The organism is Pseudomonas iridis, from assembly GCF_017980685.1.
In the GTDB taxonomy this organism is placed as follows: Bacteria; Pseudomonadota; Gammaproteobacteria; order Pseudomonadales; family Pseudomonadaceae; genus Aquipseudomonas; species Aquipseudomonas iridis.
In genome coordinates this window covers 53787-108054 of record NZ_JACXXO010000019.1, presented here as the reverse complement: position 1 = coordinate 108054, position 54268 = coordinate 53787, and the positions used below count along the sequence as shown (strand labels likewise).

45 protein-coding genes and 1 pseudogene (1 of these 46 running past the window's edge) are annotated in these 54268 nt (G+C 59.1%); 22 read left to right on the top strand and 24 right to left on the bottom strand.

The annotated features are described in order from the left end of the window. Nucleotides 1–127: 127 nt before the first annotated feature. A pseudogene (locus IEQ42_RS23795) lies at nucleotides 128–397 on the top strand (GFA family protein); the annotation flags it as partial. 596 nt (nucleotides 398–993) lie between these two features. On the opposite strand, the gene IEQ42_RS23790 reads toward IEQ42_RS23795, so the two are convergent. Further along, entirely contained in the window at nucleotides 994–1824 is an 831-nt protein-coding gene (locus IEQ42_RS23790) for an alpha/beta fold hydrolase (RefSeq protein WP_042558788.1), read from the bottom strand. A gap of 261 nt (nucleotides 1825–2085) precedes the next feature. Between IEQ42_RS23790 and IEQ42_RS23785 the strand changes: the two genes are divergently transcribed. The 4 genes from IEQ42_RS23785 (at nucleotide 2086) to IEQ42_RS23770 (ending at nucleotide 6332) form a co-directional block, all read left to right on the top strand. Continuing rightward, nucleotides 2086–2541, top strand: a complete 456-nt coding sequence (locus IEQ42_RS23785) for a (2Fe-2S)-binding protein (RefSeq protein ID WP_007965305.1) — start codon at nucleotides 2086–2088, stop codon at nucleotides 2539–2541. 20 nt (nucleotides 2542–2561) lie between these two features. Then, entirely contained in the window at nucleotides 2562–4724 is a 2163-nt protein-coding gene (locus tag IEQ42_RS23780) for a xanthine dehydrogenase family protein molybdopterin-binding subunit (protein WP_210705559.1), read from the top strand. A 1-nt stretch (nucleotide 4725) separates the two neighbouring features. After that, a complete protein-coding gene (locus IEQ42_RS23775) occupies nucleotides 4726–5304 on the top strand; it encodes a hypothetical protein (RefSeq protein WP_210705558.1) in 579 nt (192 codons plus the stop codon). 62 nt (nucleotides 5305–5366) lie between these two features. Continuing rightward, complete coding sequence (locus IEQ42_RS23770) at nucleotides 5367–6332, top strand: GGDEF domain-containing protein (RefSeq protein WP_150595445.1); 966 nt, start codon at nucleotides 5367–5369, stop codon at nucleotides 6330–6332. A gap of 25 nt (nucleotides 6333–6357) precedes the next feature. Here the strand turns inward: IEQ42_RS23770 and IEQ42_RS23765 are convergent, their stop codons facing one another. Then, nucleotides 6358–6864, bottom strand: coding sequence for a CgnE/CgnB domain-containing protein (locus tag IEQ42_RS23765; RefSeq protein ID WP_479687554.1), 507 nt, complete (start codon nucleotides 6862–6864; stop codon nucleotides 6358–6360). 457 nt (nucleotides 6865–7321) lie between these two features. Between IEQ42_RS23765 and srmL the strand changes: the two genes are divergently transcribed. Further along, nucleotides 7322–8470, top strand: coding sequence for a PheS-related mystery ligase SrmL (srmL, locus tag IEQ42_RS23760; RefSeq protein ID WP_210705556.1), 1149 nt, complete (start codon nucleotides 7322–7324; stop codon nucleotides 8468–8470). A gap of 184 nt (nucleotides 8471–8654) precedes the next feature. Here srmL and IEQ42_RS23755 read toward each other — a convergent pair whose 3' ends face one another. The 9 genes from IEQ42_RS23755 to gloB form a co-directional block, all read right to left on the bottom strand. Continuing rightward, entirely contained in the window at nucleotides 8655–11807 is a 3153-nt protein-coding gene (locus IEQ42_RS23755; protein WP_210705554.1) for a hypothetical protein, read from the bottom strand. Between the two features lie 150 nt (nucleotides 11808–11957). Further along, on the bottom strand, nucleotides 11958–12752 hold the full coding sequence (gene fabI / locus IEQ42_RS23750; protein WP_007910591.1) for an enoyl-ACP reductase FabI: 795 nt from the start codon (nucleotides 12750–12752) through the stop codon (nucleotides 11958–11960). Between the two features lie 19 nt (nucleotides 12753–12771). Continuing rightward, on the bottom strand, nucleotides 12772–14382 hold the full coding sequence (locus IEQ42_RS23745) for an ABC transporter ATP-binding protein (RefSeq protein ID WP_210705552.1): 1611 nt from the start codon (nucleotides 14380–14382) through the stop codon (nucleotides 12772–12774). A 1-nt stretch (nucleotide 14383) separates the two neighbouring features. Beyond that, on the bottom strand, nucleotides 14384–15403 hold the full coding sequence (locus IEQ42_RS23740) for an ABC transporter permease (protein WP_210705551.1): 1020 nt from the start codon (nucleotides 15401–15403) through the stop codon (nucleotides 14384–14386). Nucleotide 15404: 1 nt separating this feature from the next. Beyond that, on the bottom strand, nucleotides 15405–16478 hold the full coding sequence (locus tag IEQ42_RS23735; protein ID WP_042558795.1) for a microcin C ABC transporter permease YejB: 1074 nt from the start codon (nucleotides 16476–16478) through the stop codon (nucleotides 15405–15407). Between the two features lie 4 nt (nucleotides 16479–16482). Next, the gene (locus tag IEQ42_RS23730; RefSeq protein WP_210705550.1) at nucleotides 16483–18324 is read right to left on the bottom strand and encodes an extracellular solute-binding protein; all 1842 of its coding nucleotides are present in this window, start codon (nucleotides 18322–18324) and stop codon (nucleotides 16483–16485) included. Further along, nucleotides 18321–20153, bottom strand: coding sequence for an extracellular solute-binding protein (locus IEQ42_RS23725; protein ID WP_210705549.1), 1833 nt, complete (start codon nucleotides 20151–20153; stop codon nucleotides 18321–18323). Before IEQ42_RS23725 ends, IEQ42_RS23730 begins: the two co-directional genes overlap by 4 nt. A gap of 230 nt (nucleotides 20154–20383) precedes the next feature. Next, nucleotides 20384–21847 (bottom strand): transglycosylase SLT domain-containing protein, encoded by a 1464-nt coding sequence (locus tag IEQ42_RS23720; RefSeq protein WP_210705548.1) that lies wholly within the window; start codon nucleotides 21845–21847, stop codon nucleotides 20384–20386. 99 nt (nucleotides 21848–21946) lie between these two features. Then, nucleotides 21947–22714: a hydroxyacylglutathione hydrolase gene (gene gloB / locus IEQ42_RS23715; protein WP_210705547.1), complete on the bottom strand. Its 768-nt coding sequence runs from the start codon at nucleotides 22712–22714 to the stop codon at nucleotides 21947–21949. A gap of 66 nt (nucleotides 22715–22780) precedes the next feature. Here gloB and IEQ42_RS23710 point away from each other — a divergent pair, with 66 nt between their 5' ends. From IEQ42_RS23710 to IEQ42_RS23690, 5 genes are all read left to right on the top strand, one after another. Next, a complete protein-coding gene (locus IEQ42_RS23710; RefSeq protein WP_042558799.1) occupies nucleotides 22781–23539 on the top strand; it encodes a class I SAM-dependent methyltransferase in 759 nt (252 codons plus the stop codon). Between the two features lie 92 nt (nucleotides 23540–23631). Beyond that, complete coding sequence (rnhA, locus tag IEQ42_RS23705) at nucleotides 23632–24093, top strand: ribonuclease HI (protein ID WP_042558800.1); 462 nt, start codon at nucleotides 23632–23634, stop codon at nucleotides 24091–24093. A 191-nt stretch (nucleotides 24094–24284) separates the two neighbouring features. After that, complete coding sequence (dnaQ, locus tag IEQ42_RS23700; RefSeq protein WP_047300751.1) at nucleotides 24285–25043, top strand: DNA polymerase III subunit epsilon; 759 nt, start codon at nucleotides 24285–24287, stop codon at nucleotides 25041–25043. A 112-nt stretch (nucleotides 25044–25155) separates the two neighbouring features. Then, on the top strand, nucleotides 25156–27411 hold the full coding sequence (locus IEQ42_RS23695; protein WP_210705546.1) for an Orn/Lys/Arg family decarboxylase: 2256 nt from the start codon (nucleotides 25156–25158) through the stop codon (nucleotides 27409–27411). A gap of 14 nt (nucleotides 27412–27425) precedes the next feature. After that, nucleotides 27426–28040, top strand: a complete 615-nt coding sequence (locus IEQ42_RS23690; protein WP_210705545.1) for a GNAT family N-acetyltransferase — start codon at nucleotides 27426–27428, stop codon at nucleotides 28038–28040. Here the strand turns inward: IEQ42_RS23690 and IEQ42_RS23685 are convergent. After that, on the bottom strand, nucleotides 28006–28899 hold the full coding sequence (locus IEQ42_RS23685) for a LysR family transcriptional regulator (RefSeq protein ID WP_210705544.1): 894 nt from the start codon (nucleotides 28897–28899) through the stop codon (nucleotides 28006–28008). The genes IEQ42_RS23690 and IEQ42_RS23685 overlap by 35 nt on opposite strands. An 85-nt stretch (nucleotides 28900–28984) precedes the next feature. After that, the gene (locus tag IEQ42_RS23680; protein ID WP_042558811.1) at nucleotides 28985–29221 is read right to left on the bottom strand and encodes a hypothetical protein; all 237 of its coding nucleotides are present in this window, start codon (nucleotides 29219–29221) and stop codon (nucleotides 28985–28987) included. A gap of 181 nt (nucleotides 29222–29402) precedes the next feature. Between IEQ42_RS23680 and IEQ42_RS23675 the strand changes: the two genes are divergently transcribed. Both IEQ42_RS23675 and IEQ42_RS23670 read left to right on the top strand, forming a co-directional pair. Beyond that, entirely contained in the window at nucleotides 29403–29960 is a 558-nt protein-coding gene (locus tag IEQ42_RS23675; RefSeq protein WP_210705542.1) for an NADPH-dependent FMN reductase, read from the top strand. A gap of 153 nt (nucleotides 29961–30113) precedes the next feature. After that, nucleotides 30114–31397, top strand: coding sequence for an arsenic transporter (locus IEQ42_RS23670; protein WP_210705540.1), 1284 nt, complete (start codon nucleotides 30114–30116; stop codon nucleotides 31395–31397). Nucleotides 31398–31507: 110 nt separating this feature from the next. On the opposite strand, the gene IEQ42_RS23665 is transcribed toward IEQ42_RS23670, so the two are convergent. Beyond that, nucleotides 31508–32458, bottom strand: coding sequence for a DUF1853 family protein (locus IEQ42_RS23665; protein WP_210705538.1), 951 nt, complete (start codon nucleotides 32456–32458; stop codon nucleotides 31508–31510). A gap of 115 nt (nucleotides 32459–32573) precedes the next feature. Between IEQ42_RS23665 and IEQ42_RS23660 the strand changes: the two genes are divergently transcribed. The 6 genes from IEQ42_RS23660 to pepN are packed head-to-tail and all read left to right on the top strand — an operon-like array spanning nucleotide 32574 to nucleotide 39091. After that, nucleotides 32574–33464 carry an NAD(+) kinase gene (locus IEQ42_RS23660; RefSeq protein WP_042558815.1) on the top strand — a complete coding sequence of 297 codons (891 nt, stop codon included), beginning with the start codon at nucleotides 32574–32576 and terminating at the stop codon, nucleotides 33462–33464. Continuing rightward, a complete protein-coding gene (locus IEQ42_RS23655; protein WP_397463467.1) occupies nucleotides 33461–34435 on the top strand; it encodes a metallophosphoesterase in 975 nt (324 codons plus the stop codon). Before IEQ42_RS23660 ends, IEQ42_RS23655 begins: the two co-directional genes overlap by 4 nt. Beyond that, nucleotides 34432–35301, top strand: coding sequence for a rhomboid family intramembrane serine protease (locus tag IEQ42_RS23650; RefSeq protein WP_210705535.1), 870 nt, complete (start codon nucleotides 34432–34434; stop codon nucleotides 35299–35301). Before IEQ42_RS23655 ends, IEQ42_RS23650 begins: the two co-directional genes overlap by 4 nt. Nucleotides 35302–35335: 34 nt before the next feature. Next, nucleotides 35336–35596 (top strand): YeaC family protein, encoded by a 261-nt coding sequence (locus IEQ42_RS23645; protein ID WP_042558818.1) that lies wholly within the window; start codon nucleotides 35336–35338, stop codon nucleotides 35594–35596. Then, nucleotides 35593–36423 carry a DUF2797 domain-containing protein gene (locus IEQ42_RS23640; protein ID WP_210705533.1) on the top strand — a complete coding sequence of 277 codons (831 nt, stop codon included), beginning with the start codon at nucleotides 35593–35595 and terminating at the stop codon, nucleotides 36421–36423. The genes IEQ42_RS23645 and IEQ42_RS23640 overlap by 4 nt, the downstream gene beginning before the upstream one ends. 10 nt (nucleotides 36424–36433) lie before the next feature. Beyond that, on the top strand, nucleotides 36434–39091 hold the full coding sequence (gene pepN, locus IEQ42_RS23635; RefSeq protein ID WP_210705531.1) for an aminopeptidase N: 2658 nt from the start codon (nucleotides 36434–36436) through the stop codon (nucleotides 39089–39091). A 328-nt stretch (nucleotides 39092–39419) separates the two neighbouring features. Here the strand turns inward: pepN and katG are convergent, their stop codons facing one another. The 4 genes from katG to IEQ42_RS23615 form a co-directional block, all read right to left on the bottom strand. Continuing rightward, nucleotides 39420–41690: a catalase/peroxidase HPI gene (gene katG, locus IEQ42_RS23630; RefSeq protein ID WP_210705529.1), complete on the bottom strand. Its 2271-nt coding sequence runs from the start codon at nucleotides 41688–41690 to the stop codon at nucleotides 39420–39422. A 233-nt stretch (nucleotides 41691–41923) separates the two neighbouring features. Then, the gene (locus tag IEQ42_RS23625) at nucleotides 41924–44134 is read right to left on the bottom strand and encodes an LTA synthase family protein (protein ID WP_210705527.1); all 2211 of its coding nucleotides are present in this window, start codon (nucleotides 44132–44134) and stop codon (nucleotides 41924–41926) included. A 255-nt stretch (nucleotides 44135–44389) separates the two neighbouring features. Further along, complete coding sequence (locus IEQ42_RS23620; protein ID WP_150595422.1) at nucleotides 44390–44587, bottom strand: helix-turn-helix transcriptional regulator; 198 nt, start codon at nucleotides 44585–44587, stop codon at nucleotides 44390–44392. Beyond that, entirely contained in the window at nucleotides 44584–44958 is a 375-nt protein-coding gene (locus tag IEQ42_RS23615) for a hypothetical protein (protein ID WP_210705525.1), read from the bottom strand. The genes IEQ42_RS23620 and IEQ42_RS23615 overlap by 4 nt, the downstream gene beginning before the upstream one ends. Before the next feature lie 207 nt (nucleotides 44959–45165). Here IEQ42_RS23615 and IEQ42_RS23610 point away from each other — a divergent pair, with 207 nt between their 5' ends. Beyond that, the gene (locus IEQ42_RS23610) at nucleotides 45166–45657 is read left to right on the top strand and encodes a hypothetical protein (protein ID WP_210705524.1); all 492 of its coding nucleotides are present in this window, start codon (nucleotides 45166–45168) and stop codon (nucleotides 45655–45657) included. A gap of 81 nt (nucleotides 45658–45738) precedes the next feature. Here IEQ42_RS23610 and IEQ42_RS23605 read toward each other — a convergent pair whose 3' ends face one another. The 3 genes from IEQ42_RS23605 to IEQ42_RS23595 form a co-directional block, all read right to left on the bottom strand. Beyond that, complete coding sequence (locus IEQ42_RS23605; protein WP_042558824.1) at nucleotides 45739–46218, bottom strand: copper chaperone PCu(A)C; 480 nt, start codon at nucleotides 46216–46218, stop codon at nucleotides 45739–45741. After that, entirely contained in the window at nucleotides 46218–46823 is a 606-nt protein-coding gene (locus tag IEQ42_RS23600; RefSeq protein ID WP_200615918.1) for an SCO family protein, read from the bottom strand. Before IEQ42_RS23600 ends, IEQ42_RS23605 begins: the two co-directional genes overlap by 1 nt. Nucleotides 46824–46998: 175 nt before the next feature. After that, nucleotides 46999–48558, bottom strand: a complete 1560-nt coding sequence (locus IEQ42_RS23595) for a sensor domain-containing diguanylate cyclase (RefSeq protein ID WP_210705523.1) — start codon at nucleotides 48556–48558, stop codon at nucleotides 46999–47001. 224 nt (nucleotides 48559–48782) lie between these two features. Between IEQ42_RS23595 and ycaC the strand changes: the two genes are divergently transcribed. Then, the gene (gene ycaC / locus IEQ42_RS23590) at nucleotides 48783–49415 is read left to right on the top strand and encodes an isochorismate family cysteine hydrolase YcaC (protein ID WP_042558826.1); all 633 of its coding nucleotides are present in this window, start codon (nucleotides 48783–48785) and stop codon (nucleotides 49413–49415) included. Nucleotides 49416–49588: 173 nt separating this feature from the next. Here the strand turns inward: ycaC and IEQ42_RS23585 are convergent, their stop codons facing one another. The 3 genes from IEQ42_RS23585 to IEQ42_RS23575 are packed head-to-tail and all read right to left on the bottom strand — an operon-like array spanning nucleotide 49589 to nucleotide 53104. Continuing rightward, on the bottom strand, nucleotides 49589–50827 hold the full coding sequence (locus IEQ42_RS23585; protein ID WP_210705522.1) for a nucleoside permease: 1239 nt from the start codon (nucleotides 50825–50827) through the stop codon (nucleotides 49589–49591). 41 nt (nucleotides 50828–50868) lie between these two features. Next, nucleotides 50869–51951 (bottom strand): sugar phosphate isomerase/epimerase family protein, encoded by a 1083-nt coding sequence (locus tag IEQ42_RS23580; RefSeq protein WP_210705521.1) that lies wholly within the window; start codon nucleotides 51949–51951, stop codon nucleotides 50869–50871. Continuing rightward, nucleotides 51941–53104, bottom strand: coding sequence for a Gfo/Idh/MocA family protein (locus IEQ42_RS23575; RefSeq protein WP_241865834.1), 1164 nt, complete (start codon nucleotides 53102–53104; stop codon nucleotides 51941–51943). Before IEQ42_RS23575 ends, IEQ42_RS23580 begins: the two co-directional genes overlap by 11 nt. A gap of 205 nt (nucleotides 53105–53309) precedes the next feature. On the opposite strand from IEQ42_RS23575, the gene IEQ42_RS23570 reads away from it, so the two are divergent. Beyond that, nucleotides 53310–54268, top strand: the 5' portion of a protein-coding gene (locus IEQ42_RS23570; RefSeq protein ID WP_210705519.1) for a LacI family DNA-binding transcriptional regulator. It continues 40 nt past the right edge of the window; 959 of the gene's 999 nt are visible here — the first part of the coding sequence; it begins with the start codon at nucleotides 53310–53312; the stop codon falls past the right edge of the window.

Genomic DNA, 54268 nt, shown 5'->3' with positions numbered 1-54268 from the left:
ATCCAAAACCAGGCAAGCCGCATCCCGTTTGAAATCTGTCGAAAAATAGCGTCTGGTCAAATCACACCTCGTCGTTGGGCGTAGATTACCGCCCTTTAGGGGTGTCCAGAATCATTAAGCCAGATCAGCCTCGGCGATTTTTCCTGAAAGCGCAGTGAAGGTTACTGGCGAAACGCGTGACTACAATGGGCGGTTTTTTTGCCCACGCTGTGGTTCTCCCGTGTTTACGCGTTCGGCTGATGAAGTTGAGGTGAACGTTGGGTCGCTCGATCAGCCTGATCAATTCAAGCCCACTTATGAGCTCTGGACGATTCGGCGTGAGTCCTGGCTGCCGGCGCTTCCTCTCGCTCACCATTACGAGCGGGATCGCGAGGGGCGTGGGCGTTCCGAGGACTAGTGCGTGACGGGGCCGCTGGACAAGATCAAGAGCGGCATTTAAACAGCCAAAAGCAGACCCTCACCCTAACCCTCTCCCAAAGGGAGAGGGGACTGACCGAGGTGTTGGCGAGAGGTACACCGACGTGGGATACCGAGTCGAATTCAAGTGTTGAAAAGCCCATACATCAGCCGCTCTCCCGTGGGGAAAGGGAACTGACCGAGGTGTTGGCGAGAGGTGCACCGACGTGGGATACCGAGTCGAACTCAAGTGTTGAAAAGCCCATAAATCAGCCGCTCTCCCGTGGGGAAAGGGGACTGACCGAGGTGTTGGCGAGAGGTACGCCGACGTGGGATACCGAGTCGAACTCGAGTGTTGAAAAGCCCATAAATCAGCCCCCTCTCCCTCGGGAGAGGGCTGGGGTGAGGGGTGAGCACACCATAAGACCCAAAGCCGACCGCCTGCGTTTCTCACCACTCAAGTTGGTATGTACTCAGAACCTGTGGGAGCGAGCCTGCTCGCGAAAGCGGTGGGTCAGTCAGCTTGATATTCACTGACAGACCGCTTTCGCGAGCAGGCTCGCTTCTACCGGGCCAAGTCTCTGACTCCAGGAATGATCACCCGCGAATAAACGCCAACAAATCCGCATTGATCGTCGCAGCCTCAGTCGTCGGCATCCCATGCGGGAACCCCGGATACGACTTCAACGTGCCGTTTGGCAGCAATTTCGCCGACAAAGGCGCCGAGTTCTCATAGGGAACAATCTGGTCATCTTCGCCATGCATCACCAGCACCGGCACCGTCACGCGCTTTAGATCCTCAGTGAAATCGGTCTGCGAGAACGCCACGATGCCGTCGTAATGCGCTTTCGCGCCGCCAATCATGCCCTGGCGCCACCAGTTGGCGATAACCCCTTCCTGCGCCTCGGCACCCGGTCGGTTGTAGCCGTAGAACGGACCGCTCGGCACATCGCGATAGAACTGCGCACGATTGGCCGCAAGTTGTGCCTGCAAGTCATCGAACACCGATTTCGGTAAACCACCCGGGTTGCTTTCGGTCTTGACCATCAGCGGTGGCACCGCGCTGATGATCGCGGCTTTGAGGACTTTGTCCTGGCCATGGCGGGCGATGTAGTGGATGACTTCACCGCCGCCGGTGGAGTGGCCGACGTGCACGGCTTTTTTCACGCCCAGATGGTTGACCACCGCCAGGACATCGTCGGCGTAGTGATCCATGTCGTGACCGTCCCAGACCTGGCTCGAACGTCCGTGGCCACGGCGATCATGGGCAATCACCCGAAAGCCTTGCCCCAGAAAGAACAGCATCTGTGCATCCCAGTCGTCGGAGCTGAGCGGCCAGCCATGGTGAAAGTGGATGACCGGGGCGTCCTTCGGTCCCCAGTCCTTGTAGAAAATTTCGACGCCATCTTGGGTGGTGACAAATCCCATGTTCGCTACTCCTGACACATATGGAGGACAATCCGCGAGATGTTCGCGAATCGGTTCGCTGGTACGAGTGTTCCTCTGGCGGCGCAGTGCGAGCCGTTATCAACTGTAGGATTAAAGTCGACATGTGCATGACCGGTGGTCGCCACGTCTGGCTTGAGGCGCAAATTAGGCTTTGCTGAAAGGGATAAGCCGAGGCGCGCGCAGGCTTTTATGGCCGCAGTGAAGCCCCTTCAGAACACCGTGAGTCTGAGGAAAACCCCGATGCTGACTTTGAATATCAATGGCAAGGATCAAGAGCTCGACGTCCCGGCGGACATGCCTTTGCTCTGGGTCCTGCGCGATGTCGCGCACCTGACCGGCACCAAATTCGGTTGCGGCATGGCGCAGTGCGGCGCGTGCACCGTGCATGTCGATGGTGCGCCGTTGCGTGCCTGTATCACCCCGGCCACGGCCGTCGCCCATGGGCAGAAAATCCTTACCATCGAAGGTTTGTCCACGGATGGCTCGCACCCTGTGCAGCAGGCGTGGGCCGAACTCGATGTGGTGCAGTGCGGATATTGCCAGTCCGGGCAGATCATGTCGGCCGCTGCCTTGCTGGCGAAAATCCCCAAACCTACCGACAGCGATATCGATCAGGCGCTCTCCGGCAACATCTGCCGCTGCGGCACTTACCCAAGAATTCGCGCAGCGGTCAAACGTGCGGCCGAGATCGGCTGAACCTGACGGGGAGATAAACGATGAACAGTCCCGTATCGCGTCGCGGTTTTCTCAAAGGCAGTGTCCTGTTGGGCGGCGGTCTGGTGGTGGCGTTTGCCGTGCCCCGCGGCCATCGGTTTGCCATGGCGGCGGAGGGTGAGGGCAAAGTCTTTGCGCCGAATGCCTTTCTGCGCATCGGCGCCGACAACAGCGTCACCGTACTGCTCGGGCATTCGGAAATGGGCCAGGGCATCTGGACCGGCCTGACCATGCTGATCGCCGAAGAACTGGATGCTGACTGGTCGACCATCCGCGTCGAACATTCGCCCGCGTCGGCGGCGGATTACGGCATGCCCGCTTTTGGCGGCATGCAGATTACTGGCGGCTCGACGTCAACCTGGATGGAGTTCGACCGTTATCGGTTGGCCGGTGCAACGGCCCGGCAGATGCTGGTCGAAGCGGCGGCCAAGCGCTTCGACGTCGCGCCTTCGACGATTCGCACCGAATCGGGTGTGGTGATTGCTGGCGATAAACGCGCAACCTACGGCGAACTTGCGGACGCCGCCGGGCAACTGCCGGTACCTGATCCGAAGTCCATCACGTTCAAGGAGGCCAAGGACTGGAAAGTCATCGGCAAATCGACCAAACGCCTCGATACCCCGGAGAAAATCACCGGCCGCGCCAAGTTCGGCATGGACGTGCAATTCGAGGGTTTGATGACCGCCATGGTCGCCCGCGCGCCGGCTTTCGGGGCGACGGTCAAATCCTTCGAAGGCGCTCAAGCATTGGCGATCCCTGGCGTACATAAAGTGCTGCAGGTACCGAGTGGCGTCGCGGTGATTGCGGAGCATTACTGGGCGGCGAAACTGGGCCGCGATGCGCTGAAAGTCGATTGGGACCTGGGGCCTCACGCGGATCTGAGCAGCGAAAAACTACTGGAAAGCTTTCGCAAACTGGCCACCACGCCGGGCACATCAGCCAGTCAGGCCGGCGATGCCAAGGGCAACTTCAGCAAAGCGGCGAAGAAGATCAACGTCGAGTACAGCGTGCCTTATCTGGCGCATGCGCCGATGGAACCGTTGAACTGCACGGTGAAAATCAGCGAGCAGAAATGTGAAATCTGGACGGGCACGCAGTTTCAGACGCTCGACCAAATGGTTGCCGGCAAAATCACCGGGTTGAAGCCCGAGCAGGTGGAAATCCACACGGAATTCCTCGGCGGCGGGTTTGGCCGCCGGGCCAATCCGACTTCGGATTTTGTCGCTGAAGCCGTGCAAGTGGCGAAAGCGGCGGGTCTGCCGGTGAAAACCGTGTGGTCGCGGGAGGACGATATCCGCGGCGGTTATTACCGCTCGATGTTCCTGCATCAGGCGCGAATCGGCCTTGGCGCGGATGGGCTGCCCCTGAGCTGGCAGCATGTGCTGGTCGGGCAGTCGATCATGACTGGCACGTTGCTGGAAGCAACCATGGTCAAGAACGGCATCGACCCGACGTCCGTCGAAGGTGTCAGCGACAGTCCGTACGTCAAAGGTCTGGCCCACCATCAGGTCGATCTGCATTCACCGCAGACCGGAATCAACGTGCTGTGGCTGCGTTCGGTGGGGCATAGCCACACGGCGTTTGTCATGGAATCGCTGATCGACGAAATGGCCGCGGCGGCGGGCAAGGACCCGGTCGAATACCGGCGAACATTGCTCAAGGAACATCCGCGTCATCTCGGCGTGCTGAATCTGGCGGTGGAAAAGGCCAACTGGACAGCGCCGCTGCCGGAGGGCCACGCCCTCGGTGTCGCGGTGCACGAATCGTTTGGCAGTTATGTGGCGCAGGTCGCGCAGGTGTCCCAGGACAATCTGGCGATTCGCGTGCATCGGGTGGTGTGCGCGGTGGACTGTGGGATTGCGGTCAACCCGCAGAGCATCGCGGCGCAGATGGAATCGTGCATCACCTTCGGTCTGGGCATGGCGCTGCACAGCAAGCTCACGCTCAAGGACGGTGCGGTCGTGCAGTCCAACTATCACGATTATCAGGTGCTGCGGCTTAACGAAATGCCGGTGGTCGAGGTGCACATCGTGCCCAGCAGCGACAAACCTGGCGGCATCGGCGAGGCCGGTGTGCCGCCGACCGCACCGGCGGTGGCCAACGCGGTGTACGCCCTGACCGGGCAACGCCTGCGCGAACTGCCGCTGCAACTGTCGGGGGTATGAGATGAAACGACATCTGGTCTTGGGAGCGGTGGTGTTGGTCGGTCTGGGCGGCTATGCCGCGGATTTGTTCGCCGACGAGCAGGAGGCCTTGAAAGCCTTCGCCACGGTGCAGAAGGTGTTCCAGAGTCCGCGCTGTCAGAACTGTCACATTCCCGGCGATTCGCCGCTGCAATTCGACGCCGGCATTCCTCATGCGATGAGCGTGGTGCGCGGTATGGACGGCAAGGGCGCCGCCGGTTTGCCTTGTGCCACTTGTCATGCTGAAAACAATCCACCGGCCAGTTACGGCCCCCATGCCCCTCCGGGGGCGCCGCACTGGAGCCTGCCGCCAGCGGCGCACAAAATGGCCTGGATCGGCCTGCCGCCGGACAAGCTGTGCGCGATGATCAAAGACCGCTCGAGCAATGGCGACCGCGATTTCGCCGCGCTGATCAAACATGTCAGCGAGGACAAACTGGTCCTTTGGGGCTGGAATCCCGGCACCGGCCGCGCGCCAGTGCCGGTGCCGCACGACATATTCGTGAACCAGTTCAAGCTCTGGGCCGATGCTGGGGGGCCATGTCCTGTAGTGGGTGGTTGATTGGGTGAGGCCGAGGAGAATTAGCGCTACTCTTAGGAACACTGATGCCAATGGAGTGTGTGATGCTGGTTCCCCGAAAACCTGCCAACGAAGAGGCGCGTATCCAGGCGCTGCACGGCCTCAATCTTCTGGATTCGGCTCCCGAAGAGCGTTTCGACCGACTTACGCGGTTGGCCAAACGCCTGTTCAATGTACCGATTGCATTGGTGACGCTGGTGGACAAGGACCGCCAGTGGTTTAAATCCTGTGTCGGGCTCGATGCTACCGAGACGTCGAGGGACGTTTCCTTCTGCGGCCACGCGATTCTCAAGGATGACCTCCTGCTGGTGCGCGATGCCCGCGAGGATGAGCGCTTTCATGACAATCCGTTGGTGACCGGCGAGCCGAACATTCGTTTCTACGCCGGCTATCCGCTGACCGTGCCCACTGGCAACAAGTTGGGCACGTTGTGCCTGATCGACACCAAACCCCGTGAGCTAGACGACGAGGAGCGTGCACTGCTGCGTGATCTGGCCGAAATGGCCGAGCAAGAGCTGACAGCGGTGCAAATGGCGAGCATGGACGAGCTGACGCTGCTGTCCAATCGTCGCGGCTTCAAGCAACTGGCCCAGCATGCACTGGACGCCTGCGCACGGCTCAAACGGCCGGCAACGCTGCTGTTTTTTGACCTCAATGACTTCAAGCAGATCAACGATCTGTACGGTCATGCCGAGGGCGACAACGCGTTGAAGACTTTCGCCGATGTGCTGCGCATCGCCTTTCGTGAGAGCGATGTGGTCGGACGCCTGGGCGGCGATGAATTTGTCGCGCTGCTGACCGGCTCCAGCCACATCGAAACTACAGCAGTCATGGCACGTCTGAAGGAAATTCTCGAAGAACGTAACGCCACGCTGCACCGCGGCTACGCCATCCGCTTCAGCGTCGGCCAGATCGAATATGACCCGCAGCGCCATGAAACCGTGGATCGGTTGCTGGCCGATGCGGACGGGGCGATGTATGCGCATAAGCAGGTGTTGAAACGTAGTTGATATCGGGGCACGAGCAGGCGTGTGTTCACGCATTCGCCTGCTCGGATATTGTGTGCAAAGGAGTTACGTATACCGATGGACTAAGAAAGTCGATGTGAAAGCCTGATGAACCGTCACCAATCGCTAGATGAACGCCGCTGATACCTTCATTCATTTGTGAATTCATTTTGTAGTCAATGTCTGGCGTAATAGCTTCGTTCACCCCGATGGCAAACTCCGTCAGTTTCAGACCTCTATTGCCGGCAGCAAGATCAAGGAGTTTTATTTGCTCCTCGTCGTTTATCTTGAATGAAATTATGGTGTTGTCCTTTATCGATATAGTCGCACCTTCTTGAGCTATGCGATCACTAAGCCATCTAAGTGAGGATTTCAAGCCCTCTGGTAATGTTGGGTTTGGCTTTCTGAGTACTGTCAATATTCCTGCGACTCTTAATGTGCCGGTAAAATAAAATGGGCTGGGCTCCTCATGGTTCATATGTGCGTAGTGGACTTCAAAGAACTCCGCAACGGACTGAACAAAATTGCCAGATATCTTCCGGCAGCAGCGCGTAAGGCTTTGCGTGAGAGTGAATCGAAACTGAGGCTGTGGCGTTATTACCAGACAGGGAAAATCCCTGGTTGGAGTTCAACATGCTCAGCACCGACCGTTGCATCAAAAGCGAATGTTCAAAATTGCTGCGGAGCAGAAGTTTGAGGCTGTTGATTTTCCTTTTTCAGTTTTTGTTTTTTACTCCCAGGACTGCTTGGGAGAGATAAATTAGTACATGAGTTTTTTGATTTGCTAAACGGTTGATTTGAGTTTTTAAGAATAATTTTATCTATCTGTTTTATCGGAGGCGCGCTTTTAATTATTTGTCTGGGTTGTGGCTGTAGTACCGATCTGAAAATTGAATATCAGTGGCTTTTGTTGTTGTGAGGGGTGGATGTTTTGTAGTTAGGTTTATTTATGGTTTTCGGGTTTATATAAAACGTGGTCGGAGGGAAGCACAGTGCACGTATCAAAGAAATACCTGACAGAAGCATCTGTTCACGAGGCTTTGCTGTTGGACGATCTAACTGAAAAAAGCAATCCTGACCACGCAGTACGGCTATTGCTCGATGAAGTTCTTCTGGGGCTTGCCGAAAATGGCTGGCCTCGAGCCCAGTTGCAAGTTGGACCAAGGATCGTCTCCGCTGAAGAAAATTACGGATTACTTGGGTACGACCCGAAAGAGATCACGCTGGGTAGTGAACACACCCGATGGGTCGATGAACACTCCCTCTTGCGAACCCAAACCACGAGTCAGATCCCCAGGGCGCTTCAATTAGCCGCTCAGGTTCGACAACCGGGGCAGGCGGTCTTGTTGGCTGCGCCGGGAATAACGTTCAGGCGTGATAGCCGGGATCGCTGGCATTGTGCGGAGCCTCATCAAATGGATATCTGGGTATTGGGCGATCCAGAACTGGCATCACATGAAAATTTATTGCGTCTGATCGGCGATATTCTCAAAGTTGCTGCTCCAGAAAAACCCTGGATTTACAGCGATAGCCCACATCACTACACCGAGGGTGGAATCGAAGTGAACGTACTCAAGGACGGCACGCCGGTGGAGGTCATTGAGTGCGGCCTTATAGCGAAGTCTTTGCTGGAGCGTTTGAACATTGACCCGTTGCGACATGGCGGGCTGGCGCTTGGGATGGGGCTGGATCGCCTCACGATGTTACGTAAAGGAATTCCTGATATTCGCTTGTTGCGTGATCAGAACGTGCGCGTGCAGGCGCAAATGCATGATCTGAGTCCATGGACGTCGGTATCGCGCCTGCCTTCAATTGCACGGGATATATCATTGGCGTTAACGCCAGGCCTAAGTGAGGAAGTGCTGACTGAAAGGATGTTGCAGGCGGCGGGGGATTGCGCTGACTGGATTGAAGAGATGCAGATAAAGGGACGTTGGCCGTATGCGGATCTTCCAGTGCAAGCCATCGAACGGCTCGGCCTGCTGCCGGGGCAGGAAAATGTGCTTTTGCATGTGGTTTTGCGCGATTGTTCGCGATCAATCACTACCGCCGAGGCAAATGCCTTGTACGCCGAAATTCAGGCGGCACTGCATGAGGGCGCCCCCGGTGCAGGATACAAAATGGATCTGTCCAAGGCGTGACACGTACTGAACACAACCGATACACCACGGACCATGTAGCTGTGAGCCTGCTCGCGATGGCTCAGTATCAGGTGGCAAGGATTCAGAAAGTGCCACCGCCATCGCGCGCAAGCCCACTCCCGCAAGGGCTATGGTGTACTCAGATTTCGAGCATTCCAGAAGATCCTGCATGAGTGAAATTTCATCACTCGGACGGACTCAACGCCTGATAGAACGCCATCCACGTCGAGTGGCAGGTTTCGGTGTCGTTCAGATCAATGGCGGTCATTGCACGCTCCAGCGCCGCGGCTTCGTGCACTTTGTACAACTGGTTGACTGCGGCTTGGGCGATGGCGTTGACCTTGGCGGATGAAAAGGTGTCGGGCACCGTTACGGGTTGTCGCGCGAATGGCGCTCCCTCGACGCTGAGACGTTCAATCCTGACCTTGCAGTTCGCCGGGCTTTTGGGGCGAGTTCCTCGCTGGTATGCCTCCCCGTCTATTGGCAGTGAAGGCGGTGCCGCGCGGTCGGCTGTTGGCGTCAACAACGTCCAGTCGATATCCCTGCGCAACTGAACCTGCGAGTGTCGGACGAAGACTTCGAAGACCCGGGGCGTGTAGTCGCGTAGCAGCGCAATTACAGCGAATGGTCCCGAGTTGTTCCGCGGTTCAACTGCCGCGCCTGGCTGCGACACCGGACTCAGTGCAAACAGCTCCAGTGTGGAATCTTCGATATCAATCCGTTGTTGCAAAGGTAACTCGCAAAACGCTTCCTTGACCAAGGCCAGGCTGGCCTTTTTCATCTGAGCCAAGTGGGTGGTGAGGGCGAAAGAAAACTGCCCGCAGACCTCTTTCAGTCTGGAAAACTGCGGCGCCATTGTTTCCAGGTTCAGTTGGGCACGCCTGGAGCTCCAGCCCGTCATGTCGGGCATCAGTCGGTTGGCCATGTGTAGATCCACCAGGGAATATTGCGGCGGATCGGTTTCCGTAGCTGCGATTGCGTCGGTCCAGACCAGAACCTTATCTTCGAGGTGACGGTGATTGGGGAAAATGCTGCGCAGGTCAGCCAATGCCACGGTATAGGGCGTTGGGAAGACTGAGCGAAAACCGTCACGGCTCAGTTGGTCCAACTGGTGAGTGTGCTCGCGGAAGGCCGTGCCGGCCTTTGCCAGCGTGGACGAGTCGTAGGTGCTGACGTCAAGGCCGGGCTCTGGGTGGATCAAGCCTCTGGCAATGGCCCAGTCGACCAGCACCGATGTGCACGCGAGCCCGGTCTGAAAGGTCTGGAATCGGGGGATTGGATGTTTGGCCAGGGTCATCAATTGTTCGAACGTCATCACGCGCGCCAGTCCGGTTTTTAACTGTTCGATGTACAACACCATCTGTTTGAGCATGACCCAACGGCACGAACTCATGTAACCGACGGACTCGGGAATATCACGGACCAGAAACTCTGGCGCTATGCCCGATAGCATCAGGTGTGTGGCCAGTACTTTGTTTTTGACTGGCGTCAGGCCGGGTTGAGCGTCGATAAAGCGGCGCACTTCGCTGAAACTTTCGCCCCAGAAAAAGCGGTCGTTCAAGGGTTGGGCAATGATCCGTCGGGTGTGCTTTCCCATACTCGGGTCGAGACTCAATATCAGGGCAGCCAGGACCAGGCGCTCACGGTTTATCGCGTTGAGTGCCTTTGCCATGTCAGTCAATCTGAATTTGCTCAACAACAGGTTGCCCAGATCCTGGGCCCGGGGTGCGCTCAGGATCTGGTTGAACAGGTAGTCCGCTTTGGCGTACAGAGCGGATCGGGGCAGGTCGGTTTCAATGCCTTCGCTCAAATAGTCGATCAGCGGGGCCGAGCCTGAAGGCAGAAACGCTGCAGTGGCGTCGACAATGACCTGGCGTTCCTGCGAGGTAAACTGTTCAGTTTCATTACCGGGAGGGCCCAACAGATACCAGTGGTCCATGTGCACCGGATGCAGTATCAAAAGGGTTTTTTCCCACTGGGCGGTGAGTCGGGCAGAGCCGACGTTTTCAGGTACGTCCATTTCGTAGTAGCGCATCATCTGTATCAGACTGACTTTACCGTTGGTACGTATCTCTCCTCCCGCATCGCCTGCCAGGGTTTTTAGCTTCTCCAGCAACACTTTCAATTCCGCGTGTCGCTCGACTTGCCGCCCCAGGGCAATCCAGTTGTGATTGTTGCCGACGGTGCCTACCCGACCTGATTCGGTCACAAGCAACTGACTGTCCGCCGGGAGGTTTCTGTCTTTGAGAATCGCTTGAAAAGCCTGAATGTTCCTGAACCCCAGCAGTAATTCCTTGCGCGTGGCCACCAGTCGCCCCAACGTCGATGCAGGTTCCGGTTTGCTGAACTCCTCCAGACTGATCGTCTGGGTACTTTCCTTGTTCCAACTCAGCGCCTCCAGGCGCCCGATGATGTACTCACAGTTCTCAATGTCACCAAACGCTTCCTGGTAGCGCTTGATAAGCAGATTGGTCTGCACGTAGCCACTGACAAAGGGTGGGAGAGGCCACTTCGCTTCGCGCAACCGCAGGATCAGTTCGCGGGTGCCTTCGGCATTGTCCGGCAGCACAAAGCCGTATTGCGTCATGACGTGGCCGAGGTTGTGTTGAGACTCTGTCTTGGCAATTAAAGAGCAGGAGATCAGCGATACCGACTTAGCGGCAATGCGAGACTGGACGAAAGGCTGTTTGCGTTTCTCTATGGCCTGCAGGGCCTGCTCCAGTTCTGCCGCGATGGTCCGATAGTCTTCAAGCTGCGCGGTGCGCTCTCTGATCACCGCCGACGTCGTGTAGCCGTCGTTGTTGATCGCGGCAATTGCGCTGGTTTTCAGCTCATTGACAATCACCTGCGCCTGCTGAGGGTTTTGCGGTTCTGGATAGCCGTAGAACGCCAGCACCAGCCGGCGCGGAAAACGGGATTGAGGGTTGGCGGATTTACCGCCGATACAGGGCAAACCGAGCCCTGCCGGATCGATTCTTTGTGAAATCGACAGCAAGGTGGGCGCCATTCGCCACCAGCCGGAATCGTCTTCCAGGGTGAATATCCTGAGGACGGGCGCTGCGTGCGACGCTGTCAGTGCCTGCAAGGTCTCGCCTTTGAGGCTGAAAGTATCAAGGTTGACGTCGAACTGACTGGCCCAATAGAGAAAGTCCGGGCGCTGCAGAGCGGTCCAGTACAGTTCGGTCCACTCGCGTAACAGGCAGCCGCGCGGAATCTCAAGGGTGCGCGAGGGCGCCATGGCATTTGCGACGGGCACTTCGGTCAATTCGTTGATAAGACATTGGATCAATGCCTGTTGGTCCTGGTCGGCCGCTGGATCTGATTCGGTGTTGTTCATCTGTGTTCTCCAATAGGCGGTTGAAAACCGCTGAGCGCCGATTGTCGAACGACGGGGAGAACCTCCGGTGGTACATAGTTATCGCCCGTGCGCGAGTTTTGCGCAGGCGAAAAAAAACCGCCTCGAAAGGCGGTTTTTTCTACATCGAGATCACTCTTCGATGTTGCCCATGGCGGTGGTGTTGAAGCCGCCGTCCACGTACATGATTTCACCGCTGATGCCCGACGCCAGGTCAGAGCACAGGAACGCGCCGGCGTTGCCGACTTCGTCGATGGTGACGTTACGGCGCAGTGGGGTCTGCGCTTCGTTGGCGGCCAGCATCTTGCGGAAGTTCTTGATGCCGGAAGCGGCCAGCGTACGGATCGGGCCAGCCGATACGCAGTTGACGCGGGTGCCGTCCGGGCCCAGGGAGCCGGCCAGATAACGTACGCCAGCTTCCAGCGAAGCCTTGGCCATGCCCATTACGTTGTAGTTAGGCATGGTGCGCTCGGCGCCCAGGTACGACAGGGTCAGCAGGCTGCCGTTGCGGCCTTTCATCATTTCGCGGCCGGCTTTGGCCAGGGCCACGAAGCTGTAGGCGCTGATGTCGTGAGCGATGCGGAAACCGTCACGGGTGGTGGCTTCGGTGAAGTCGCCGTCCAGTTGGTCGCCCGGGGCGAAGCCAACGGAGTGCACGATGCAGTCCAGGCCGTCCCACTTCTTGCTCAGTGCTTCGAAGACCTTGGCGATTTCTTCATCGCTGGCCACGTCGCACGGGAAGCACAGCTCAGGGCTCGAACCCCAGCCTTGGGCGAATTCTTCAACACGACCTTTCAGTTTGTCGTTCTGATAAGTGAAGGCAAGCTCAGCGCCCTCGCGATGCATGGCGGCAGCGATGCCGGATGCGATGGACAGCTTGCTGGCGACACCGACGATCAGTACGCGCTTACCGGCGAGAAAACCCATGTGTTGCTCCTCTTTCAGGTTATTGCGCAGTGGCTGGTGCCAAAAAAGCGGCTTCCAGCAACTGCTGTGTATACGGATGTTCAGGGGCGGCAAAGATTGCTTGCGCGTCTCCCTGTTCGACCACTTGGCCATGCTTGACCACCATCAACTGGTGGCTCAGCGCTTTGACGACAGCCAGATCATGGCTGATGAACAAATACGTCAGGTTGTACTTGGCTTGCAGTGAACGCAACAGCTCCACCACTTGCCGCTGCACCGTCCGGTCGAGCGCTGAAGTCGGCTCGTCCAGCAGGATCAGCGCCGGTTTGAGCACTAACGCTCGAGCAATGGCGATGCGTTGCCGTTGCCCACCGGAAAATTCGTGGGGGTAGCGGTGCCGGATTTCCGGATCCAGACCTACCTCCTTCAATGCCGCAATAATTGCCGCTTCCTGTTCGGCGGCGGTACCCATCTTGTGAATCCGCAGGCCTTCACCCACGATGTCGCTGACGCACATCCGCGGGCTCAGACTGCCGAACGGGTCCTGAAACACCACCTGCATCTCCCGGCGCAACGGGCGAATCTCGTTCTGCGTCAGGCAGTCTAGCTGCTTGCCTTCAAAACGGATCGCGCCTTTGCTGGCGATCAGCCGCAAAATCGCCAGACCCAGCGTGGATTTACCGGAACCACTTTCGCCCACAATGCCCAAAGTCTGACCTTGAGGCAGGCTGAAATTGATGCCGTCCACTGCCTTGACGTAATCCACCGTGCGCTTGAGCAGGCCTTTCTTGATCGGGAACCAGACTTTCAAGTCCTCGACCTCAAGCAGCGGCGCCCCGATTTTATTGGTCGCCGGGCCTCCGCTGGGCTCCGCGCCGAGCAATTCCCGAGTGTACGGATGCTGCGGCGAACGGAACAGCTCTGCGCACGATGCCTGTTCGACGATGCAACCGCGCTGCATGACACATACGCGATGCGCAATTCTTCGCACCAGGTTCAAATCGTGACTGATCAGTAGCAGCGACATGCCCAATCGGGCCTGAAGTTCCTTGAGCAAATCGAGGATTTTCAGCTGAACGGTCACGTCCAGCGCCGTGGTCGGTTCATCGGCGATCAGCAGTTCCGGCTCGTTGGCCAGAGCCATGGCGATCATCACCCGCTGGCGCTGGCCGCCGGACAATTCGTGGGGCAGGGCCTTGAGGCGCTTGTGCGGCTCGGGGATGCCCACCATCTCCAGAAGCTCCAGCGTGCGCCTGGTCGCGACTTTGCCGGTCAGCCCCTTGTGGATGCCGAGCACCTCGTTGATCTGCTTCTCGATCGAGTGCAGCGGATTGAGCGAGGTCATCGGCTCCTGAAAAATCATCGCGATGCGGTTGCCGCGGATGTGGCGGATGGTTTTCTCGCTCAGGCCCAACAGGTTTTGCCCGGCGTAATTGATGCTGCCGGCCGGATGCCGCGCCATCGGGTACGGCAGCAAACGCAGGATGGAGTGGGCGGTCACCGATTTGCCCGAGCCGGATTCGCCGACCAGTGCCAGGGTTTCGCCGCGTTTGATGTCGAAGCTCACGCCCTCTACCACCCGGTGCAGGCGCTCGCCGACACCGAATTCGACGGCGAGGTCGCGCACTTCGATCAGATTGTCCTGATTCATTTCACTTCCTCGGATCGAAGGCATCGCGAGCGGACTCGCCGATAAACACCAGCAAACTCAACATCAGCGCCAGCACCGCAAACGCACTCATGCCCAGCCATGGCGCTTGCAGGTTGGATTTGCCCTGGGCCACCAGTTCGCCCAGCGACGGACTGCCGGCCGGCAAGCCGAAACCGAGGAAGTCCAGCGCGGTGAGCGTACCGATGGCGCCGGTGAGGATGAACGGCATGAAGGTCATGGTCGACACCATGGCGTTGGGCAGAATGTGGCGGAACATGATCGCCCCGTTCTGCATGCCCAGCGCCCGCGCTGCGCGCACGTATTCGAGGTTACGGCCACGGAGGAACTCGGCACGCACCACATCAACCAGACTCATCCACGAAAACAGCAACATGATCCCCAGCAGCCACCAGAAATTCGGCTGGACGAAACTGGCCAGAATGATCAGCAGGTACAGCACCGGCAACCCTGACCAGATCTCCAGAAAACGCTGTCCGGCCAGGTCGACCCAACCACCATAGAAGCCCTGAAAGGCCCCGGCAAACACGCCGATGATCGAACTCAGAATGGTCAGCGTCAGGGCAAACAGTACCGAAATGCGAAAGCCGTAAATCACCCGTGCCAGCACATCGCGACCTTGATCATCGGTGCCCAGCAGGTTGTCCGCCGACGGAGGGGCAGGGGCCGGGACTTTCAGGTCGTAGTTGATGCTTTGATAGTTGTACGGAATCGGCGCCCACAGCACCCACGCATCCTTGGCCTTGAGCAGTTCACGGATGTACGGGCTCTTGTAGTTGGCTTCCAGCGGAAATTCACCGCCGAAGGTGGTTTCCGGGTAGCGCTTGATCGCCGGGAAGTACCAGTTGTTGTCGTAGTGCACCACCAGCGGTTTGTCGTTGGCGATCAGTTCGGCGCCCAGGCTCAGCCCGAACAGGATCAGAAACAGCCACAGCGACCACCAGCCGCGCTTGTTGGCCTTGAACAGTTCGAAGCGGCGGCGGTTGAGAGGGGACAGGTTCATCTCAATGCTCCCGGCTTTCGAAGTCGATGCGCGGATCGACCAGGGTGTAGGTGAGGTCGCCAATCAGTTTCACCACCAGCCCCAGGAGGGTGAAGATGAACAGGGTGCCGAACACCACCGGGTAATCGCGGTTGATCGCCGCTTCGAAACTCATCAGACCGAGGCCGTCGAGCGAGAAAATCACTTCCACCAGCAACGAGCCGGTGAAGAAGATACCGATGAACGCTGACGGAAACCCGGCGATCACCAGCAGCATGGCGTTGCGGAAGACATGACCGTAGAGCACGCGGTGACGGGTAAGGCCCTTGGCCTTGGCGGTGACCACGTACTGCTTGTTGATCTCGTCGAGGAAGCTGTTTTTGGTCAGCAGGGTCATCGTCGCGAAATTGCCGATCACCAATGCCGTTACCGGCAGCGCCAGGTGCCAGAAGTAATCAAGAACCTTGCCGCCCAGGCTCAATTCGTCAAAGTTGTTGGAGGTCAGGCCGCGTAACGGAAACCAGTCCAGATAACTGCCGCCGGCAAACACCACGATCAGCAGGATCGCGAAGAGGAACGCCGGGATCGCGTAGCCGACGATGATCGCCGAACTGGTCCAGACATCGAAGTGACTGCCGTGCCGCGTGGCTTTGGCGATCCCCAGCGGGATCGACACCAGGTACATGATCAGCGTGCTCCACAGCCCCAGCGAGATTGATACCGGCAGCTTTTCCTTGATCAGGTCGATGACCTTGGCGTCGCGAAAGAAGCTGTCGCCAAAATCCAGCGATGCATAGTTCTTGACCATGATCCACAGACGTTCCGGGGCCGATTTGTCGAACCCGTACATGTGCTCGATTTCCTTGATCAGCGCCGGGTCGAGACCCTGCGCACCGCGATAGGCGGAACCGGCCACCGACACTTCGGCACCGCCGCCAGCAATGCGGCTGGTGGCGCCTTCAAAGCCTTCGAGCTTGGCGATCATCTGCTCGACCGGCCCGCCGGGCGCAGCCTGAATGATCACGAAGTTGATCAGCAAAATGCCGAACAGGGTCGGGATGATCAGCAACAGTCGCCGAAAAATATACGCCAGCATCTGATTACTCCGTGCCCGCAGGGTCGGCTTGCAGTTTGGTTTCGACTTCTATCGCCGGTTTCGCGTCGGGTTTGACCCACCAGGTATTAATTCCGATATCGTACTTGGGCGAGATTTTCGGGTGTCCGATGTGGTTCCAGTACGCGACGCGCCAGGTCTTGATGTGCCAGTTGGGGATCACGTAATAGCCCCACTGCAACACGCGGTCGAGCGCGCGGGCATGGGCCACGAGACTTTTGCGCGTATCGGCGTTGATCAGGCTCTCGACCAGTTGATCGACGATCGGGTCTTTCAGACCCATGGTGTTGCGGCTGCTCGGCTTGTCAGCGGCGGCACTCATCCAGAATTCGCGCTGCTCGTTACCCGGCGAATTGGACTGCGGGAAACTGCCGACAATCATGTCGAAATCCCGCGAACGCACGCGGTTGATGTACTGCGAGACGTCAACACGGCGAATCACCAGATCGATGCCGAGGTCGCTGAGGTTGCGCTTGAGCGGCAGCAGCACACGTTCGAAATCGGTCTGTGTCAGCAGAAATTCGATGACCACCGGTTTACCGCTAGCGTCGACCATTTTGTCGTCGACGATCCTCCAGCCAGCCTCTTGCAGCAGTTGATAGGCTTCGCGTTGCTGGGTGCGAATCATGCCGCTGGCGTCGGTCTTCGGATTCTCGAAGGCTTCGCTGAACACCTGCGCCGGGAGTTTGCTGCGAAAGGGGTCGAGGATCGCCCGCTCATCGGCGTCGGGCAGGCCGGTGGCGGCCATTTCCGAGTTTTCGAAATAACTGCGGGTGCGCACATAGGCGCCGTTGAACAATTGCTTGTTGGTCCATTCGAAGTCGAGCAGCAGCCCCAGCGCCTGACGTACCCGAACATCCTGGAACACCGGGCGGCGCAGGTTGAAGACAAAACCCTGCATGCCGGTCGGGTTGCCGTTGGCGATCTGTTCCTTGATCAACCGACCCTCGGTGACGGCCGGGATGTTGTAGGCGTTGGCCCAGTTCTTCGCGGTCATCTCCAGCCAGTAATCGAATTGACCGGCCTTCAACGCTTCGAGGGCGACGGTGTTGTCGCGGTAATAATCGGTGGTCATCGTGTCGAAGTTGTAAAAGCCGCGATTGACCGGCAAGTCCTTGCCCCAGTAATCCTTGACCCGCTCGTAGCGCACCGAGCGCCCGGCCTTCACTTCGGTGACTTTGTAGGGGCCGCTGCCGAGCGGAATTTCCAGGTTGCCTTTGGTGAAGTCGCGCCCGGCCCACCAGTGTTTGGGCAGTACCGGCAACTGGCCGAGGATCAGCGGCAGTTCGCGGTTGTTGGTGTGCTTGAATTTGAACAGCACTTTCAACGGATCTTCTGCGATAACTTCGGCGACGTCATTGTAGTAGCCGCGAAACATCGGCGAGCCTTCCCTGGTCAGCGTCTCGAAACTGAACACGACGTCGTCGGCGCGTACCGGGTGACCATCTTGGAAGCGCGCTTCGGGGCGCAGGTAAAACCGCACCCAGCTGTTGTCCGGGGCCTTTTCGATCTTGCCGGCGATCAGGCCGTATTCGGTGAAGGGCTCGTCAAGGCTGTGCTTGGTCAGGGTGTCGTAGATCTGGCCGATGTCTTCGGCAGGTACGCCTTTGCTGATGAACGGGTTGAGGCTGTCGAAGCCGCCGGACCCGGCCTGGCGAAAAGTCCCGCCTTTGGGCGCGTCGGGGTTCACGTAGTCGAAATGCTTGAAGTCGGCCGGGTATTTCGGCGGCTCGTTGTACAGGGTCAAGGCGTGCTGCGGGGCGGCAAAAGCCAGCCCGGCGAACAGCAGGCCGCTGGCCTGCACGAGCAGGGCGCGGATCGGTTTCATTGATCTTTCTCCGAAGACTTCAGCCACCAAGAGCTCAGGCCCAGGGTGTAGGGCGGCGTGGTGACAAAGGCCAACCGGTTGCGGTAGGCCAGGCGATGATAATTGAGGTACCAGTTGGGAATGCTGTAGTGCTGCCAGAGCAGTACGCGATCAAGGGCCTTGCCGGCGGCGACCTGCTCGTCGCGGGTGCGCGCGGCAAGCAATTGTTCGAGCAGGTGATCGACCACCGGATTGGCGATGCCCGCGTAATTCTTGCTGCCTTTGATCCCGACCTGGCTGGAATGGAAGTACTGCCATTGCTCAAGGCCCGGGCTGAGGGTCTGGCTGAGCGTCATCAGGATCATGTCGAAGTCGAATTGATCGAGGCGTTGTTTGTACTGGGCGCGATCCACGGTGCGCAGGCGCGCGTCGATACCGATACTTTTGAGGTTCTCGATATACGGCTGGAGGAGGCGTTCCAGGTTCGGATTGACCAGCAACAGCTCGAAGCGAAATGGCTGGCCAGCGGCGTTTTGCAGGCGTTGGCCATTGAGCTTCCAGCCAGCCTCGGCAAGCAGCGCCAGGGCCTTGCGCATGGTGTCCCGAGGAACGCCGCGCCCGTCGGTCTGCGGCAGGGTGAACGGCTCGGTAAACAGCTTGGCCGGCAGTTGCTCCCTGTATGGCTTGAGCATCAGCCATTCGTGCCCGACCGGCAGGCCGCTGGCGGAAAATTCGCTGTTGGGGTAGTAACTGGTGGTGCGCTTGTACGCATTGCTGAACAGCGCGCGGTTGGTCCACTCGAAGTCGAACATCAGCCCCAGCGCTTCGCGAACTCTGGTGTCCGCGAAGGTCGCTCGGCGGGTGTTCATGAACAGGCCCTGACTCTGGGTCGGGATCTGATGCGCGATCTGCGCCTTGATCACCTCGCCGCGGCGCACGGCCGGGAAGTTGTAGCCGGTGGCCCAGTTCTTCGCCTGATGCTCGATGTAGATGTCGAACTCGCCGGCCTTGAAGGCTTCGAAAGCGACGTCGCTGTCACGGTAGAACTCGACTTGCATGCGATCGAAATTGTACTTGCCACGATTGACCGCAAGGTCCTTGCCCCAGTAATCCTTGACCCGCTCGAAGATCAGCTGGCGCCCCGGCGTCACCGAAGTGATGCGGTACGGGCCGCTGCCCAGCGGCGGTTCGAAGGTGGTGGCCTTGAAGTCGCGGTCTTTCCAGTAGTGTTGCGGCAGCACGGGTAATTCGCCCAGGCGCAGAATCAACAGCGGGTTGCCTGAGCGCTTCAACACGAAACGAATGCGCTGCTTGTTGAGTATGTCGACCCGCAGCACTTCCTGCAGCGCGGTGCGATACAGCGGGTGACCTTCCTTGAGCAGCAATCGGTAGGAGAACGCCACGTCGTAGGCGGTGATTGGAGTTCCATCGTGGAAGCGTGCTTCCGGGCGCAGATTGAACACCACCCAGCTGCGATCTTCGCTGTACTCCACCGATTGCGCGATCAAGCCGTAGCTGGATGCCGGTTCGTCACCGGATGGCGAATACTGGCCGGTGCCGACCACCAGTGGTTCGTTCAGCTCGTTGATGCCGTACTGAAGGAAATTCCCTGTGGAAACCGGGCTGGTGCCCTTGAAGGTATACGGATTGACCGTATCGAAGGTGCCGAACGCCATTACCCGCAACGTACCGCCCTTGGGCGCTTGCGGGTTGACCCAGTCGAAGTGGGTAAATCTGGCCGGGTACTTGAGCGTGCCGAATTGCGCATAACCGTGACTTTCGGTAATCGTCGCACTTGCGGGTGAGCTCAAGGCCAGGCTGATCAGGAGCAGGAGGAGGGGACGCTTCAAGTCAGATCTGATCCAGGCGGCTTGGGCTTTGTGGGCCGTACAGTAACAGCTTGTCTGGACAGGAAAAAGATAGCCGGGTAATGGGCTGTTAATCCTCTTGCCGAAGAACCCCTCACCCTGACCCACTCCCGGAGGGAAAGGGTCAGGGGGATGGATCTACCAGGCACCCCGAGTTCAAGCCAGACACCCGTCGAAAAAAAGCCCCTGAAATTCAGGGGCTGTTTTATCAATCAATGCGGCGAATAAACCGTGAGCATCTGCCCTGGCTTCAATGCCTTGCCGGCACCCGGATTCCAGCGCTTGAGATGTTGCATCTCAACATTGAAACGCTTGGCCACCACATACAGGGTGTCGCCGCGCTTGACCTTGTACTTGGTCTGCTGGGCGCTCTCGGCCTTGCCTTTGGCCTTGCTGTTCGCCGCAATTACGGTGTTGACCCGGCCACTTTTGCGCGAAGGGCTGCGCTTGGTGTTGTCCTGCATCACCAGGGTCTGACCGATCTTGAGGTTCTTGCCGGTCAATTTGTTCCAGCGTTGCAGATCCTTGACGTTAACCTTGTTGGCCTTGGCGATGGTGCCAAGGTTGTCGCCACGCTTCACGCGGTAGGCGCGCTTGAGCTGCGCCACTTCGGCAGGATCGGCACCGTCGAACACCGGTTTCAGCGAGCGCGGGCTGATCAGCTCGTCAGGGCGCATGGTTTGCAGGCTGGCGGTCAGCAGTTGCGCCTTGGACGTCGGCACCAGCAAATGCTGAGGCCCGTCGATGGTTGTGCGCTGCTTGAACGCCGGGTTGAGCTGGAACAGTTCGTCTTCGTCGATGTTGGCCACTGCAGCGACTTTCGACAAGTCCATGCGCTGGTTGATTTCGACGACCTGGAAGTACGGTTCGTTGGCGATCGGATTGAGATTGACGCCGTAGGCTTCCGGCGCCAGGACCACTTGCGACAGGGCCAGCAACTTTGGCACATAGGCCTGGGTTTCCGCTGGCAGCGGCAGGTTCCAGTAGTCGGTTGGCAGGCCGAGCTTTTCGTTACGCTCGATCGCCCGGCTCACTGTGCCTTCGCCGGCGTTGTAGGCCGCCAGCGCCAGCAGCCAGTCACCGTTGAACATATCGTGCAGACGGGTCAGGTAATCCATGGCTGCGGTGGTCGAGGCGGTGATATCGCGACGGCCATCGTAGAAACGGGTCTGACGCAGGTTGAAGTAACGACCGGTGGAAGGAATGAATTGCCAGAGACCTACCGCGTGGGCCCGGGAATAGGCCATCGGGTTGTACGAGCTTTCAATTACTGGCAGCAGGGCCAGTTCCAGCGGCATGTTGCGTTCTTCGAGGCGTTCGACGATGTAATGGATATAGAGACTGCCGCGTTCGCCGGCGTTCTCAAGAAAAGAGGGGTTGCTGGCAAACCACAGGCGCTGCTGCTCGATGCGCGGGTTCACGCCCAGGCCTTCCTGCAACTGGAAACCCTGGCGCATGCGCTCCCAGACATCCTGGGGAGCCTGTGGGCTGGGCTTCTCGGTCAGCCAGATCGGCTTCTGTTTGGCTCGCGCAGCAATGTTCGGCGTATGGGTCGCTTCAGGCTGCGGGGCGTGGCTGGAACAGCCCGCCAGCGTGGCAGACACCGCCACCGCGATGGCTTGCGCCAGGCGGGTCAACGCATCTGAATTGACGGACTTACGTATGGATGACGACATTGGCTGGAAGTAAGTTCCGGGCAAAAATGTCGGGCGATTCTAGAAAGTGCACCCCTTGCGGTCAACCATTCAGAATTTTTGTATCAGGCCATGGGGCTCTTAGAACGTATCTTTCCATGCCCGCAGAGCCGCAAAAACCTCACTCGGGGCCCGGTTTTGAGCGCCGTCCCGTTCGTCCACTTTTTGTGTAACCAATGTTTCAGTGGTCCGTAAAAACGGATTTGTAAGTTTTTCAAGCGCCAGGGTCGAGGGCAGGGTCATGACACCGTTTTGCCGTTGCCGGGTGACTTTTTCCAGACGGGCGGCAATATCCGCGTTGCCCGGTTCAACCGCTGCGGCAAACTTGAGGTTGCTCAGGGTGTATTCGTGGGTGCAATAGACCAGCGTATCTTCAGGCAGCGCGGCGAGCCGGCTGAGCGAGTGGTGCATCTGCTCAGGCGTGCCCTCGAACAAGCGGCCACAACCGGCGGCAAACAGCGTGTCGCCACAAAACAGCAAGCCGTGGTGATAATAGGCAATGTGTCCCAATGTGTGACCGGGCACCGCGTAGACATCGAAGTCCCAGCCGAGCACGCTGACGCTGTCGTTGTCCTTGAGGGCCACGTCCCGTGCCGGAATGTTTTCGCTGGCCGGGCCGTAAACGGTGGCGCCGCTGGCCTGTTTCAGGCGCTCGACGCCGCCGACGTGATCGTGATGATGGTGGGTGATCAGGATATCGCTCAGCACCCAGCCAGGATGGGCGTCGAGCCACGCCAGCACGGGTGCGGCATCGCCTGGATCGACCACCACGCAGCGCTGGGTACGGTGATCCTGTAACAACCAGATGTAGTTATCGGTGAACGCGGGCAGGGCACTGATCTGTATCATCGTCGGAATTCGCCAAGCGGAAAACATTGGCGCATCTTAGTAGTTCCTGGCGCGTTGGAGAATGACATGACCGATAAAGCGTTCGCTCAGGCAGATCCCGACTGGCTGGCGTTGATCAGTGCCGCCCGTGAATGGCTATCGGGCCCGCTCGGGCAATTTCTGCTGGATGAAGAGCGGCGCATGCTCGAAGACGAGCTGGCCCGGTTCTTCGGTGGCTATCTGGTGCACTACGGTCCCTCGGCCGAAACCCCGCCGTCAGCGCCGCAAGTACAGCGCAACGTGCGGCTCGGTGCGCCGTTGCCGGGTGTCGAGATCGTCTGTGAAGAGCAGGCCTGGCCATTGAGCGAGCACGCCGCCGACGTGGTGGTGATGCAGCATGGTCTGGATTTCTGTCTGTCACCTCACGGTCTGTTGCGCGAAGCGGCGAGCAGCGTGCGCCCTGGCGGGCATTTACTGATTATCGGCATCAACCCCTGGAGCACCTGGGGCCTGCGCCATGCGTTTGCTCACGACGCCTTGCGCAAGGCACGCTGCATCTCGCCTTCGCGGGTTGCCGACTGGCTCAATCTGCTGGGCTTTGCGCTGGAGAAACGCCGCTTCGGGTGCTATCGTCCGCCGCTCGCGTCGCCCAAGTGGCAGGCCCGCCTGGCCGGCTGGGAACGCAAGGCCGGTGACTGGCAACTGTCGGGAGGCGGCTTCTACTTATTGGTGGCGCGCAAGATTGTTGTCGGGCTACGCCCACTGCGTCAGGAGCGACGCGAGCCGATGGGCAAGCTGATTCCGCTGCCGATGGCCAAGGTCAACCGCCGCCGCATCGAACCGTAAACCCTTCTTTTTATAGTGGCCGGACTTGCTTCGGCCGCAGTCATCGTCGATCCGCGATTGGCGAGGCTCGCATTTTTTCTGGATAGATTGGCATGAGTGAAACCGTTGAAAGCGTAGAACTGTTCACCGATGGCGCCTGCAAGGGCAATCCCGGCCCGGGCGGCTGGGGCGCCTTGCTGGTGTGCAAGGGCGTCGAAAAGGAACTGTGGGGCGGCGAAGCCAACACCACCAACAATCGCATGGAACTGCTCGGCGCGATCCGCGGCCTCGAAGCCTTGAAGCGTCCGTGCGAAGTGCTGCTGGTGACCGACTCGCAGTACGTGATGAAGGGCATCAACGAGTGGATGGTCAACTGGAAGAAGCGCGGCTGGAAGACAGCTGCCAAAGAGCCAGTGAAGAACGCTGATCTGTGGAAAGAGCTGGACGAGCAGGTCAACCGCCACAAGGTCACCTGGAAGTGGGTGCGCGGGCACATTGGTCATCACGGTAACGAGCGGGCTGACCAGTTGGCCAACCGTGGCGTTGATGAAGTGCGCGGTTACAAGCAGAGCTGATTTTTTCCAATTTCACCGTAGCGCCCATTCGCGAGCAGGCTCGCGCCTGGAGGGGGATTTGTGCAGTTCACAAATCCCCCTCCAGGAGCGAGCCTGCTCGCGAAGAACTATAACGCGCCAAGGCAGATACACCCCGTGAGCGTGTTAAGATCCGCGTTTTGCCCGATTGACCCGTTGAGAGCTGAGCACTGATGGCCACCAGATCCGTTGTACTCGATACCGAAACCACCGGCATGCCGGTGACCGATGGTCACCGGATTATCGAAATCGGTTGTGTCGAACTGATCGGTCGGCGCCTCACGGGCCGGCATTTCCACGTTTACCTGCAACCGGATCGCGAGAGTGACGAAGGCGCCATCGGCGTCCACGGCATCACTAACGAATTCCTCGTCGGCAAGCCGCGCTTTGCCGAAGTTGCTGATGAATTTTTCGAGTTCATCAAAGGCGCGCAGCTGATCATCCACAACGCGGCGTTCGACGTTGGCTTCATCAACAACGAATTCGCCTTGATGGGGCGCCAGGATCTCGCAGACATCACGCAACACTGCTCGATCCTCGACACCTTGATGATGGCCCGGGAACGTCACCCGGGTCAGCGCAACAGCCTCGATGCGTTGTGCAAACGTTATGGCGTCGACAACTCCGGCCGTGAACTGCACGGCGCCTTGCTCGACTCCGAGATCCTCGCCGACGTCTACCTGACCATGACCGGTGGCCAGACCAGTCTGTCGCTGGCCGGCAACGCCTCCGACGGCAATGGCACGGGCGATGGTTCGGACAACTCCGCTACCGAGATTCGTCGCTTGCCAGCTGATCGCCAGCCTGCACGGATCATTCGTGCGACTGAAGATGAACTGGCTGCGCATCTGGTGCGGCTGGAGATCATTGCCAAGTCGGCCGGTGGCCCGGCGTTGTGGACGCAGATTGCCGAGGCTGACGCGCAGGCTTGAAGATCAAAAGATCGCGTTGCTGACAACTGGCCACCCTCGCCACTTTCGCTGCAACCCTCTACCCTGAATGCATTGGCGGATTCGAATCCGCCGCCTCAGGACACTGAGCCTCATGTACAAAGACTTGAAATTTCCGGTGTTGATTGTCCATCGTGATATCAGGGCCGACACGGTCGCCGGCGATCGTGTCCGCGGCATTGCCCGGGAGTTGGAGCAGGAAGGTTTCAGTATCGTTTCGGCCACCGACTACGCGGAAGGGCGTCTGGTGGCTTCGACCCATCATGGTCTGGCATGCGTGTTGATTGCCGCCGAGGACGCCAGCACCGACTCGCATCTTTTGCAGAACATGGCCGAACTGATCAGCCTCGCGCGGGTGCGGGCGCCGGATCTGCCGATCTTTGCCCTGGGCGAGCAAGTCACCCTGGAAAATGCCCCTGCCGACGCCATGGCCGAGCTCAATCAACTGCGCGGCATCCTTTACCTGTTCGAAGACACCGTACCGTTCCTGGCCCGGCAAGTGGCGCGGGCGGCGCGCAAGTATCTCGACGGTTTGCTGCCGCCGTTTTTCAAAGCGCTGGTGCAACACACTGCCGACTCCAATTATTCCTGGCACACCCCCGGCCATGGCGGCGGCGTGGCGTATCACAAGAGTCCGGTGGGGCAGGCGTTTCATCAGTTTTTCGGTGAAAACACTCTGCGTTCCGACTTGTCAGTATCGGTGCCCGAACTCGGTTCGCTGCTCGATCACACCGGCCCGCTCGCCGAGGCGGAAGCCCGCGCAGCCCGCAACTTCGGAGCCGACCACACTTTTTTCGTGATCAACGGCACCTCGACCGCCAACAAGATCGTCTGGCATTCGATGGTCGCTCGCGATGATCTGGTGTTGGTGGATCGCAACTGCCACAAGTCGGTGCTGCACGCGATCATCATGACCGGCGCGATCCCGCTGTACCTGTGCCCGGAGCGTAATGAACTGGGGATTATCGGCCCGATACCGCTGAGCGAATTCAGCCGCGAATCGATTCAGGCCAAGATCGACGCCAGTCCGCTGACCAAGGGGCGCGCGCCGAAAGTGAAACTGGCGGTGGTCACCAACTCGACCTACGACGGGCTCTGTTACAACGCCGAACTGATCAAACAAAGCCTGGGCAATAGCGTCGAAGTGCTGCATTTCGACGAGGCCTGGTACGCCTATGCGGCGTTTCACGAATTCTTCGCCGGGCGCTATGGCATGGACACTTCGCGTAGCGAAGACAGTCCTCTGGTGTTTACCACCCATTCCACTCACAAGATGCTGGCCGCGTTCAGTCAAGCCTCGATGATTCATGTCCAGGACGGCGGCGCGCGGCAACTGGATCGTGATCGTTTCAATGAAGCATTCATGATGCACATCTCGACCTCGCCGCAGTACAGCATCATCGCCTCGCTGGACGTGGCCTCGGCGATGATGGAAGGCCCGGCCGGGCGCTCGCTGTTGCAGGAAACCTTCGACGAAGCCCTGAGTTTTCGCCGTGCGCTGGCCAATCTGCGTCTGCACATCGCGGCGGATGACTGGTGGTTTTCGATCTGGCAGCCGCCGGGTGTCGAAGGCATCGACCGCGTCCACACCGAGGACTGGCTGCTCAAACCCGACGCCGACTGGCATGGTTTCGGCGAGGTCAGCGACGATTACGTGTTGCTCGATCCGATCAAGGTCACGCTGGTGATGCCGGGCCTGAACGCCGGTGGCGCGTTGAGCGAGAAGGGCATCCCGGCGGCGGTGGTCAGCAAGTTCCTCTGGGAGCGTGGGCTGGTGGTGGAGAAGACCGGGCTGTATTCGTTTCTGGTGTTGTTCTCCATGGGCATCACCAAAGGCAAATGGAGTACGTTGCTCACCGAGTTGCTGGAGTTCAAGCGCAGTTACGACGCTAATGTAAGTCTGGCGACGTGTCTGCCGTGTGTTGCCCAGCAAGATACCGCACGCTATCGCGGCATGGGCCTGCGGGATTTGTGCGATCAATTGCACGCCTGTTATCGCAGCAATGCCACTGCCAGGCATCTCAAACGCATGTACACGGTGCTGCCGGAAATCGCCATGAAGCCGGCCCACGCTTACGATCATCTGGTACGTGGTGAAGTCGAGGCGGTGCCCATCGACGAGCTGGAAGGGCGGATTGCCGCCGTGATGCTGGTGCCGTACCCGCCGGGCATTCCGTTGATCATGCCCGGTGAGCGCTTTACCGAGTCGACTCGCTCGATCATCGATTACCTGAAATTCGCCCGCACGTTCGATAGCAGCTTCCAGGGTTTCGTTGCTGATGTACATGGACTGCAACATGAAGACGAAGGCAATGGGCGGCATTACACCGTCGATTGCGTCAAGGAATGAGGAGCTTTGCGAGCATGCAACCGGTCATGAATCCAAAACACCCAGGGCTGTCGGTGCGGGTTGCCGATGAAGGTTTTGCGCCTTATATCTGGGGCAGCGACTTCAGTTTTGAAGTCGCGGCGTATGGTGCCGCTGTTATCGGCAAGCCCGTCGACCAGTGGCGGGTGACGCCCATCGTGCCGTACCGCAAGTGCTATGGTATCGATCCCGAGGAATTCAGCAGCTTTCACAAAGCTGCCGACAGCGCAATATTCATGGCCTACCTCGATGATGAGCCGGTGGGCCATCTGGTGATCAGCACCAACTGGAACGGCTTTGCCCATATTGATGAACTGGCGGTGCACGCGCCGGCCCGTCGCCATGGCGTGGCCAAGGCATTGCTGGATGTGGCGCAGTTCTGGAGTCGCAAGAAGAAGCTGCCGGGCATCATGCTGGAAACCCAGAACAACAACCTCGGCGCCTGTCGGCTGTATGAGCGATGCGGGTATGTGATTGGCGGCGTCGACAAGTTGCGTTATCGCGGTATTGATCCGAACACCGCCGAAGAGGCGCTGTTCTGGTATCGATTGTTCGATAACCCGCTGGAAAATCCGCTCAGTTCGACAACATCGCCTCGGCTTGTTCCGTGATGATCGCCAGTAACGTCTGAATCGCCGATGAGGGTGCGGCGTGTTTGAAGGTCAGGGCGTAGAGGCTGATCGGCACGGCAGGCGACAACGGACAGACATCCAGCCCGGCCGCACGCGCTCCGAGCGCGGTAAACGGGTCGACGATGGCCAGCCCTTCACCAGCCTCGACCATGCTGCGCATCATCTGGTGGGTTTGCACGCGGGTCTGGATACTCGGCGCCGGACGCACGGCCTGGAGTTTGTGATCCAGCGCCGGGCTCAACGGGTCCTGACCCTCGAGTCCGACCATCGTCTGGCCCGCCAGATCCTGTAGGGAAATGTACTTTTGTCTGGGTTGCAGCCAGCCGTGCGGCGCGAGCAGTTGCAGCTTGCTCTGGGCCAGTGGCTGGCAATGAATGTCGGGGTGTTCGGGGTCGTGCAAGCTCAAGCCGAGATCGCTTTCGCGCAGCAGCAAGCTGCGGACGATGTCGCGGGTCGGCGCGCTGAGCAGGCTGCACGGTGCGTCAGGCAGGCGTCGACGCAGGGCGGCCAGGCTGTGCGGGAGTAATTGTTGCGCCAGCGGCGGGGTGCCGATGATGCGCAGCGGCGGTGCGAGGTATTGCTTGAGGCTACTGGCCAGGCGTTGCACCGGTTCCAGCGCTTCGTAAACGTGCGCGATTTCCACCTGCAACGCCCGCGCTTCGGGCGTCGATTGCAGGCGCCCGCGAACGCTGGCGAACAGCATGAACCCTAACTGACTCTCGGCTTCGCGCAAACGCTCTTCGACTTCGGTCACCGGCAACTGCAGCCATTCGGCGGCGGTGCCCATGTGACCAGTCTGCAAGAGCGCCTGAATCACTTCGATATGGCGTAAACGCATGCGTGAAGTCCATGTTCAGCAGGTGGGGTCAGAGGCCGAATCCTACCCCAAGTCTGCGCATATGACTTCTGCTCATAACGCACGCTTATGAAGCGACGATTGGCTCAGGTTCGCGCGTCAGGATAATGCCCGACTGAACCAGCTTGAATTCAGCGTCATCAAGTTTCTCGATGCGATCGCCAATCGCCAGTTTGTAAGTGGTGACGGGCTCCTTGCCGGTGATTCCGTCCGCCGACGGAGTGGATTCCTGGAACTCATGCACGGAATAAACGCGGCCTTCCGCATCTCTTGCATGGAACTGACCGACGAGTACTGCTGCCATCTGCTTAGAACCTCTGGAGATAAAACGCTTGATTTGCGGCTTGGTAGACCGTCATCAGGTGCTGTAAGTTTTCCTACAGGAAAAAAATAATCAGCAGGCGGGAATTTCCCTCCTCTGCTGGTGAAATCGTCATCGAATCATCTATAACTAGTGGCTCCCCCACTGACAGTCGAGAGTTTCCATGAGCAATGTCTACAACGTCGCAGTAGTGGTTGGTAGCCTGCGTAAAGCTTCGATCAATCGTAAGGTCGCTTTGGCACTGGCTGAGCTGGCGCCGGCGAACCTGAAGCTTGAGATTGTCGAGATCGGCGACCTGCCTCTGTACAACGAAGACATCGACGGTGATTCACCGCCCGCAGCCTACAGCACTTTCCGTGAAAAAGTGGGTTCATCCGACGCGTTGTTGTTTGTGACGCCAGAGTACAACCGTTCCGTGCCGGCACCGCTGAAGAATGCCATCGATGTCGGCTCGCGGCCTTACGGCAAGAGCGCCTGGAGCGGCAAGCCGGGCGCGGTGATGAGTGTATCGCCGGGGGCAATCGGTGGTTTTGGCGCGAACCAGCACCTGCGCCAGTCGTTTGTATTTCTTGATGTTCACTGCATGCAGCAACCGGAAGCCTATTTGGGTGGCGCGGGCTCGGCATTTGATGAGGCGGGTAAATTGAGCGAGTCGGTGAAGCCGTTCTTGCAAAAGTTTATTGATGCCTTTGGGCAGTTCGTCGAACAACACAAAAAGTAATGACCTCTTAACCGAAACCCTGTGGGAGCGAGCTTGCTCGCGTAGGCGGACTTTCAGCCACCCATAATGTGTGGCTGAAGGCCTCTTCGCGAGCAAGCGCGCTCCCACAGGTTTTGTGGATTGGCTTATTTCCCCTATTGAAGGTTGTTACGAATGCTCTTTGCGTCACTGATTTTTTTACTGACCATTACCCTCGTGATCTGGCAACCCAAAGGCCTCGGTGTCGGCTGGAGTGCGACGTTGGGCGCGGTGCTGGCGCTGATCTTTGGGGTGGTGCACCTCAGTGATATCCCGCTGGTGTGGCAAATCATCTGGAACGCCACCGGCACTTTTGTCGCGCTGATCATTATCAGTCTGCTGCTTGATGAAGCCGGTTTTTTCAATTGGGCCGCATTGCACGTGGCGCGCTGGGGTCGGGGCAGCGGGCGCAAACTGTTTGCCTTCATGGTGCTGCTCGGCGCGCTGGTGTCGGCACTGTTCGCCAATGATGGAGCGGCGTTGATTCTTACGCCGATTGTCATTTCCATGCTGCTGGCACTGCGTTTTTCGCCGGCAGCGACCCTGGCGTTCGTCATGGGGGCAGGGTTTATCGCCGACACCGCAAGCCTGCCGCTGGTGGTGTCGAACCTGGTCAACATCGTCTCGGCGGACTTCTTCAACATCGGCTTCAACCGCTATGCGGCGGTGATGGTGCCGGTGAACTTCGTCAGTGTGGCCGCGACGCTGGGGATGCTGATGTGGTTTTTCCGTCGCGATATTCCGGCGGCTTACGACCCCGAACAGCTTGAGCGTCCGGAAACCGCGATCCACGACAAAGCCACGTTCTATGCCGGTTGGGCGGTGTTGGCGATTTTGCTGATCGGCTGTTTCGCGCTGGAACCGCTGGGCATTCCGATCAGCGCGATTTCCGCTGTCTGCGCGGCGCTGCTGCTGGCGATCGCCGCCCGTGGCCACAAGATTTCCACGCGCAAAGTGATGAAAGAGGCGCCGTGGCAGATCGTGATTTTCTCGCTGGGCATGTATCTGGTGGTCTACGGCCTGCGCAATGCCGGATTGACCGGGTATCTGGCGGGCTGGCTCGATGGTTTCGCCGGATATGGCGTGTGGGGCGCGGCGTTCGGAACCGGCGTGCTGACGGCGCTGTTGTCATCGATCATGAACAACATGCCGACGGTGCTGATAGGGCTCTTGTCGATTGATGCCAGTCAGGCGAGCGGAGTGGTCAAGGAGGCGATGATCTACGCCAACGTGATCGGCAGCGACCTGGGGCCGAAGATCACGCCGATTGGCAGTCTGGCCACTTTGCTGTGGCTGCATGTGCTGGAGCGCAAGGGGATCCGGATTGGCTGGGGGTATTACTTCCGGGTGGGGATTGTGCTGACGGTGCCGGTGTTGCTGGTGACGTTGGCGGCGTTGGCATTGCGCTTATCCCTTTGACCGGGTTGACCCGATCGCTGGCAAGCCGGCTCCCACTGGATTCGCGGTGCACGTAGAACCTGTGGGAGCTGGCTTGCCAGCGATGGTGCCGGTATGAACACCACAGATTCTCAGGGTTGCCCGGGGACATTCGGCCAAAGGTCGGACACCAGAAACAGCCGCTCCGCCTCTTCCCATTCCCCTCGCGCATTCTCGGTCAGGCGCACCATCAGTTGCGCTGGCGCCAAGGGTTCCAGCGCCTCGAGCCACATCTGCAAATGCTCACGGCTCCAGGTCTGATCCGCCGGGTAATGCGCCGGCGCCAGCCAGGCATGGCGGGGCAGGGGTTGCCAACGTCCCGGCGGGCGCTGCGCCAGGAATGCCGGCCAGTCTTTCTGATGCAACCAGCTGCCACGCAAATGCTGCGGATGCGCGCCATTCGGTGATTGCGACTTGCCGGGCCACGGGTACAGCAGATATCCACCCAGCCACAGTTGCGCACTGAAGGCCTCGATATCCAGTGCAGCCAGGGTTTCACGACTTTCCGGGCGCGCCGAAATGGGCAGTTGATGTTCGGCCAGATGCGCCAGTTTACGATCCAGTCGATCATGGCAACCCGGCCCCAGCCACTGTGCCGGATCCTGGCCGTCGCCGTTTTGCGGGCCGAGGTAGAGTTTGATCGCCAGTTCCAGGTGATGCACGCCGTCGCGATCACGCAGCAGCATGTCCAGCTCGCCAAGGGTGTGCCCCTGACGGCGGATCGGCAGATTGGCCGCGATCAACTCAATGCCCGGCGCGTGCTGCACGGCAAACTGCCACAGCCGCTCGTAATACAAGCCCAGACGCCGCGTGCGCGCCTGGGACAACCAGTGCAGCAAGCCGCTGCTGTCGTGATCGAGCTGACGCAGCCATTGCTCCAGTCGCTCGGGATCGCTGACCCAGTCGCTGCCCGCCAGCGGATGGCGCTGGGGCCACGGCGTGGTCGCGAGCATCGGCGGGGCGAGGATCACCCACGCCAGATCGCGCACGTGCGGATGGCGTAATCGGTGGGGTAGCTGCAGCAGGTCGGGAAATAGGATCATCTTGCGAGCATAGCCTTAAACACGCGCCCGCCCTTGAGGCTGAAAGGATTTTGTCTAACGGCGGCTTTCGCCCATAATCGGGTTTTTCGCGTTTTCGATTGTCCGCAGAGGTCCCATGGAGCAATTTCGTAATATCGGCATCATCGGTCGCCTGGGCAGTTCTCAGGTGCTGGATACCGTCCGCCGACTGAAACGGTTTCTGCTCGATCGTCACCTGCATGTGATCCTCGAAGACACCATCGCCGAAGTCCTGCCGGGGCATGGCCTGCAAACATCGTCGCGCAAGATGCTCGGTGAAGTCTGCGACATGGTCATCGTTGTCGGCGGCGACGGCAGCCTGCTCGGCGCCGCCCGAGCGCTGGCCAAACACAATACGCCGGTGCTCGGGATCAACCGTGGCAGCCTCGGGTTTCTCACCGACATTCGCCCGGATGAGCTGGAAGTCGAAGTTGCCAAAGTGCTCGACGGCCATTACCTGGTGGAAAACCGGTTTCTGCTGCAAGCCGAAGTTCGCCGCCACGGCGAGGCCATCGGACAGGGCGACGCGCTCAACGATGTGGTGCTGCACCCCGGCAAGTCGACGCGAATGATCGAGTTCGAGCTGTACATCGACGGCCAGTTCGTCTGCAGCCAAAAGGCCGACGGCCTGATCGTCGCCACGCCGACCGGCTCCACTGCATATGCGCTGTCTGCCGGTGGCCCGATCATGCATCCCAAGCTCGACGCCATTGTGATCGTGCCGATGTACCCCCATATGTTGTCCAGCAGGCCAATTGTGGTCGATGGCAACAGTGAGCTGAAAATCGTCGTGTCCAAAGATATGCAGATCTACCCGCAAGTCTCCTGCGACGGGCAGAACCACTTCACCTGCGCGCCGGGCGACACCATCACCGTCAGCAAAAAAGCGCAAAAGCTGCGGCTGATTCACCCGCTCGACCACAACTACTATGAAGTCTGCCGGACCAAGCTCGGCTGGGGCAGCAAGTTGGGTGGTGGAGGCGACTGATGCTCGATCCCGCGCGCAGTTATGACTTGATTGGTGACGTGCACGGATGCGCGCTGACCCTCGAACACTTGCTTGATCGCCTCGGCTATCACAAGCAGGGCGGGGTCTGGCGGCATCCATCGCGCATGGCCGTGTTCGTCGGCGACATCATCGACCGCGGCCCGCGGATTCGCGAGGCGCTGCACATCGTCCATGACATGGTCGAGGCCGGTCAGGCCTTGTGCATCATGGGCAACCACGAATTCAACGCTCTGGGCTGGAGCACCCCGGCGCCACCGGGCAGCGGCAAGCAGTTCGTGCGCGAACACACGCCGCGCCATGCGCGCCTGCTGCATGAAACACTGACGCAATTCGAAGACCATCCGGGCGACTGGCATGACTTCCAGCAGTGGTTCTATCAACTGCCGCTGTTCGTCGATGCCGGGCGTTTTCGCGTGGTGCATGCCTGTTGGGATGCCGGCCTGATCGAGCCGTTGCGCGCGTTGTTCCCCGACGGCTGCATCGATGAACACTTTCTCCAGGCTTCGGCAGTGCCCGGCAGTTTCGCCTGCACCGTGTTCGACCGCTTGCTGCGCGGTACCGACATGCGTCTGCCCGACGGCCAGACCATGACCAGTGGCGATGGTCTGGTGCGTTCGTTCTTCCGCACCAAATTCTGGGAAGACGATCCGAAAACCTACGGCGACATTGTCTTCCAGCCTGATGCATTGCCGGAACCGGTGGCGCAAATCCCACTGACTTCAACCGAAAAGAATTCCCTGCTGCGCTACGGTGTCGATGAGCCATTGCTGTTCGTCGGCCACTACTGGCGCAGCGGCAAACCGGCGCCGATCCGCCCGAACCTCGCGTGTCTGGATTACAGTGCGGTGCTCTACGGCAAACTCGTCGCCTATCGTCTGGATCAGGAAACGCGTCTGGATCCGCATAAATTTGTCTGGGTCGATGTCGAGCGGCCGGAGGTCCTGCAATGAGTTCGGTAGCGGTATTGCGTCTGCCCCTGGCGGTGGATCTGAGCGGTTTCGTCACGCTGTTGCAACGCATGCAAGTGCCCCATCGAGTCAGTGAAGAGGCGGGCGAGCAGGTGCTCTGGGCGCCTGCGGAGATCAGCGACGACGTGCGTTCGTTGTACGAGCGTTTTCCGGCGGGCGACCCGGATCAGCAGCTGGATATCCCGGTTACCCAGACTTTCAAGCGCCCCGGTTTTGCCGAGCAACTGAAGCATGCCAAGGCTACCGGGTTCATCCTGCTGCTGAGCCTGATAGTCGGCGGGTTGACCTTCCTCGGCGAAAATCTTGAAACCCTTCGCTGGCTGACCTTCCTCGATTTTCGCGTGATCGGCGAGTACATCCACTTCACGCCATTGGCCGACAGCCTCGCGGCGGGGCAGTGGTGGCGTCTGGTCACGCCGATGCTGATTCACTTTGGCATCCTGCACCTGGCCATGAATGGCATGTGGTACTGGGAGCTGGGGCGGCGCATTGAGTCGCGTCAGGGCAGCATCAATCTGATCGGCCTGACCTTATTGTTCAGCCTCGTTTCCAACTACGCGCAATTTGTCTGGAGCGGCGCGACCCTGTTCGGTGGCCTGTCCGGCGTGCTTTACGGCTTGCTTGGGCATTGCTGGATCTTCCAGTTGCTGGCGCCGAACCCGGCTTATCGCCTGCCGCGCGGCGTGTTGGTGATGATGCTGGTGTGGCTGGTGGTGTGCATGTCCGGGCTGATCTCGATGATCGGTTTCGGCGAAATCGCCAACGCCGCGCATGTCAGCGGGTTACTCATCGGATGCTTCACCGGTTTGTTGGGTGGTTTGTATAACCGCCGTAAACTGGCCATCTAATTTTAGTTTGTAGATAAAGAGCACGGAGACCCAGATGTCCTCTTTTAACGACATGATCAAGAACATCACCCCGGACATCTACGAGAGCCTGAAACTGGCCGTGGAAATCGGCAAGTGGGCCGACGGTGGCAAGCTCACCGCCGAACAGCGCGAGTTGTCGCTGCAGGCGATGATCGCCTGGGAAATCCAGAACCTGCCTGAAGACCAGCGCACCGGTTACATGGGCCCGCAAGAATGTGCATCGAAGTCGATCGAAGTGCCGAACATCCTGTTCAAGTCGGATGCCATCCATTGATCGAGATTGGCCGCGGTGCAATCAGCAAAATGTCGGCGCGCCTTGACGGGCCGAACGTGCAATATGCGTTTCGTCTGGATGACGTCGAGGTGCCGGTCAACCCGTTGATCGGCACGACGGTGCGTCTGGAGTATCTGGGGGCGATCCACTGCACCCATTGCGGGCGCAAGACCAAAACCAGTTTCAGCCAAGGGTATTGCTACCCGTGCATGACCAAACTGGCGCAGTGCGACCTGTGCATCATGAGCCCGGAACGCTGCCACTTCGATGCGGGCACCTGCCGGGATCCGGTGTGGGGCCAGCAGTTTTGCATGACCGACCACGTGGTTTATCTGGCCAATTCCTCGGGCATCAAGGTCGGCATTACCCGTGCAACCCAATTGCCGACGCGCTGGCTCGATCAGGGCGCCAGTCAGGCATTGCCGATCATGCGTGTGTCTACGCGCCAGCAGTCAGGCTTCGTTGAAGACCTGTTTCGCAGTCAGGTGGCGGACAAGACCAACTGGCGTGCGTTGCTCAAGGGCGATGCGGTGTCTGTGGATCTGGCGCAGGTGCGTGATCAGTTGTTTGAAAGCTGCGCCGAAGGTCTGCAAGGCTTGCAGGAGCGATTCGGCCTACAAGCCATTCAGACGATTGCCGATGTAGAACCTCTCGAAATCCGCTATCCGGTCGAGCAATACCCGGCCAAAATCGTCAGCTTCAACCTGGAAAAGAACCCCATTGCCGAAGGCACGCTGCTGGGAATCAAGGGCCAGTACCTGATCTTCGACACCGGCGTGATCAATATTCGCAAGTACACGGCTTATCAGCTCGCCGTGCATCAATAAGGATTCCAGCATGCGCACCGAACAACCGAAGATGATTTACCTCAAGGACTATCAGGCGCCCGAGTACCTGATCGACGAAACGCACCTGACCTTCGAGTTGTTCGAGGACCACAGCCTGGTCCATGCGCAACTGGTGATGCGCCGCAACCCGGCGCGTGGCGCGGGCCTGCCGCCGCTGGTGCTTGATGGCCAGCAACTGGAACTGCTGTCGGTGACGCTGTCCGATCAGGAGCTGAGTGCCGATGCTTATCAGCTCAGCGAAAACAACCTGATCCTGCAGCCGACCAGCGAAACCTTCACGGTCGACACCAGCGTCAGGATCCACCCGGAAACCAACACGGCGCTGGAAGGCCTGTACAAGTCCGGCACGATGTTCTGCACTCAATGCGAGGCCGAAGGCTTCCGCAAAATCACCTATTACCTCGACCGCCCGGACGTGATGAGCAAGTTCACCACCACCGTGGTGGCCGAACAGCACAGCTATCCGGTGCTGCTATCCAACGGCAACCCGATTGCCTCGGGCCCGGGCGAAGACGGCCGGCACTGGGCAACGTGGGAAGATCCGTTCATGAAACCGGCGTACCTGTTCGCGCTGGTGGCCGGTGACTTGTGGTGCGTTGAAGATACCTTCACCACCATGACCAAGCGTGAAGTCGCGCTGCGCATCTACGTCGAACCGGAAAACATCGACAAGTGCCAGCACGCCATGAACAGCCTGAAGAAGTCGATGCGCTGGGACGAAGAGGTCTACGGTCGCGAGTACGATCTGGACATCTTCATGATCGTCGCCGTGAATGACTTCAACATGGGCGCCATGGAGAACAAGGGCCTCAACATCTTCAACTCCAGCGCCGTGCTGGCCCGCGCCGAAACCGCCACCGACGCCGCACACCAGCGGGTCGAAGCGATCGTCGCCCACGAGTACTTCCACAACTGGTCGGGCAACCGCGTGACCTGCCGCGACTGGTTCCAGCTGTCGCTCAAGGAAGGCTTCACCGTATTCCGCGATTCGGGCTTCTCCGCCGACATGAACTCGGCCACGGTCAAGCGCATTCAGGATGTCGCCTACCTGCGCACCCACCAGTTTGCCGAAGATGCAGGTCCCATGGCCCACGCCGTGCGCCCGGACAGCTTCATCGAGATTTCCAACTTCTACACCCTGACCGTGTACGAAAAGGGTTCGGAAGTGGTCGGCATGATCCACACCCTGTTGGGCGCCGAAGGCTTCCGCAAAGGCAGCGATCTGTACTTCGACCGTCACGATGGTCAAGCCGTGACCTGCGATGACTTCATCAAGGCCATGGAAGACGCCAACGGTGTTGATCTGACCCAGTTCAAACGCTGGTACAGCCAGGCCGGCACGCCGCGTCTGGCAGTGAGCGAGTCCTACGATGCTGCGGCGAAAACCTACAGCCTGACCTTCCGCCAAAGCTGCCCGGAAACCCCGGACAAGGTGGAAAAACTGCCGTTCGTGATCCCGGTTGAATTGGGCCTGCTCGACAGCAAAGGCAATGAGATCGCCCTGCGTCTGAGCGGCGAAGCGTCGGCCCAAGGCACCACCCGCGTGATCTCGGTGACCGAGGCTGAGCAAACGTTCACCTTCGTCGATATCGCTGAACAGCCGCTGCCATCCTTGCTGCGCGGTTTCTCGGCGCCGGTGAAACTGAGCTTCCCGTACAACCGCGATCAACTGATGTTCCTGATGCAGCACGACAGCGACGGTTTCAACCGCTGGGATGCCGGTCAGCAACTGTCGGTACAGGTGCTGCAAGAACTGATCGGCCAGCAGCAGAAGGGCGAAAGCCTGAAGCTCGACCCGCGTCTGGTGTCGGCACTGCGCACCGTGCTGTCCGATGAATCGCTGGATCAGGCGATGGTTGCCGAGATGCTCTCGCTGCCGGGTGAGGCGTACCTGACCGAAATCAGCGAAGTCGCAGACGTTGATGCGATCCATATCGCTCGCGAGTTTGCCCGCAAGCAACTGGCTGAAGGTTTGTTCGAGGCGCTGTGGCTGCGTTATCAGGCCAACCGCGACCTGTCGAAGAAAACCCCGTACGTGGCCGAGGCCGAGCACTTTGCCCGTCGTGCGCTGCAGAACATCGCGCTGTCGTACCTGATGCTCAGCGGCAAGCCGGAAGTGCTGGCAGCGGCGCTGGAGCAATTCGAAACGGCCGACAACATGACCGAGCGTCTGACCGCGCTGGCCGTGCTGGTCAACTCGCCTTTTGATGAGCAGAAGGACCTGGCGCTGGCGAGTTTCGCCGAGCACTTCAAGGACAATCCGCTGGTCATGGATCAGTGGTTCAGCGTGCAGGCTGGCAGCACGTTGCCGGGCGGTCTTGCGCGGGTAAAAGCGCTGATGCAGCACCCGGCGTTCAACATCAAGAACCCGAACAAGGTGCGTGCGCTGGTGGGGGCTTTTGCCGGGCAGAACCTGATCAACTTCCACGCGGCGGATGGCTCCGGTTATCGCTTCCTCGCGGATCTGGTGATCGAGCTGAATGGCTTCAACCCACAAATCGCTTCGCGCCAACTGGCACCGCTGACGCGCTGGCGCAAATACGACAGCGCCCGTCAGGCGTTGATGAAAGGCGAACTGGAGCGGATTCTGGCTTCCGGGTCGCTGTCGAGTGATGTGTATGAGGTGGTGAGCAAGAGCCTGGCTTGAGGAAGCGTTTGTGGCTTCCCCTCACCCTAACCCTCTCCCGGGGGGAGAGGGGACTGATCCGGGAATATTTGCGAACTGCACCGACTTGAGCGAATGGCTTTGAATCCATAATCGGCTCGATGTTTCAGGTCGATGTATGGCGCCATACACTTCGGTCGGCTCCCTCTCCCTCCGGGAGAGGGCTGGGGTGAGGGGGCCGCTTTTGACGCAGATCGAAATGTGGGAGCGGGCTTGCCCGCGATGGCGGTGTCAGATCCAACATCAATGTTGAATGATCTACCGCTATCGCTGGCAAGCCAGCTCCCACAGTTTCTTGCGTTACAGTCAGTTACTTCAAATCAAACCGATCCAGATTCATCACCTTCGTCCACGCAGCGACGAAGTCCTTAACAAACTGTTCCTTCGCATCCGCACTCGCATACACCTCCGCGACTGCCCGCAATATCGCGTTGGAACCAAACACCAGATCAACCCGCGTCGCCGTCCATTTCACGCTACCGTTTTTACGGTCGCGGCCTTCAAACTCGTCCGCGTCCGGTGAGGTCGGCTTCCACTCCACGCCCATGTCCAGCAGGTTGGTGAAGAAGTCGTTGGTCAGCGCTTCGGTCTGGCTTGTGAACACGCCGTGGCGGGTTTGCCCGACGTTGGTGTTCAGCACCCGCAGACCGCCGAGCAACACAGTCATTTCCGGCGCGGTCAGGGTGAGCAATTGCGCCTTGTCGATCAGCAGCGCCTCTGCCGCTACGGTGTATTTACCCTTGCTGTAATTGCGGAAGCCATCGGCAATCGGTTCGAGGAAACCGAATGACTCGACGTCGGTCTGCTCCTGAGTCGCATCCGTACGCCCCGGTGAAAATGGCACGGTGACCGAGTGGCCGGCATTTTTCGCCGCTTGCTCGACCCCGGCATTACCCGCCAGCACGATCAGGTCGGCCAGCGAAACTTTCTTGCCGGTTGCGCCGCCATTGAACTCGCCCTGAATCCCTTCGAGGGTTTGCAGGACCCTGGCCAATTGCTCAGGCTGGTTGGCCTGCCAGAACTTCTGCGGTGCCAGACGCAGGCGACCGCCGTTGGCGCCACCGCGTTTGTCCGAACCACGGAACGTCGACGCCGCCGCCCATGCGGTCGAAACCAGTTGCGAGACGGAAAGCCCCGATGCCAGCACTTTGTTTTTCAGCGTGGCCACATCGTTATCGTCGATCAGCGGATGAGTGACCTCGGGAATCGGGTCTTGCCATAGCAACTCTTCATTCGGCAGTTCCGGGCCGAGGTAGCGTGACAGCGGGCCCATGTCGCGGTGGATCAACTTGTACCAGGCGCGGGCAAATGCATCGGCCAACTGGTCGGGATTGGCCAGGAAACGCCGGGAGATCTGCTCGTAAGCAGGATCGAAGCGCAGTGCCAGGTCAGACGTCAGCATGGTCGGGTCGATACGTTTGTTCGGGTCATGGGCATGGGGAATGGTGCCAGCGCCCGCGCCATTTTTCGGTTTCCATTGGTGCGCGCCAGCCGGGCTTTTGGTCAGCTCCCACTCGAAGCCGAACAGGTTTTCCAGGTAGTTATTGCTCCACTGGGTCGGCGTGGTGGTCCAGGTCACTTCGAGGCCACTGGTGATGGTGTCAGCGCCCTTGCCGGTGCCAAAGCTGTTTCTCCAGCCCAGACCTTGTTCTTCCAGCCCGGCGGCTTCCGGTTCAGCACCGACGTTATCGGCAGGGCCGGCGCCATGGGTTTTGCCGAAAGCGTGGCCGCCGGCGATCAGCGCCACGGTTTCTTCATCGTTCATGGCCATGCGGCCGAAGGTTTCGCGAATGTCGTGTGCCGACGCTACCGGGTCCGGATTGCCCTCGGGGCCTTCCGGGTTCACATAAATCAGACCCATCTGCACCGCGGCCAGCGGATTTTCCAGATTGCGTTCACCCTGGTCGGTGCGGCTTTCTTCTTTGCCATGCAAATCCGGCTCGGCGACCAGAGTACCGTCACCAGGCTCCTGCATCGGCTCCTTGCTTTTGCCGTAACGGCTGTCGCCGCCCAGCCATTCGTTTTCCGAGCCCCAGTACACGTCTTCATCCGGTTCCCAGACATCCGCGCGACCACCGGAGAAGCCGAAGGTCTTGAAGCCCATGGATTCCAGCGCGACGTTACCGGTGAGAACAATCAGGTCAGCCCAGGAAATATTGCGACCATATTTCTGTTTGATGGGCCACAGCAGGCGACGGGCCTTGTCGAGGCTAACGTTGTCCGGCCAGCTATTGAGCGGGGCAAAACGTTGCTGGCCGGAGCCCGCACCACCGCGGCCATCCGCGGTGCGATAGGTGCCGGCGCTGTGCCAGGCCATGCGCACGAAGAGCGGGCCATAGTGGCCAAAGTCTGCCGGCCACCAGTCCTGGGAGTCGGTCATCAGTGCGCGCAGGTCTTGTTTCAGTGCCTGGAAGTCCAGGCTTTTGAAGGCGTTGGCGTAGTCGAAGTCCTTGCCCAGCGGATCGGACTTGGGCGAGTGCTGACTCAGGATCTTCAGGTTGAGTTGATTCGGCCACCAGTCACGGTTCGTCGTACCACCACCGGCGGCGTGGTTGAACGGGCATTTCGATTCGTTTGCCATGTTCGGGTCCTTATCAGGTCTGCGACGGCCGGCTCGTGCCGACTTCGGACTTGTAAGGCTAGACCCGAGTGGGCGAGTCGGCTAATAGCCCGACTATTGGACGCTGATAGCCAGAACCTTTTACCGTAGATATTGCTGCAAAACCCTCACTCGGCATAGCGCATAACCCCCTGTAGGAGCAGCCTGCGGCAGCTCCTACAGGGATTGTGCGATTGATCGGATTGCCGGGTGCGTCAGCTGGACTGGCCCGCTTCATCCTCCAACACTTCATCCAGGATATCTTCCTGCCCCGGTATTTCAGTAATCACACTGAAATCCGTCACCTCCACCGCACCCAGTCCATAACCCAGCAAATGGAACGAGAACGCCTTGCGCTGCTGCGGGTTATCAAAGCTGAAATCCATCTCCAGCGGTTGATCCGCCGTGGCGACCATTTCTGCTGGCAAGCCCAGTTGCACGTCCTGCTCGAATTCCTTGGCCTTGAGCTGGATATACGCCGCCTGTTGCGGATCGACAGAGCGTACGGTCAGGCGCACGCGGGTGTGCGAGCCCTTGGGCATTTCCAGGTATTGCGCGCCGATCAGGTTGTCGGCCCAGTCGTCGTTGATTTGTGCTTGCAGCGCAATGACGTTGGTGCTGCCGAACTGATAGCGATGGTTGAGCGGGGTGCGCAGCAGCGACAGGTCGAGTGCCGTGGCGCGGGCGGCGACTTGCCGGGCGCGCTGGCCGCTGTAGCTGCCCTTGAAGGTGGCGCTCTCGGCGATGAAGCCGGCGCTTTCGTAATAGCGGCAGCGGCGCGGCATGTCACATTCGGAGAAGATGCCCTGGCCGTCGTGATAGCGCAGTTTGCCGTTGGTGAACGACATGATTTCGCGACCGGAATCGTAGTCGCGAAACAGCGAACGGCCACTCAGCGCGGACGGCACCGGCAGGTCGAAGTAGTCGAGGATAGACGTGCTCAGATCAACATGACCATAGACCCCGGCATTTAGTCGCGGCAGTTTTGGCTGCTCCGGCGCCAGCGTCAGATTGAAGCCCCATGACGAGGCCAGACGTACGCCGTCGATGCCGTGGGATTCATCGGACGTGATCACCACCAGCGTGTCTTTGAGCACACCTTGGCGCTCAAGCCCTGCGAGGAACTGCTCCAGGGCATCGTCCAGATAACCGACGGCGGCCTGTTTGGGTGTCTCGTAGCGCTCCAGGTATTCCTCCGGCGCGGAGTAGGGCTGATGCGTGCCCACCGTCAACAACGTCAACATCCACGGCTGTTTCTGCTTGTTCAGTTGGCCGACGTAATCCAGCGCACCCTCGAAGAACGCTTTGTCATCCTTGCCCCACGGAAACTCCAGGTAGTTGGCATTGGTGAACCATTCCAGGCCATGAGTCGCATCGAAACCGATGTGCGGCATGATCTTGTCTTTGGCCATGAAGCGCAGGCCGGCGCCTTGCAGGTAGTGGGTGCTGAAGCCATGTTTGCGCAACTGTGCCGGCAGGCAGGCCTGATTGCGTTCTTTCTGGGTGAGCATTTCCACGCCTTTGGGCGTGCCGTTGTTGAGTTTGTCGTAATCGCCACAGAGCATCGCGTACAAACCGCGAATGGTCTGGTGCGTGTGCAGAACGTAATCCGGAGTGTTCATGCCGCGCTCGGCCCAGCGGCTGAGGTTGGGCATGAGGTCTTCCTGATAATGGCTGCCGATGGCTTCGCGATTGGCGCGGATGTAAGCCCCGGGAATGCCTTCCAGGGCAATGATCAAGACGTTGCGTGCTTGCCCCGGCCCGGCCAGCAGTTTTTGACCGTTGAGGTCGACGTCGGTGAGCCCGGCCATCGCCGGTGTGGCTTCTTCGACATCACCGTCAAGCCATTCCTCGGCCTGAATCTGAATATCGGCGACCTGAGTGGCGAGCAATTGATGCGGCAGGTTGTACGCGCGCCACGGATCGTCCTCGCTCGGCCACAGATTCTGCGTGCCCCAGTGCGCGGCGAACAATACCAGCGGCGCGCTCCAGACCGCGCGGGGCAGGGATGGGCGGACAATGCCGCGACCGGTGAACTGCGTCAGCAGCCAGAACGCCAAGGCCAGCAGCAATGTGATGCCCAGCGCCGGATGCGCCAAACCACCACCGGTGGAGTTTTCGACAAATTGCGGATCAATCAGGTAATGCAGATCGGAAGGATTCGGCAAACGGCCAACAGCGCTGACCAACTCGGCCGTTGCCACCGCCAACAGCGCCCAGAACAGCAGCACCGGCATCGCCAGCCACCATGCCCGGCGATGCAGCAGAACCACCAGCAGACTGCCGATAGCCAAATCCGACAAGTAGCCAAGCGGTGTCGACCAGTCCAGCGCCGCGCGCAGGCACACCGGCACGATCAGTACCAGCAGAATCAGAGAGAACAGGCGGGCATGTGGTTGCCGCAACCAGCGAAAAAGAGCGCTCACAAAAAAAAGACCTTCCAGTCATTAAATCGTCAAAAAAGTGTGAACGATGATACCAAGGGTCAGCTGTCTGATCGCCTTTTAAAACTTGAAGTTGATCCGATGTCGGGAGAACTTGTAAGCGTGGGCGCCGGCCTGGAGCCCAGTCAGGGTCGGGTGTCTGACAATTAACCGGGATACGGCAGGCGAATCGGTGCAGGTGTTTTTTTGTTTCAGGCTGTTTAACCGAAACTGGAATCCGCATGCACCGACTTTTGCTCAGTTCAAGCCATCATCAAAAATGCTTTCAATCGACAGCTCAAACGCCCGGGCAATCTGGAAGGCCAGCGGCAGGCTTGGATCGTAGCGTTCGTTTTCGATGGCATTGATGGTCTGGCGCGACACGTTCAGGCGTTCAGCCAGATCGACCTGAGACCATTTGCGCTCGGCGCGCAGTGCCTTGAGGCGGTTTTTCATTGGTAGCGGCGCCGGGCGATCTGCAGGCCGAGGATCCACATCAAGCCCATCACCGGCCAGACGCAGGTCCATGGAATATGCGGGGCACCGACGTTTTCCAAAAAGCCGTAGCTGAAGGTCAGCAGTGCCGAGGCGGCGAAGGCGAAGCCCAGTGCTTCGAACTGGATGCGCAGATGCATTTCATCCATGCGGCGCATGTTGCGCACGATGGCCCAGCACATTAAACCTGCCGGGAGGATCGGCGTCAGGGCGACGGCTGAACGCAGCGCAATGTTGGCCTCCATCAGGTACTGCGAGACGATCAATGACGCGATCAGCACCAACACGTAGAGAGTCAACGCCGCGCCCATTTCGAGGTAATACCGCTTCATGCTTTACTTCCTATGTAAAAGACCCTTTACATGCTTGCTGAATTTTCTCCCGATGTAAAGTAGGCTTTCCATCAGCTTGGCTACAGCCCTTCATCCTTGGCATTTAACGTCTTGCTTTCTGGACAGGGTAATGGCCACTCAGTAGCATTTGCGCTCAACGGACTTTCCCTGTGCACATCTTCGACGTGCAACTCTCAAGGAATCGACATGCGCGAAACCTCAAAGGCCGAACAACGGACGGTCGTGACGCTGGTCAACGGCGAGATTCACTACGAAAGGCAGATCAGTTTCAGCTCGGTGTCGGTCGTTAATGGCGAGGTGCGTGTGCATTCCGCTGTAGGCGATCGACTTGACGCCCATGTTCCCGGCGCGGACTTCGCGCTGCGCTTTGATCTGAACGAGGTGCAGAAAATACCTGTGGCGCACCAGACGCCGGTTGAACCAGTGCCTGCCGATGACAGCTTGAAGTTGTTCACCTGGAAAACCGTGCTGATCACCCTCGGGCTGTGGTTCTTCGTCGGGTCGGTTTTCGGTTGGCTGGGGTTTTTCGTTGCAGCCGGATATTTCGGTTACCAGTGGCGCCAAGTGGCAAAGCGCAAGGAACAGCTGGCTCAGGTAAGCGCAGCTCCAGCCGTGCCCCGTTCCGGATCGGGGATGTCACGAGAGAGCGTGCGCAACGCATTGGCCCGCAAGCGTTGATGCGGTGCACAGCAAAAGCAAAAAAAGGGGCGGACTGATCAACGATCAGGCCGCCCCTTTTTTTGTTACCGCTTAGTCAGATCAATGCATTTTGCTGTGATCGTGACCTTCCATGTTGGTCAGCGAACGCACGCTGGCCTTCACTTCAACGGTTTCTTTTTCGCCCTTGGCGTTTTCCACGGTCAGGGTCAGCGGCACGGATTCGCCTTCTTTCAACTGACCGGTCAGGCCCATCAGCATGACGTGGTAACCGTTCGGATCAAGCTTGACGGCTTTACCAGCCGGCAGGTCGACCGATTTGACCGGGCCCATGCTCATGACGTCGTTCTTCATGCTCATTTCGTGGATCTGCACGTCCTTGGCCACTGGGGTCGCGACGCTGAGCAACTTGCTGTCGCTGTCGGCGGTCAGGGTCATGAACGCGCCGCTGGCGGATTGGGACGGCACGGTTGCACGCACCCACGCATCGTCGACCTTGGTCTGCGCCGAAACCTGAAAGGCCAGGCCCAGCAGGGACAGACCGAGTACCGCGCGTTTGATGTTGTTCAGAACCGGTTGCATTAGCAAACCTCCATAACAGTAAGCAAATCTTCCGTGCATTCTTCTGCCGAAAGCGAGGTGGACAGACCCAGGCGCAGTTCGCCGCGCGAGTCGAAGACGTAACTGGTGGAAGTGTGCGAGATGGTGTAGGTGTCGCCGGCCGGCACCTTCTCGAAAAACACGTCGAATTCCTTGGCCGTGGCCTTGGTTTCCTCAAGCGTGCCGTACAGCGCGACGAACGTCGGGTCGAAGGCTTTGACGTAGGCGTCGAGGATTTGCGGCGTGTCGCGCTCGGGGTCGAGGGTGATGAAGATCACCTGCAAGCGATCGCCGTCCCTGCCCATCAGTTTTTTGATTTTTGCCGCGCGGGCCAGGGTGGTCGGGCAGACCGCCGGGCACTGGGTGAAGCCGAAGAACACCATCGGCATCAGGCCGCGGAAGCTCGACAGGGTCATGGTATCGCCGTCGGTGTCCTTCAGTTTGAAGGTGCGGCCCATGATCTTGTTGCTCAGATCCTTGCCGTACTTGTACGACAGTTGGCCGCGGGTGTCGCAGCCGGCGAGCAGGCCGAGCCCGAGTACGCCCATTCCCGCAAGTACCTTGCGGCGAGTCAACAAAGCCGTCATCTAATACCGCCTTTTGCAGCCCGTCAGTCGGCAGGACCGGCGGGGTGGGTTAACCGTAAAAGCGGCGCATGATACCAAACTGAACCGGCGAGTCGGTTTTCGATCGGCTGACAGGGTGTCGCAGGGCGACAAAAGGTGTAAGAAAAAGTGACGCGTCCGAGCGAGGAAGGCGCTATCAGCTCATCACCGTCGAACTTAAACACCAACGGTTGCGCCCCTGTTGCTTGGCCTCGTAGAGACAAGTGTCGGCCGCTTTCAACAACGAGGCCGACGTGACCGTGTCGTCGACGGGATGACGTGTGGTTATGCCGGCACTGGCTGTGACATACCCCAGAGGATGTCCGGCATGTTCCAGCTTCAGCGCACGAATACTCTGCAAAATGTCCTCGGTGACCTGAATCGCCCCGGCGCTGTCGGTATTGGGCAATAACACGGTGAACTCTTCGCCGCCATAGCGTACGGCCAGGTCACCCGGGCGTTTGACCGCTTGCTGGATCGCCTGCCCGACCGCGCTCAGGCAATCATCACCCGCCGCATGCCCGTATTGGTCGTTGTAGCGTTTGAAGTGGTCGACATCGAGCATGATCAACGACAGCGCCGAGCCTTGGCGACGGGTCAATCGAATTTCATCGGCCAGCGAATTGTCCAGGCGTCGACGGTTGCCGAGCCCGGTCAGGGCGTCAGTCAATGCCATGTCGCGCATGGTCTGATGGGCGTGGCGGATTTGTCGTTCCATCGCCATACGCTGGCGCAACTGGCTCAGGACGATGAGCCCGAAACAGCTCAGCACCAGAATCAGAAACACCAGCACGAAGCCGTTCTTCAGCAAATCCTGCTGCCAGGGTTCGATGATTGAATCACGCGACAGACCCGCCTCGACCACCACTGGATAGGTCGTGAGGGCGCGATAGCCATACAAGCGCTCGGTGTCGTCGACGACGGCGCGCACTTGCGCGATGCCTGAGTTGGAGATGGGTAAATAGGTCTTGAAGATCTCGCTGTTGGCCAGGCTTTTGCCGATCACCGAGGCGATGAACGGGCGGCGCACGAGGATGGTGCCGTCGCGCCTGGCCAGCACCAGCGCGCCTTTGTCATCAATGCGAAAGTCACCGTAGTAATCGACGAAGTAGCTGACCTTGACCGTGCCCAGCAACACGCCGGCGAACGAGCCATCGGCATTGTTCAGCCGGCGTGATATGGGAATGATCAGGTCTTTCGTGGAGCGGCTCTGGACCACATCGCCGATGCGCACATGGCGATCTTCATGGGTGCGGTGGTACTGGAAATAATCGCGATCGGCGTTGTTCGCGGTCTCGGGCGTCACCTCCTTGTCGGTGACGATCCACTGTCCATCAGGGCCGTAGATAAACAAACCGTGCAGCTGCGGCATGATTGTCGATTGCTGCACCAACAACTTATGGATGCGCGGGACATCGAGGTTTTGCAGGCCATCACCTTCGATCCGCTCACTCAGGGCGGCAGTCAGCACGTCCATCTGGCGGATGGTGTCTTCGGCATGCTGGGCCGTGGCGCGGGCGAGATTGGTCACCGAGTTGCGCGCAGAATCGAAGGCTGCACGGTAGTCGCGCCAGGTTCGCCAGCTCTCGACCGCCAGGAAGGCCATGACCACTACCAGCATGAAACTCACCGTCAGGCGGAACGTCGATCCGGCGCGCACGGCTTTCAGGGATGCGGGGTTGTCTGTGTTCGGCTCTGGCGAGGGGCGTCCGAGCATGAACATCTCCTTGGTTTATTGCACACGTGAAGCGGGTAACAGTATGACAAGGATCGCCGCGAAGTTCGGGATCGCAGCTAAATCCGTGATCAGCGTCGCGTGATTGTCCTTTTTGGGTTGACGGTGAAACGCTTTTCAGCCGGTTTATCCAGCGCTGGAGTGTCAGTAATCTGTGCCCATCTTGAACGCAACAAGAACTTACCCAACTAAAAAGGACTGCACAGATGAATACTCCAACCTACAACCGCCTCAACAAAGACGACGCCGTAGTACTGCTGGTTGACCACCAGACCGGTTTGATTTCTCTGGTGCAGGACTTCTCGCCAAACGAGTTCAAGAACAACGTTTTAGCCCTGGCCGATCTGGCGAAATTCTTCGAACTGCCGACCATCCTCACCACCAGTTTCGAACAAGGCCCGAACGGCCCATTGGTACCGGAACTGAAAGAGATGTTCCCGGACGCGCCCTACATCGCCCGTCCAGGCCAGATCAACGCCTGGGACAACGAAGACTTCGTCAAGGCGATCAAGGCTACTGGCCGCAAGCAGATCATCATTGCCGGCGTGGTGACTGATGTTTGTGTGGCGTTCCCGACATTGTCGGCACTGGCCGAAGGGTTTGATGTGTTCGTGGTCACCGACGCCTCCGGCACCTTCAACACCACCGTGCAACAAGCCGCATGGAGCCGCATGACTCAGGCCGGCGCACAAATGATGAACTGGTTCTCGGTAGCCTGTGAGCTGCACCGCGACTGGCGCAACGACATCGAAGGACTGGGCAATCTGCTGTCGCAGCGGATTCCGAACTATCGCAACTTGATGAATGGTTATGCGGCGCTGACGGCGCAGCAAAAATAAGTCGACGCTGACTGACTAAAAGCCTGCCCTGAAAAGCAGGCTTTAGTTCGTTCAACTGAACACACAACATCCTGTAGGCGCATTCGAGTGCAGCGGGGCTGCGATTATTCTGATCTTTAAATCAGGATCAAAACATCGCAGCGTGCCGCAGCTCCTACAGGGGACGATAGTGTCTAAACGGGTGAGGGGACCACCGCCTTGTCGCTGTCCCGCCCCTTGAACGTCAGCCAGAAAAGCAGCAGCACCGCGACCGAGAAACCGGCCGGAAACAGCCAGATGCTGCGCCAGTCATGCCCGTTTGGTGAGGCAAAGTGGTCGGTAATCTGGCCGGCGATCCAGAAGCCGACGAGCATGCCCAAACCGTAAGTCGCCAGGGTAATCAGGCCCTGAGCCGAGCTGCGAAAGCGCTCTGGGGCCTTGGCGTCGGTGTAGATCTGCCCGCAGACGAAGAAAAAGTCGTAGCAAACGCCGTGCAGGGCAATACCGATGAGCAGCATGAACGCCTGATCACCGTTATCGCCGAAGGCAAACAGCACGTATCGCAGCGCCCAGGCCAGCATGCCGACCAGCAACGCAATCTTGATGCCGAAGCGCTGAATGAACAGCGGCAGAAGCAGCATGAACAGCACTTCGGACACTTGCCCGATGGCCATCTTCGCCGTCGGATTGGTGACGCCGATTTCGGCGAGGAACGGGTTGGCATTCTGGTAATAAAACGCCAGGGGAATGCAGATCAGAATGGACGCGAGGAAGAACACCAGATAGCTGCGATCCTTGAGCAGACTCAACGCATCCACACCCAGCATCTGCTTCAGGCTTGCCGACCCTTCAGTGGATTTCAGCGGGGCGGTGTTCGGCAGGCTGAAGCTGTAAAGCCCCAATACCAGCGACGCAACGGCAGACATCAGGAAAGTGTTGCGCAGGCCGCCCGCCGCGATGGCCTGTTGGGAGTCCCAGGCAAAGCCGAAGCTGATGACGATGCCGGCGACAATCCAGCCGACGGTGCCCCAGACCCGTATGCGCGAAAACTCCAGGGCGGGGTCTTTGATTTGGCGGAACGCCACCGCATTGACCAGGGCCAGCGTCGGCATGTAGACCATCATGTAGGCCAGCACATAGGGATAAAAATCGCTGAAATCCGCCGCCCGATAGAGCTGGAACAGCAGCACTGCGCCGATCAGGTGCAGCACCGCCAGGATGCGTTCGGCGTTGAAGAATCGATCGGCAATCAGGCCAATGACGAAGGGCGCAATGATCGCTCCCCAGGACTGGGTCGAAAACGCCATCCCCACCTGCCCACCGCTGGCCGCCAGCGTTGTGGTGAGGAAGGTGCCGAGGGTGACGAACCAGCCACCCCAGATAAAAAACTGCAAAAACATCATGACGCTGAGTCGCGCATTCATTACGTTCATTTCAATCACCGTATTATTTTTATGTCGGTAACAGCGGTAAATCAGTGGTCTTGGAGCCCCAAAAGACGTCGATTCGATTGCGCGTCAGCGCTCACGCTGGCGAAGTCGTCGAACGCCTTGCGGGTCTTGGTGATCATGTGTTGTTCAATGAATGCGGCGCCTTCGGCAGCGCCTTGCGCAGCATCTTTCAGACAGCATTCCCACTCGAGCACGGCCCAGCCGTTGAAGTCGTATTGGGTCAACTTGCTGAAGATCGATTTGAAGTCGATCTGGCCATCGCCCAGCGAGCGGAATCTGCCCGGACGATCAACCCAGCCTTGATAGCCGCCGTAGACACCGGAGCGTGCATCGGGACGGAACTCTGCGTCTTTCACATGAAACATGCGGATGCGCTCGTGATAGCGATCAATGAAGCCCAGATAATCCATCTGCTGTAACAACAAGTGGCTCGGGTCATACAGAATCGCCGCGCGCGGATGATGATTCACCGCCTCAAGAAAGCGTTCGAAAGAGGCGCCGTCGTGCAGGTCTTCGCCGGGATGGATTTCGTAACACAGGTCGACACCGGCCTCGTCGAAACAGTCGAGTATGGGTAGCCAGCGCTTGGCCAGTTCAGCAAAACCTTGCTCGACCAGACCGGCAGGTCGTTGCGGCCACGGGTAGACATACGGCCAGAGCAGGGCGCCGGAAAAGGTTGCATGGGCTGTCAGCCCCAGGCGCTGACTGGCGCGCGCCGCGAGCTTCATCTGGTTGATCGCCCACTCGGTGCGCGCTTGCGGCTTGCCGCGCACATCCTGTGGGGCGAAGTCGTCGAAGAGGCTGTCGAACGCCGGATGCACCGCGACCAGTTGGCCTTGCAGATGCGTCGACAATTCGCTGATCACCACACCGGCCTTGGCGCAGATTGCGATGAGTTCGTCGCAGTAATCCTGACTGTCGGCGGCGCGCTCAAGATCAATGAAACGCGTGCCAAGGGTCGGCAACTGGATGGCCTTGTAGCCTTGCGAGGCCGCCCACTGTGCAATGTTGGCGAGGGAGTCAAAGGGCGCTTCGTCCGAGATGAATTGCGCGAGAAAGATGCCCGGGCCGCGCATGCCGCCAGGGTTTGTTTGATCAGTTTTCATTGGCGGATGCTCCGATTGACTGGCGAGGTATTTCGCTCCACTTGGCATCACCGCGATGGTTGGCGATAGCCGTTTCGATGAAGGCCATGCCGCGCAGGCCGGTCTCTATGCCGGGTACGCCTGGCGCATCAGGGCCGCTCGTGCCCGCAAGAATCGCCTGCGCGAGGTCGCCATACAGATTGGCCATGGCCTCCAGATAACCTTCCGGGTGCCCGGCGGGCAGGCGCATGCGTCGGGTTGCAGCTTCACATAACCACGCTTGGCCGAGACCGGATCGCAGCACGCGCATGGGTTCGTTCAATGGTCGGTGGGTCAGACTGGCGGGCTCTTCCTGACGCCACTCAAGGCCTCCCTTGTCACCATACAGACGAATTTTCAGCGGATTCTCTTCACCGGCGCAGACCTGACTGGCGATCAACACGCCGCTGGCGCCGTCGGCCATTTTGAACAACATGGCGGCGTCGTCATCCAGTTGACGGCTGCTGAAATGCGAGCCGAGCATCGCGCTGATGAACTCGATGGGCTGACCGGCGACAAACTCAGCCAGGGAAAACGCGTGAGTGCCGATGTCACCGATGCAGCCGCCGATGCCCGATTGCTCTGGGTTGTCGCGCCAGTCGGCCTGCTTGTTGCCTTGGCCGGCGACGTCGGTGCTGAGCCAGCCTTGCGGGTATTCGACGAGGACTTTGCGCAGGCGACCAATAACGCCGCTGGCGACCATTTCCCGGGCCTGCCAGACCATCGCGTAACCCAGATACGTGTGCGCCAGCGCGTAGATTCGCTGGCTGCTGCGGACGACGCGTTCGAGCGCCTGCACTTCGGCCAGATTGAGCGCAGCAGGCTTCTCGCTGAAAACATGGAAACCGGCGCTCAACGCTGCGCTGGCAACAGGCGCGTGCAAGTGATTAGGCGTGACGATCACCAGCAGTTCCATGCGCTGAGCGGGCGACAGCATGGATTCGGCGGCGAGCATGTCTTGCCAGGTGTCATAACAGCGTTGCGCGGGCAGCCCGAGTGCGGCGCCGCTGCGCTGATTGTTTTGCACGTCTCGGCTGAACGCACCGCAGACCAGTTCGAAGCGACCATCGAGGCCGGCGGCCTGCCGGTGTGCCTGAGCGATGAAGGCGCCTTCACCCCCACCGACGAAGCCCATTCTTATTCTTCGAGCAGCAGCAATCATGGCAATTGTCTCTGTGGAGAGTGCATAAGTTGTCTATTATGTAACCGGTTACATCGCAGGCGAAATCTAGGCTTGAAATGCACCGCTGTCAAACCTCGCCTGACGAATGTCGGCGTTTCGGCGCGCGCCGCTGTGCGGTAAGCTCGGCGGCCGATTTGATTGAAAGAGCGAGCCAGATTTGTCCAATATCCGCGAAGTGGCACGGCTGGCGGGCGTTTCGGTGGCAACAGTGTCAAGAACGCTGAAGTCGCCGGAGCGCGTACTGCCCGACACCCGCGATCGGGTCATGGCTGCCGTCGAACAGGCCGGGTATAGGCCGAACCTGATGGCGGTGCAGTTTCGCTCACGCAAAACCGGGAACCTGGTGATTCTGGTCCCGACCATTGCCAACACGTTTTTCGCCCGGGTCATCAGCGGTGCGCAAAAGGCTGCGCACGCCGCCGGCTACAGATTGTTGCTCTGCGACACTCAGGGCCGCGAAGCACTGGAACGCCAGTTCGCCGATCTGGTGTACGCCCATCAAGCGGATGGCGTGATTCAACTGCGCGCCTTCGATCCCTTCGAAGGCTCAATGGCGGGGAAGGATCTGCCGCCGATCGTCAATGCCTGCGAAGTGATCCAGCAAGGGCGTCATCCGACAATCAGCCTCGACAACGTCGCGGCCGCCAAGGCGATGACCGAGCATTTGATTGCGCTTGGGCATCGGCGCATAGGCCTGATCAAAGGGTCGAAAGGCAGTCCGCTGACGCGAGATCGTCTGGCGGGGTACGAGCAGGCGATACGCCAGGCGGGCCTTGCGCTGGACGATGCGCTTGTTTGTCACGGGGATTTCAGTCTGGCTGCGGGCTATGCCGGCGCCGGAAAAATGCTTGCGCTCGCTGACCGGCCGAGTGCGCTGTTTTGTGAAAATGACGAGATGGCGATTGGTGCGTTGAAGCGCATCAAGGAGCAGGGGTTGCGCGTCCCGGAGGATATTTCGCTGGCGGGATTCGATGACATTCCGATGGCGGCTTATTGCGATCCGCCGCTGACAACCATCTCCCAACCGGCGGAAATGTTCGGCGAGAAAGCCGTCGAAATGCTGATTGCGCTGATCGAGAAGCAGCCGTTGCCTGCCCGACATGTGGTGTTGCCGTT

Bases quoted from the DNA above. Each gene is read 5' to 3' on its own strand.
- IEQ42_RS23670 (WP_210705540.1), top strand. From the start codon at position 30,114: ATGCTCTTTGCGTCACTGATTTTTTTACTGACCATTACCCTCGTGATC.
- katG (WP_210705529.1), bottom strand. From the start codon at position 41,690: ATGGCAAACGAATCGAAATGCCCGTTCAACCACGCCGCCGGTGGTGGT.
- rnhA (WP_042558800.1), top strand. From the start codon at position 23,632: ATGAGTGAAACCGTTGAAAGCGTAGAACTGTTCACCGATGGCGCCTGC.
- IEQ42_RS23790 (WP_042558788.1), bottom strand. From the start codon at position 1,824: ATGGGATTTGTCACCACCCAAGATGGCGTCGAAATTTTCTACAAGGAC.
- IEQ42_RS23620 (WP_150595422.1), bottom strand. From the start codon at position 44,587: ATGAAAAACCGCCTCAAGGCACTGCGCGCCGAGCGCAAATGGTCTCAG.
- IEQ42_RS23785 (WP_007965305.1), top strand. From the start codon at position 2,086: ATGCTGACTTTGAATATCAATGGCAAGGATCAAGAGCTCGACGTCCCG.
- ycaC (WP_042558826.1), top strand. From the start codon at position 48,783: ATGAATACTCCAACCTACAACCGCCTCAACAAAGACGACGCCGTAGTA.
- IEQ42_RS23680 (WP_042558811.1), bottom strand. From the start codon at position 29,221: ATGGCAGCAGTACTCGTCGGTCAGTTCCATGCAAGAGATGCGGAAGGC.
- IEQ42_RS23610 (WP_210705524.1), top strand. From the start codon at position 45,166: ATGCGCGAAACCTCAAAGGCCGAACAACGGACGGTCGTGACGCTGGTC.
- IEQ42_RS23740 (WP_210705551.1), bottom strand. From the start codon at position 15,403: ATGAACCTGTCCCCTCTCAACCGCCGCCGCTTCGAACTGTTCAAGGCC.
- gloB (WP_210705547.1), bottom strand. From the start codon at position 22,714: ATGATACAGATCAGTGCCCTGCCCGCGTTCACCGATAACTACATCTGG.
- IEQ42_RS23745 (WP_210705552.1), bottom strand. From the start codon at position 14,382: ATGAATCAGGACAATCTGATCGAAGTGCGCGACCTCGCCGTCGAATTC.
- IEQ42_RS23595 (WP_210705523.1), bottom strand. From the start codon at position 48,558: ATGCTCGGACGCCCCTCGCCAGAGCCGAACACAGACAACCCCGCATCC.
- IEQ42_RS23735 (WP_042558795.1), bottom strand. From the start codon at position 16,478: ATGCTGGCGTATATTTTTCGGCGACTGTTGCTGATCATCCCGACCCTG.
- IEQ42_RS23775 (WP_210705558.1), top strand. From the start codon at position 4,726: ATGAAACGACATCTGGTCTTGGGAGCGGTGGTGTTGGTCGGTCTGGGC.
- dnaQ (WP_047300751.1), top strand. From the start codon at position 24,285: ATGGCCACCAGATCCGTTGTACTCGATACCGAAACCACCGGCATGCCG.
- IEQ42_RS23600 (WP_200615918.1), bottom strand. From the start codon at position 46,823: ATGACGGCTTTGTTGACTCGCCGCAAGGTACTTGCGGGAATGGGCGTA.
- IEQ42_RS23665 (WP_210705538.1), bottom strand. From the start codon at position 32,458: ATGATCCTATTTCCCGACCTGCTGCAGCTACCCCACCGATTACGCCAT.
- IEQ42_RS23615 (WP_210705525.1), bottom strand. From the start codon at position 44,958: ATGAAGCGGTATTACCTCGAAATGGGCGCGGCGTTGACTCTCTACGTG.
- IEQ42_RS23710 (WP_042558799.1), top strand. From the start codon at position 22,781: ATGACCGATAAAGCGTTCGCTCAGGCAGATCCCGACTGGCTGGCGTTG.
- fabI (WP_007910591.1), bottom strand. From the start codon at position 12,752: ATGGGTTTTCTCGCCGGTAAGCGCGTACTGATCGTCGGTGTCGCCAGC.
- IEQ42_RS23650 (WP_210705535.1), top strand. From the start codon at position 34,432: ATGAGTTCGGTAGCGGTATTGCGTCTGCCCCTGGCGGTGGATCTGAGC.
- IEQ42_RS23685 (WP_210705544.1), bottom strand. From the start codon at position 28,899: ATGCGTTTACGCCATATCGAAGTGATTCAGGCGCTCTTGCAGACTGGT.
- IEQ42_RS23730 (WP_210705550.1), bottom strand. From the start codon at position 18,324: ATGAAACCGATCCGCGCCCTGCTCGTGCAGGCCAGCGGCCTGCTGTTC.
- IEQ42_RS23755 (WP_210705554.1), bottom strand. From the start codon at position 11,807: ATGAACAACACCGAATCAGATCCAGCGGCCGACCAGGACCAACAGGCA.
- IEQ42_RS23580 (WP_210705521.1), bottom strand. From the start codon at position 51,951: ATGAAAACTGATCAAACAAACCCTGGCGGCATGCGCGGCCCGGGCATC.
- IEQ42_RS23720 (WP_210705548.1), bottom strand. From the start codon at position 21,847: ATGTCGTCATCCATACGTAAGTCCGTCAATTCAGATGCGTTGACCCGC.
- pepN (WP_210705531.1), top strand. From the start codon at position 36,434: ATGCGCACCGAACAACCGAAGATGATTTACCTCAAGGACTATCAGGCG.
- IEQ42_RS23675 (WP_210705542.1), top strand. From the start codon at position 29,403: ATGAGCAATGTCTACAACGTCGCAGTAGTGGTTGGTAGCCTGCGTAAA.
- IEQ42_RS23770 (WP_150595445.1), top strand. From the start codon at position 5,367: ATGCTGGTTCCCCGAAAACCTGCCAACGAAGAGGCGCGTATCCAGGCG.
- IEQ42_RS23575 (WP_241865834.1), bottom strand. From the start codon at position 53,104: ATGGGCTTCGTCGGTGGGGGTGAAGGCGCCTTCATCGCTCAGGCACAC.
- IEQ42_RS23645 (WP_042558818.1), top strand. From the start codon at position 35,336: ATGTCCTCTTTTAACGACATGATCAAGAACATCACCCCGGACATCTAC.
- IEQ42_RS23660 (WP_042558815.1), top strand. From the start codon at position 32,574: ATGGAGCAATTTCGTAATATCGGCATCATCGGTCGCCTGGGCAGTTCT.
- IEQ42_RS23605 (WP_042558824.1), bottom strand. From the start codon at position 46,218: ATGCAACCGGTTCTGAACAACATCAAACGCGCGGTACTCGGTCTGTCC.
- IEQ42_RS23585 (WP_210705522.1), bottom strand. From the start codon at position 50,827: ATGAACGTAATGAATGCGCGACTCAGCGTCATGATGTTTTTGCAGTTT.
- IEQ42_RS23690 (WP_210705545.1), top strand. From the start codon at position 27,426: ATGCAACCGGTCATGAATCCAAAACACCCAGGGCTGTCGGTGCGGGTT.
- IEQ42_RS23695 (WP_210705546.1), top strand. From the start codon at position 25,156: ATGTACAAAGACTTGAAATTTCCGGTGTTGATTGTCCATCGTGATATC.
- IEQ42_RS23780 (WP_210705559.1), top strand. From the start codon at position 2,562: ATGAACAGTCCCGTATCGCGTCGCGGTTTTCTCAAAGGCAGTGTCCTG.